This is a genomic window from Staphylococcus edaphicus (assembly GCF_002614725.1).
In the GTDB taxonomy this organism is placed as follows: domain Bacteria; phylum Bacillota; class Bacilli; order Staphylococcales; family Staphylococcaceae; genus Staphylococcus; species Staphylococcus edaphicus.
Genome location: NZ_MRZN01000005.1, coordinates 1 through 57,671, shown reverse-complemented (window position 1 = coordinate 57,671; position 57,671 = coordinate 1). Strand labels below are relative to the sequence as shown.

Annotated in this window: 52 protein-coding genes, 2 tRNA genes, 1 pseudogene, 1 riboswitch and 1 other annotated feature (1 of these 57 running past the window's edge); of the genes and pseudogenes, 25 read left to right on the top strand and 30 right to left on the bottom strand. The window is 33.6% G+C overall.

Annotated elements, in window-relative coordinates:
* Window positions 1-110, top strand: the final stretch of a protein-coding gene (locus tag BTJ66_RS13505) for a hypothetical protein (protein ID WP_153043317.1). 133 nt of this gene lie to the left of the window's left edge; 110 of the gene's 243 nt are visible here — the last part of the coding sequence; its start codon lies off the left edge, out of view; its stop codon occupies window positions 108-110.
* Window positions 111-240: 130 nt separating this feature from the next.
* On the opposite strand, the gene BTJ66_RS04800 is transcribed toward BTJ66_RS13505, so the two are convergent.
* The 8 genes from BTJ66_RS04800 to BTJ66_RS04765 form a co-directional block, all read right to left on the bottom strand.
* Entirely contained in the window at window positions 241-1,023 is a 783-nt protein-coding gene (locus BTJ66_RS04800) for a two-component system regulatory protein YycI (protein ID WP_099089837.1), read from the bottom strand.
* Complete coding sequence (locus BTJ66_RS04795) at window positions 1,024-2,364, bottom strand: YycH family regulatory protein (protein WP_099089836.1); 1,341 nt, start codon at window positions 2,362-2,364, stop codon at window positions 1,024-1,026.
* Complete coding sequence (gene walK / locus BTJ66_RS04790; protein ID WP_099089835.1) at window positions 2,354-4,186, bottom strand: cell wall metabolism sensor histidine kinase WalK; 1,833 nt, start codon at window positions 4,184-4,186, stop codon at window positions 2,354-2,356. The genes BTJ66_RS04795 and walK overlap by 11 nt, the downstream gene beginning before the upstream one ends.
* A 12-nt stretch (window positions 4,187-4,198) precedes the next feature.
* Complete coding sequence (yycF, locus tag BTJ66_RS04785; protein WP_099089834.1) at window positions 4,199-4,900, bottom strand: response regulator YycF; 702 nt, start codon at window positions 4,898-4,900, stop codon at window positions 4,199-4,201.
* Between the two features lie 428 nt (window positions 4,901-5,328).
* Window positions 5,329-6,735 (bottom strand): DHA2 family efflux MFS transporter permease subunit, encoded by a 1,407-nt coding sequence (locus BTJ66_RS04780; protein ID WP_099089833.1) that lies wholly within the window; start codon window positions 6,733-6,735, stop codon window positions 5,329-5,331.
* A 452-nt stretch (window positions 6,736-7,187) separates the two neighbouring features.
* Window positions 7,188-7,646, bottom strand: a complete 459-nt coding sequence (locus BTJ66_RS04775; RefSeq protein WP_099089832.1) for a MarR family winged helix-turn-helix transcriptional regulator — start codon at window positions 7,644-7,646, stop codon at window positions 7,188-7,190.
* Window positions 7,647-7,850: 204 nt separating this feature from the next.
* A tRNA-Asp gene (locus BTJ66_RS04770) sits at window positions 7,851-7,923 on the bottom strand.
* A 5-nt stretch (window positions 7,924-7,928) separates the two neighbouring features.
* Window positions 7,929-8,003 (bottom strand) — tRNA-Glu (locus BTJ66_RS04765).
* A gap of 296 nt (window positions 8,004-8,299) precedes the next feature.
* Here BTJ66_RS04765 and BTJ66_RS04760 point away from each other — a divergent pair.
* Window positions 8,300-9,511: a macrolide family glycosyltransferase gene (locus BTJ66_RS04760; RefSeq protein ID WP_099089831.1), complete on the top strand. Its 1,212-nt coding sequence runs from the start codon at window positions 8,300-8,302 to the stop codon at window positions 9,509-9,511.
* Between the two features lie 91 nt (window positions 9,512-9,602).
* Here BTJ66_RS04760 and BTJ66_RS04755 read toward each other — a convergent pair whose 3' ends face one another.
* The 10 genes from BTJ66_RS04755 to hutH form a co-directional block, all read right to left on the bottom strand.
* Window positions 9,603-10,886 (bottom strand): adenylosuccinate synthase, encoded by a 1,284-nt coding sequence (locus tag BTJ66_RS04755; RefSeq protein ID WP_099089830.1) that lies wholly within the window; start codon window positions 10,884-10,886, stop codon window positions 9,603-9,605.
* Window positions 10,887-11,179: 293 nt separating this feature from the next.
* A complete protein-coding gene (gene dnaB, locus BTJ66_RS04750) occupies window positions 11,180-12,580 on the bottom strand; it encodes a replicative DNA helicase (RefSeq protein WP_099089829.1) in 1,401 nt (466 codons plus the stop codon).
* 30 nt (window positions 12,581-12,610) lie between these two features.
* Window positions 12,611-13,057, bottom strand: coding sequence for a 50S ribosomal protein L9 (gene rplI, locus BTJ66_RS04745; RefSeq protein ID WP_099089828.1), 447 nt, complete (start codon window positions 13,055-13,057; stop codon window positions 12,611-12,613).
* On the bottom strand, window positions 13,054-15,021 hold the full coding sequence (locus BTJ66_RS04740) for a DHH family phosphoesterase (RefSeq protein WP_099089827.1): 1,968 nt from the start codon (window positions 15,019-15,021) through the stop codon (window positions 13,054-13,056). Before BTJ66_RS04740 ends, rplI begins: the two co-directional genes overlap by 4 nt.
* A 14-nt stretch (window positions 15,022-15,035) precedes the next feature.
* Window positions 15,036-15,962 carry a YybS family protein gene (locus BTJ66_RS04735; RefSeq protein ID WP_193433013.1) on the bottom strand — a complete coding sequence of 309 codons (927 nt, stop codon included), beginning with the start codon at window positions 15,960-15,962 and terminating at the stop codon, window positions 15,036-15,038.
* A gap of 243 nt (window positions 15,963-16,205) precedes the next feature.
* Complete coding sequence (gene metX / locus BTJ66_RS04730) at window positions 16,206-17,174, bottom strand: homoserine O-acetyltransferase MetX (RefSeq protein WP_099089826.1); 969 nt, start codon at window positions 17,172-17,174, stop codon at window positions 16,206-16,208.
* A gap of 61 nt (window positions 17,175-17,235) precedes the next feature.
* Window positions 17,236-17,335, bottom strand: a riboswitch (SAM riboswitch).
* A 111-nt stretch (window positions 17,336-17,446) separates the two neighbouring features.
* On the bottom strand, window positions 17,447-17,776 hold the full coding sequence (locus tag BTJ66_RS04725; RefSeq protein WP_099089825.1) for an AzlD domain-containing protein: 330 nt from the start codon (window positions 17,774-17,776) through the stop codon (window positions 17,447-17,449).
* The gene (locus BTJ66_RS04720; RefSeq protein ID WP_099089824.1) at window positions 17,773-18,474 is read right to left on the bottom strand and encodes an AzlC family ABC transporter permease; all 702 of its coding nucleotides are present in this window, start codon (window positions 18,472-18,474) and stop codon (window positions 17,773-17,775) included. Before BTJ66_RS04720 ends, BTJ66_RS04725 begins: the two co-directional genes overlap by 4 nt.
* A gap of 309 nt (window positions 18,475-18,783) precedes the next feature.
* Window positions 18,784-20,067: a serine--tRNA ligase gene (gene serS / locus BTJ66_RS04715; RefSeq protein WP_099089823.1), complete on the bottom strand. Its 1,284-nt coding sequence runs from the start codon at window positions 20,065-20,067 to the stop codon at window positions 18,784-18,786.
* A 68-nt stretch (window positions 20,068-20,135) separates the two neighbouring features.
* Window positions 20,136-20,330: a binding site (T-box leader), on the bottom strand.
* A gap of 66 nt (window positions 20,331-20,396) precedes the next feature.
* Window positions 20,397-21,905 (bottom strand): histidine ammonia-lyase, encoded by a 1,509-nt coding sequence (hutH, locus tag BTJ66_RS04710; protein WP_099089822.1) that lies wholly within the window; start codon window positions 21,903-21,905, stop codon window positions 20,397-20,399.
* Window positions 21,906-22,300: 395 nt separating this feature from the next.
* Here hutH and BTJ66_RS04705 point away from each other — a divergent pair, with 395 nt between their 5' ends.
* A complete protein-coding gene (locus BTJ66_RS04705; RefSeq protein ID WP_099089821.1) occupies window positions 22,301-23,113 on the top strand; it encodes an NAD(P)H-hydrate dehydratase in 813 nt (270 codons plus the stop codon).
* A gap of 71 nt (window positions 23,114-23,184) precedes the next feature.
* On the opposite strand, the gene gyrA is transcribed toward BTJ66_RS04705, so the two are convergent.
* From gyrA to dnaA, 6 genes are all read right to left on the bottom strand, one after another.
* The gene (gyrA, locus tag BTJ66_RS04700) at window positions 23,185-25,878 is read right to left on the bottom strand and encodes a DNA gyrase subunit A (RefSeq protein WP_099089820.1); all 2,694 of its coding nucleotides are present in this window, start codon (window positions 25,876-25,878) and stop codon (window positions 23,185-23,187) included.
* A 35-nt stretch (window positions 25,879-25,913) separates the two neighbouring features.
* Window positions 25,914-27,854 (bottom strand): DNA topoisomerase (ATP-hydrolyzing) subunit B, encoded by a 1,941-nt coding sequence (gyrB, locus tag BTJ66_RS04695; protein ID WP_420801873.1) that lies wholly within the window; start codon window positions 27,852-27,854, stop codon window positions 25,914-25,916.
* A 12-nt stretch (window positions 27,855-27,866) separates the two neighbouring features.
* On the bottom strand, window positions 27,867-28,982 hold the full coding sequence (gene recF, locus BTJ66_RS04690; RefSeq protein ID WP_099089818.1) for a DNA replication/repair protein RecF: 1,116 nt from the start codon (window positions 28,980-28,982) through the stop codon (window positions 27,867-27,869).
* Entirely contained in the window at window positions 28,979-29,212 is a 234-nt protein-coding gene (yaaA, locus tag BTJ66_RS04685) for a S4 domain-containing protein YaaA (RefSeq protein WP_193433012.1), read from the bottom strand. The genes recF and yaaA overlap by 4 nt, the downstream gene beginning before the upstream one ends.
* Window positions 29,213-29,761: 549 nt before the next feature.
* Window positions 29,762-30,892 (bottom strand): DNA polymerase III subunit beta, encoded by a 1,131-nt coding sequence (gene dnaN / locus BTJ66_RS04680; RefSeq protein WP_099089816.1) that lies wholly within the window; start codon window positions 30,890-30,892, stop codon window positions 29,762-29,764.
* A gap of 246 nt (window positions 30,893-31,138) precedes the next feature.
* Entirely contained in the window at window positions 31,139-32,506 is a 1,368-nt protein-coding gene (gene dnaA, locus BTJ66_RS04675) for a chromosomal replication initiator protein DnaA (protein WP_099089815.1), read from the bottom strand.
* A gap of 735 nt (window positions 32,507-33,241) precedes the next feature.
* Between dnaA and rpmH the strand changes: the two genes are divergently transcribed.
* From rpmH to BTJ66_RS04600, 16 genes and pseudogenes are all read left to right on the top strand, one after another.
* Entirely contained in the window at window positions 33,242-33,379 is a 138-nt protein-coding gene (gene rpmH, locus BTJ66_RS04670) for a 50S ribosomal protein L34 (RefSeq protein ID WP_000240855.1), read from the top strand.
* A gap of 156 nt (window positions 33,380-33,535) precedes the next feature.
* Window positions 33,536-33,883: a ribonuclease P protein component gene (rnpA, locus tag BTJ66_RS04665; protein ID WP_193433011.1), complete on the top strand. Its 348-nt coding sequence runs from the start codon at window positions 33,536-33,538 to the stop codon at window positions 33,881-33,883.
* Between the two features lie 163 nt (window positions 33,884-34,046).
* The gene (gene mnmE / locus BTJ66_RS04660; protein WP_099089901.1) at window positions 34,047-35,426 is read left to right on the top strand and encodes a tRNA uridine-5-carboxymethylaminomethyl(34) synthesis GTPase MnmE; all 1,380 of its coding nucleotides are present in this window, start codon (window positions 34,047-34,049) and stop codon (window positions 35,424-35,426) included.
* 16 nt (window positions 35,427-35,442) lie between these two features.
* A complete protein-coding gene (gene mnmG, locus BTJ66_RS04655) occupies window positions 35,443-37,320 on the top strand; it encodes a tRNA uridine-5-carboxymethylaminomethyl(34) synthesis enzyme MnmG (RefSeq protein ID WP_099089814.1) in 1,878 nt (625 codons plus the stop codon).
* A 1-nt stretch (window position 37,321) separates the two neighbouring features.
* Window positions 37,322-38,041: a 16S rRNA (guanine(527)-N(7))-methyltransferase RsmG gene (gene rsmG, locus BTJ66_RS04650; RefSeq protein WP_099089813.1), complete on the top strand. Its 720-nt coding sequence runs from the start codon at window positions 37,322-37,324 to the stop codon at window positions 38,039-38,041.
* A gap of 46 nt (window positions 38,042-38,087) precedes the next feature.
* Complete coding sequence (locus tag BTJ66_RS04645) at window positions 38,088-38,927, top strand: ParB/RepB/Spo0J family partition protein (RefSeq protein WP_099089812.1); 840 nt, start codon at window positions 38,088-38,090, stop codon at window positions 38,925-38,927.
* 209 nt (window positions 38,928-39,136) lie between these two features.
* Window positions 39,137-40,594: pseudogene (locus BTJ66_RS04640) on the top strand (carbon starvation CstA family protein).
* 202 nt (window positions 40,595-40,796) lie between these two features.
* A complete protein-coding gene (locus BTJ66_RS04635) occupies window positions 40,797-41,363 on the top strand; it encodes a helix-turn-helix transcriptional regulator (RefSeq protein ID WP_099089811.1) in 567 nt (188 codons plus the stop codon).
* A 107-nt stretch (window positions 41,364-41,470) separates the two neighbouring features.
* Complete coding sequence (locus tag BTJ66_RS04630) at window positions 41,471-42,238, top strand: MerR family transcriptional regulator (RefSeq protein WP_099089810.1); 768 nt, start codon at window positions 41,471-41,473, stop codon at window positions 42,236-42,238.
* A gap of 266 nt (window positions 42,239-42,504) precedes the next feature.
* Complete coding sequence (locus BTJ66_RS13500; RefSeq protein ID WP_153043321.1) at window positions 42,505-42,591, top strand: type I toxin-antitoxin system Fst family toxin; 87 nt, start codon at window positions 42,505-42,507, stop codon at window positions 42,589-42,591.
* Window positions 42,592-43,119: 528 nt separating this feature from the next.
* Window positions 43,120-43,215 (top strand): type I toxin-antitoxin system Fst family toxin, encoded by a 96-nt coding sequence (locus BTJ66_RS04625; RefSeq protein WP_099089809.1) that lies wholly within the window; start codon window positions 43,120-43,122, stop codon window positions 43,213-43,215.
* A 496-nt stretch (window positions 43,216-43,711) separates the two neighbouring features.
* Entirely contained in the window at window positions 43,712-44,683 is a 972-nt protein-coding gene (locus BTJ66_RS04620) for a chitosanase (protein WP_099089808.1), read from the top strand.
* 24 nt (window positions 44,684-44,707) lie between these two features.
* On the top strand, window positions 44,708-45,949 hold the full coding sequence (locus BTJ66_RS04615; RefSeq protein ID WP_099089807.1) for a glycoside hydrolase family 5 protein: 1,242 nt from the start codon (window positions 44,708-44,710) through the stop codon (window positions 45,947-45,949).
* Between the two features lie 100 nt (window positions 45,950-46,049).
* Window positions 46,050-47,303: a glycoside hydrolase family 5 protein gene (locus BTJ66_RS04610; protein WP_099089806.1), complete on the top strand. Its 1,254-nt coding sequence runs from the start codon at window positions 46,050-46,052 to the stop codon at window positions 47,301-47,303.
* Window positions 47,304-47,390: 87 nt separating this feature from the next.
* Complete coding sequence (locus BTJ66_RS04605) at window positions 47,391-48,395, top strand: efflux RND transporter periplasmic adaptor subunit (protein WP_099089805.1); 1,005 nt, start codon at window positions 47,391-47,393, stop codon at window positions 48,393-48,395.
* A 180-nt stretch (window positions 48,396-48,575) separates the two neighbouring features.
* On the top strand, window positions 48,576-49,184 hold the full coding sequence (locus tag BTJ66_RS04600) for a recombinase family protein (protein WP_099089804.1): 609 nt from the start codon (window positions 48,576-48,578) through the stop codon (window positions 49,182-49,184).
* A gap of 136 nt (window positions 49,185-49,320) precedes the next feature.
* On the opposite strand, the gene BTJ66_RS04595 is transcribed toward BTJ66_RS04600, so the two are convergent.
* The 5 genes from BTJ66_RS04595 to BTJ66_RS04580 form a co-directional block, all read right to left on the bottom strand.
* On the bottom strand, window positions 49,321-50,106 hold the full coding sequence (locus tag BTJ66_RS04595) for a hypothetical protein (protein WP_099089803.1): 786 nt from the start codon (window positions 50,104-50,106) through the stop codon (window positions 49,321-49,323).
* Window positions 50,107-50,445: 339 nt separating this feature from the next.
* Window positions 50,446-51,276, bottom strand: coding sequence for a membrane protein insertase YidC (yidC, locus tag BTJ66_RS04590; protein WP_099089802.1), 831 nt, complete (start codon window positions 51,274-51,276; stop codon window positions 50,446-50,448).
* Entirely contained in the window at window positions 51,277-52,377 is a 1,101-nt protein-coding gene (locus tag BTJ66_RS04585; RefSeq protein WP_099089801.1) for a helix-turn-helix domain-containing protein, read from the bottom strand.
* A gap of 258 nt (window positions 52,378-52,635) precedes the next feature.
* A complete protein-coding gene (locus BTJ66_RS13495; RefSeq protein WP_153043316.1) occupies window positions 52,636-52,800 on the bottom strand; it encodes an aureocin A53 family class IId bacteriocin in 165 nt (54 codons plus the stop codon).
* 127 nt (window positions 52,801-52,927) lie between these two features.
* Window positions 52,928-53,188: a hypothetical protein gene (locus BTJ66_RS04580; RefSeq protein WP_099089800.1), complete on the bottom strand. Its 261-nt coding sequence runs from the start codon at window positions 53,186-53,188 to the stop codon at window positions 52,928-52,930.
* 146 nt (window positions 53,189-53,334) lie between these two features.
* Between BTJ66_RS04580 and BTJ66_RS04575 the strand changes: the two genes are divergently transcribed.
* The 6 genes from BTJ66_RS04575 to BTJ66_RS04550 all read left to right on the top strand — a co-directional run bounded on the left by BTJ66_RS04575 (window position 53,335) and on the right by BTJ66_RS04550 (window position 57,546).
* Window positions 53,335-54,024, top strand: a complete 690-nt coding sequence (locus BTJ66_RS04575; protein WP_099089799.1) for an ABC transporter permease — start codon at window positions 53,335-53,337, stop codon at window positions 54,022-54,024.
* A complete protein-coding gene (locus tag BTJ66_RS04570; RefSeq protein ID WP_099089798.1) occupies window positions 54,024-54,920 on the top strand; it encodes an ABC transporter ATP-binding protein in 897 nt (298 codons plus the stop codon). The genes BTJ66_RS04575 and BTJ66_RS04570 overlap by 1 nt, the downstream gene beginning before the upstream one ends.
* Window positions 54,921-54,955: 35 nt before the next feature.
* The gene (locus tag BTJ66_RS04565) at window positions 54,956-55,432 is read left to right on the top strand and encodes a PH domain-containing protein (protein ID WP_161940541.1); all 477 of its coding nucleotides are present in this window, start codon (window positions 54,956-54,958) and stop codon (window positions 55,430-55,432) included.
* Between the two features lie 4 nt (window positions 55,433-55,436).
* Window positions 55,437-56,843 carry a PH domain-containing protein gene (locus BTJ66_RS04560; protein ID WP_238597585.1) on the top strand — a complete coding sequence of 469 codons (1,407 nt, stop codon included), beginning with the start codon at window positions 55,437-55,439 and terminating at the stop codon, window positions 56,841-56,843.
* A 184-nt stretch (window positions 56,844-57,027) separates the two neighbouring features.
* Window positions 57,028-57,276 (top strand): type II toxin-antitoxin system Phd/YefM family antitoxin, encoded by a 249-nt coding sequence (locus BTJ66_RS04555; protein ID WP_099089795.1) that lies wholly within the window; start codon window positions 57,028-57,030, stop codon window positions 57,274-57,276.
* Window positions 57,277-57,546 carry a Txe/YoeB family addiction module toxin gene (locus tag BTJ66_RS04550; protein ID WP_099089794.1) on the top strand — a complete coding sequence of 90 codons (270 nt, stop codon included), beginning with the start codon at window positions 57,277-57,279 and terminating at the stop codon, window positions 57,544-57,546.
* On the opposite strand, the gene BTJ66_RS14010 is transcribed toward BTJ66_RS04550, so the two are convergent.
* Window positions 57,467-57,671 (bottom strand): hypothetical protein (locus BTJ66_RS14010; RefSeq protein WP_238597584.1); only part of this gene is annotated, 205 nt, incomplete at its 5' end. The genes BTJ66_RS04550 and BTJ66_RS14010 overlap by 80 nt on opposite strands.

Here is a 57,671-nt window from a genome sequence, read left to right as displayed (position 1 = left end):
CTTCAAAAATCAAGCTTGGACTATGTGAGAATACCTTTGTCATTACAGTGATTTCGACACATGCATTATCTATTGTCGCGTTATTTATATTTTTCTATAACACGTATTAACAGTATTTAATTTTAACATACTTTTGCTACCACTTACGTATATATTGTTTATTTAATCATACTCATTTTTTAAATTTTCCATAAGCATACAAAAAGCACACCTGTGAAAAGGTGTGCTAGTTAATCGACATTATTCTTCAATAATTTTGGGGCTGTCTGAAACGGCTTCAACATAATATGTTTGAATCTTACCACCGTGTTTCACTTTAATTTCCCAATTGGCTTCGAGTACTTGTACGTTGGGTTCTTTGACAACGGTATAGTACCCAAGTCGTGCATTCGTGACTTCGTCATTACGCTTGAGGTAGCGATTGTAGTACAGGGCCTCGATGGCGCTCTTAGCTGATTTAACTTGTTTCTTATCATTGTTTGCGCCTTCGGATGGTTCAATTGATTTCATTGCTGTTTGCTTATAGCTTGACGCTTTGCTATCGCTATTCACATTAAACTCAAGTCTTGCTTTATTGTTGTTCATAATGGGATAGTCGTTATACGTTTGTTCGAAGGTAACCTTGTCTTTATCGATGTTACTCATTTCGTAATCATTACCTTTGTAGACGTTATCTTTAACGTAAGCTTTTAATGCTGTATATTGATCGTTTCCGACATCGATTGGACTGTTAATATCACCTTTGGCCACAGCTCCGGAGTCTTCACTCGAAATCTCAGAGCGTGACTTTGCATAAGATGAAAAATCAAATGATCTTGCGGTCAATAATTGCATTTTCAAATTTTTAACACTTGGTAGATTCTCTGGAATTTTAATTTCTTCTTGTTTAAAATTGACTGCATTTTCTTCTTCACTATCATTGATGTGAGATTTGTTTACTTTATCCACATAGATAATCACCAAGCTGATATTGACTAGAATAAACACGAAAATAAATAATGTTTTGGCTCGTTTCCAGTTCATTTATTCTAGCCCCCCATCTTCATATGCACGCCATTTACCGTCATATTGTACATACCATTGTGGTTTAAATTCACTATTGCGTTGAATTTCGATATCGCTTTTATCTGGTTTATCTTCCATGTTGTAACCAATCGTCATGTTCGTCACTTTTTCAAAGTTGATTTCTGGGTTGTTTGCCAGTTCTGAACGCACGGTTTCAGCACCTGGTAATTTCGTGTCGTCTTCGCCGCTATCGATGGTAACATTTGCTTTAAGCAATGCTCGTGCATAGCTGAAGACGCCTTTATCTCCCCAAGACACTTTGATGTTGTTCAAATCATCGTCATTAAATGTAGGACGTCCATTTAAGAACATTTGGTATGTCAGTTCGCCATTTTTATTATCTATATTGAATAACCTAAAGTCATCCGTAAAGCCACCGTGATTATTAATATAATCAAAGGTACTCGGAATACTATCTTGCATATTGGTTGAGCGATTTTCATCTTCTGAAAGATTCGTATAACGGTATTTTTCACTTTCATCGTTATAATTTGCTACCCCCGTATTATTGTTGTAAGTTGCAGTACTACTCTTCGTGCTACGGACAACCACGGAATCATTGAATAGGATTGAGTTCATCGTATCTACGCTAATGCGATTGTAAATCGTATGATATGATTTCAATGCTTTAGGTGCTTTCGGTGCAAAGATGTGTGTCGCTCTGTCAATTGTGTCTTTATTCGTTATAATTTCTGTATATGGTTGCATATACTTATGTTGTGTTTTGACAACTTTTTTAAAGTTACTTAATTTGGCGGAAGTCGTCATACGTACAACGTTATGTCTATCTTTACTGATCGCATAAAGTTTCACATTACCATCTTCATTATTATCGATGATAAGACGATCGAATTTAAAATTATTTGGTACTTTTGCATCAATATTGAGTGCCTGACCTAAATAGGTTGCAAGTGGCATGTCATAGCTGAAATCAAAGATTAGAAATTCATCCGTTAAGTCCGGAATAATTAAGTTATGATTACTATGCATTTGTTCTGCATGTAATACGCGATGATTTTTTAATGGTTTCAATGTTGATTCGACATTTTGCTTCGTTGCTGCCATGCCTTCTGTTTTTTCACTTTTGGAATGAACGACTTGGTATGGCGTAATCACTTGGTCCATACCTTCACTGAGTGGTTTACCGATTGTGTTTGCTTCGGATGCTTTGTTGTTGCTGTCTTGATTATCTACATTGGCTAAGTCTGGTGAGAAGTTCCACGTCATGTAGGTTAACACGACACTCATTAAGACAAGAAGGATTAGGATTATGGATTTGATTAATTCTTTACTCCGCATCCCAATCACCATCTTCTAGAACTTCACAAGGAAGTGTAATAAAGATTGACGTGCCTTGTCCTTCTACGCTGTTTGCCCAAATGCGACCATTATGTGCTTCTACAATCTCTTTAGAAATGGCTAGACCTAAACCTGTACCGCCCATTTTCCGTGTACGTGCTTTATCTACACGGTAGAAGCGGTCAAAAATCTTATCTACCTTATTAATTGGAATCCCAATACCATTATCTTTAACACGAATGGTCATACGATTATATAACGCGTTCTGTTTCACGTGAAACTCGACTCGTTTATCTCCGCGAGAGTATTTCATCGCATTGGTTATAACGTTGTCAAATACTTGTGTCATCTTGTCAGGATCAATTTCCGTAAAGATGGTTTGTTTTGGAATTTCACGAACGAACGTTGTATCTTTCGCTGACATTTCGTGACGGTTAATAATTTTATTAATAAACATATTAAAGTCGACAATTTCTTTGGTGATTTGATCAGATTCATTATCCATTTTAGAGAGTTGTAATAAGTCATTTACAAGACGTATCATACGTTCTGTTTCTTCACGTGTCACGGATAGGAATTGTGGTGCTAATTCGCCATCTTTCCAAGCGCCGCTTTCGAGTGCTTCGATATAACTATTCATGGAAGTTAATGGCGTGCGCAATTCGTGTGAAACGTTGGCAACAAATTCACGACGTTCTCGTTCAACTTGTTGTTGTTCTGTTACGTCATGTAGCACGGCAATGTAACCTGTCACAAAGCCCGTTTCTTGTACAATTGTACTAAAGTTAACCCGGGCAATAATACCTTCTGTTTCATTAATATCTAATAGGAAGCTATCATTGTTTTCTTGAATTTCGTCTAATGAAAAATCTTCTTCGAGTTTCAGCACGTTAAGCATGTAATCACCAATGATTTCTTCTTTCATTGTGCCCATCATTGTTAGTGCCATATCATTGACGATACGCACGCGACCACGTCGGTCAGTTGCAATAATACCGTCACTCATATGCGTGATGACGGAATCGAGGCGGCGTTTCTCGCTTTCGGTATTTGCTTGTGCTTCTTGAACACGTTTGGATAGATTATTGAAGGCGAGTGCGAGTTCACCGATTTCATCGTTACCATAAATTTTCACACGTTGTGTATAGTTACCTTTGGACATTTCAACGGTTTGATTCCGCATGTCTGTGATTGGTTTCGTAATTGTACGTGCAATAAAGAATCCAAGTATCACGGTAATCAATAGTGAAATCCCTGTACCAATGATAAAGATTTGATTGATGTTGCTCAATTGATTATATACATCATTGATGTCCGCTTCGATGTAGATATCGCCAATTGTGCCATCGTCTGATGTTTTCACAGGTAGGTTGTATACCCACACACGTTGTTTACCATTACCGTAGTCTTTTAACACGGTATGACTATTGATTTCGCCTAGTGATAATGCCTTTTGAATAGAATTGTCATTGGCTTTTTGATTGATTAGACTACGCGTAGACTGCTTTGATGTAGCCATAATAATCTGATCTTTATCTATAAAGCGAATCTCTTCGATTTCTTGTCTATTGGCGTACTCATTAAGTAAGTTCTGGACTTCTTTTTGAGCATTAATCGCATTATCTTCGTCATAGACCTTTTCTATATTTATTTCAATTTGTTTCGCGTATTGCGAAATATTATTTTTAAATGTTTGTGTTAATTCTTTTTCTAGACTATTCGTAAAATATAAACCGATAATTTGCATACCGATTATAATGAGTAATACATAGACAATAACCAGTTTCGTGTGTAAGGACTGAAAATGTTTAAGCCATTTCATCTAAACGTGCCTCTAATCATGTTGTTGGAGGAAATATCCAACACCACGGCGTGTCACAATATATTCTGGATGAGACGGATCGTCCTCAATTTTTTCACGCAAACGACGAATTGTTACATCTACTGTACGTACATCACCAAAATAGTCATAACCCCAAACAGTTTGTAATAAATGTTCACGTGTCATTACTTGACCCATATGTTTAGATAAGTAATGGAATAATTCAAATTCACGGTGTGTTAATTCGATATCACCGCCGCGTTTTTTTATTGAGTATGCATCTGGATAGATGACGATGTCTTTAATAGCAATTTCATTGGATGCATCGTTAACTTCTTGTGCTGGTTGCGAATAATGACGACGTAAATTGGCTTTTACACGTGCGATGAGTTCACGTGTGCTAAACGGTTTCGTCACATAGTCATCCGCACCTAGCTCGAGACCTAAGACTTTATCAATTTCTGAGTCTTTAGCCGTTAACATGATAATTGGCATTTCATATTTTTTACGTACTTCACGACATACTTCCATACCATCGCGACCAGGCAACATAATGTCTAATAGGACGATATCTGGTTCTTCATCATAGATTAAATCTACGGCATCGTTACCATCGTAAGCACAAAATACTTCGTACCCTTCTTTTTTCAAATTAAATTCTAAAATATCAGCAATTGGTTTTTCATCATCGACTACAACAACTTTTCTAGCCATATTTATAAACCTCATTTCTATATTGTAGTACATTTACATTAAATTCTACGCATTTCCCTATAATATAATTTACCATTTATGGCGTGCTAATTCTATTTTTCTAAACAAAAATTTAACACGGTATATTGTAAAATTATAACATTTTTGTGATTAAATAGATATTTATCGCGCCATCACAGGTATAAACAGTTTATTCAATAGTAGTTGTTCATTCGAATTTGTTGCCTATAACATAAATAAAGGAGCAAGCGCGTAACCTAATATTTAATTAGATGACGTGTGCTCACTCCTTATTGTAGTGGTTGTTTTAGTTTAAAAACTTATGTTCAAGTTCGTTGTTCGTTCTGAATACTTTAATCCAATTTATGGCAATTTGTTATCTTAAATCCATATTCACAGTTTCGTTTACTTAGTGTAATGCAATCTATTTATACGCTTTTCTGTTTTTTAACGAATAATGAAAGTATCAATCCGATAACTGTCAATGCCGTTATGAAGATAAAGGTAAATTGTACACCATGTGACAGTATTAACTCTTGGCTAGCACTTGGATGTGCAGCGCCAAATGACTTCATTGCCGTTGTATAAATCGTGATGGCAATCGCTGTCCCTGCTGAGCCACCGACTTGAATTAACGTGGTAATTGTCGCTGAACCATCGGCATATAAATCGTGTGGTAATTGATTTAAAGCGTTTGTTTGTGCTGGCATCATAACCATTGTAATACCAAAGAATAAAACCATGAATGTGAGTATAATTGCCCAAACTGGTGTTGAAGCCGAAATTATAAACGCAAATGTAATCGCAGCAATAAACATTAATAGGTATCCAATGATACCGAAGTATCTTGCACCAAAGCGGTCAAATAATGATCCGACAATCGGCGAAAGTACTAAATTGACTGCATTACCTGGTAATAGGATTAAACCAGCAATAACTGAACTAAATAATAGTGCACCTTTTAAATATAATGGTAGTAAAATACCGGTTGATAAGATACAGAGGATGGTGATGAATACCATAGATGCGCCAAGGACGAACATTGGATATTTGAAGACGTTTAAGTTTAGCATTGGTGAATCAATTTTGAATTGACGTATAACAAAGATGGCTAAGCCTACGATACCGATGACTAATGGAAGCCATACGATGACATTTGTGAAAGCCGCTTCTGCCATTGAACTTAATGCGAAGATTAATCCCGCAAAACCAATAGTAGATAAACCAATGGATAAGATATCGATTTTGGGTTTCGAGATATCTCCCACGTTCTCTGTGTTAGTTAACGCTAAGCATAAGACGACTAAATATAAGACGGCGCTTATCCAGAAGATGTAGTGCCAACTTGATGCTGAAATTATGACACCCGAAAGTGTTGGTCCAAGTGCCGGCCCTGCTGTGATTACAAGTCCCATGATACCCATTACGGCACCACGTTTTTCAATTGGGAAGATTAACATTAAGACCGTTACCATTATCGGTAATAAAATCCCTGTGCCTAGCGCTTGAATAATTCGACCCAATAATAATAAGCCGAAGTTAGGTGCAAGTGCGCCGATGATCACACCTAGAAGTGATAATATGATTCCGAAAATAATTAATGATTTCGTACTAAACCACTTAATCAGATACGAAGACGCTGGTACTAAGCAGGCCATTACGAGTAAGTAACCTGTTGTTAACCATTGTACAGTTGCTGCCGACACTTTAAAGTCAGCCATAATATCTGTTAATGCCATATTTAGTGCTGTTTCACTGAACAGTCCCATAAAACCGCCAATCATGAGGACGAGCGCGTACATTTTTGGGTTTTTTACGTTTACTTGTGTTGCCATTTAATATACTCCTTTTTTATGGTAAACGAAGTATAAGTATAAATGAGAACGTTGAGTATTTTTATTATCAAACCACTTCAAAACGATTGATTCATCGCTGGTTTCCCTTACTCAATGCTCTACATAAGTTATGACTTATTCCTATATTTCCATTCAATTTTTTGCTGCTATATGAACCACATATTTAAAATAAAAGGCATCTAATAATGCTCAATGATTCCTTTGTAAATCTGATGGTTTATCAATATACGAGATATATTGATAACATCATAAAGCAATATCGTTTCATAATTTTGCACTTAGGCATTTCATGAAACCTTTAATAATTTATGAGGTTCAAAAGACTAACCAACTCACTTTAGCAAAAATCCGCCTTTATTGTCAACCTAGTTGACAATAATCGAGCACAAAATTAAGCGTATCTAACACTGATTTACGGTTACATACGCTTATCATTCATCGCCCTTAAAATGTTCTAATTGCCAGTCTGCTTGTAACAATTGATGTAGCTGTTCTACTTCTGACTGTCCTATGACATGGGCAATATGGGCAATAATTTGCTGTTTGTTTTCAATATATTTTTCATAACATGTTATACCTAGTTGCGTTAAGGTCACGCGTTTTTCTTTTTTATTGTTCGGCACGTGTTCAATCTGAACGACTTGCTTCTGTTCTAATTGTTTAACCGCTTTATGAATCGCTTGGCGCGTTAAATTAATCTTCTGCGTTAATTCTGCTAAAGAAGGACTATCATATTTAATAATAGTGATTAAATACCATTCTGAACTACCAAATTGAACTTGTGGTAGTTGTTGCGCCGTCAAATATTCTACTTTTTGTCTTAAATCATTGTGACGATCACTGATGAGGTTCATCAAATCTGTTTCTTCTAAATTTTTGTAATTTGGCAATAGCACGCACCTCATTTTTAATTTCACCGTATTTTAAAACTGCCGAACACATTTAATTTGTAGCAGTTACCTTATTAAAATAACTATTGTTCAATTCATCTTACCCACCATACTATAACATTATCTAAAAATTACCTAATAACTACTTTGATATAGCTCAATTTGCGCATAAAAAAATCCCGTCCTATTGGATGGGATTTTGTACGGTCTCGACGGGAATCGAACCCGCGATCTCCTGCGTGACAGGCAGGCGTGTTAACCGCTACACTACGAGACCTAAAATGGTGACTCCTACGGGACTCGAACCCGTGTTACCGCCGTGAAAGGGCGGTGTCTTAACCGCTTGACCAAGGAGCCTGTCTTAAGCACAAGATAAATTATATCAACTCTTATGAGGGATGACAAGCTATTTTTTTAATTTTATTAGTATAATTTTCTATATTAATTGTATAAAGTGCAAATACAACGCTGAAACGACTAAAAAGTCTATCATGTGGAGATTGAAGCATGCTTAATTGCTAATGATTACCACTAAATTATTAAAATCGTCCACTTGTTTTACATTTTTTAAGAAACTATTAAAATTTAAATCTTTTTTGTTTTCAATTCTTTTTGATAAACTAATTAAATAACACATTAGGAGGGCGTAATCATTGGCTAAGGTACTATTTATCAATTCAGGATCCATTGGACATATCAATCCGACGATTGCCGTATGTAAAGAACTTGTATCACGTGGTGAAGAAGTTGTTTATTATATTGGAGATCAATATCAAGACAAACTAGCAGATACTGGTGTAGAGGTTCGTACACTACCCTCGGATGAGATTATACAACGTTTTACAGCTTATGGCTCTGGTAATTTATGCTATATCATTAATGGCTTATTGAATACTGTCGATGTCATATTGCCAAAGATATTGGCAGAAACTAAAGACGAACATTACGATTATTTAATTTATGACTCCATGTTCAGTTGTGGGAGCTTAATAGCACAAAAATTAAATATTCCAACGGTTTCGTCGGTTACTACATTTGCACATACTGCAGAAACATTTGAAGCGGCACTCCAATTTAATATGCAGGCATTAACTACAACTGAAAAAAATGACGTAGATAACACATTTAGCGAGTTGCAACAGCATATTCAAACCACATATGGTGTCGATGTAGTATCACGTTATGCAGCGATGAATAATCCAGGTGAGCTCAATATTGTCTATATCATGAAAGCATTTCAAATCAACCCTGAGTTATTTGATACAGCCCGTTATCGCTTTGTTGGTCCGTCTGTCATACAACCGCAACCAACTCACTTTATGGAACAAATCAATCAAACAAGACCCGTTATTTATATTTCACTTGGCACTGTCTTTAATCAAAACATGCGTTTTTTCAATAAATGTTTGGCCGCCTTTAAAGATATTGATGCATCTGTGGTCATATCAATCGGTCACACAAACAATGTGGCTGATTTTGAGGAAGTCCCTGACAATGTATTATTAAAACCATACGTACCTCAAACTGAGTTATTACAACATACTACACTTTTCTTAACGCATGCTGGTATGAATAGTACAAATGAAGCGTTATTAATGGAAGTACCGTTATTAGCCTTTCCACAGAGTGCAGATCAACCTGTAGTTGCACAACAAATTGAACATGCACAAGTTGGGCAACAAGCGAGCTCTGAGACAATCACCGCTGAAGCATTAAAAATGAAAGTAATGGAAATGTTACAAAACCATACAACATATCAAGCGCATATTAAAAAAATGAAGCAAACACAACCTATGGCGCGTCCAGGATACGCTTATGCCGTTGACCAAATATTATCTTTTCGTAATCAATCTGTACACCATTAATATAATAAACAAAAATACCTTGTAGCTTTGCCATCAACTCAATGATTGATGACATCTACAAGGTATTTTTATAAATATATGGTCTAATGACCTACCATAATGATTTTAATAAGTTTGTTTGATTACGGTCTGGACCTACTGAGAAGATTGAAATCTTCACGTTACATAATTCAGAAATACGTTCTAAATATCTACGTGCATTATTAGGCAATTCTTCTAATGAACGACAACTTGTCACATCTTCTGTCCAACCTGGTAATGTTTCAAAGATTGGCTTACAACGTTGTAAGTCTTTTAAGTTAGCTGGGTATTCAGTAATTTCTTCGCCATCTAGCTCATAAGCAGTACAGATTTTAACTTCTTTAAGGCCTGTTAATACATCAATTGAGTTAATTGATAGGTCTGTAATACCACTTGCACGACGAGAATGACGTAACACGACAGAGTCGAACCAACCTACACGACGTGGACGCCCTGTTGTTGTACCATATTCACGTCCTACTTCACGGATATGATGCCCATCTTCGTCAAATAGTTCTGTAGGGAAAGGACCATCACCAACACGTGATGTATAGGCTTTACATACACCGATGACTTTAGATACGAATGTTGGCCCTACACCACCACCAACAGTCACATTACCGGCAACTGGGTTACTTGATGTCACAAATGGATAAGTACCGTGATCGATGTCTAACATAACACCTTGTGCACCTTCGAATAATACTTTTTCATCTGCGACAAATGCATCATCTAATACTTTTGCAGTGTCCGTAACAAATGGTGCTAAACGTTGACCTGCAGCATAATATGTTTCAAAGATGTCTTCAAATGTTGGACATTCTTTGCCAAACATACCTTTGAAGTACGCACCTTTATATTCGATGTTATCTTTTAATAGTTTTTCAAATGTTTCTTTATCTAATAAATCTGCAACACGGATACCAATACGTTGTGCTTTATCTACATAAGCTGGGCCGATACCTTTTTTCGTAGTACCGATTTTATTATCTCCACGACGTTCTTCTTCATATTCATCTTGTTTAAGATGATAAGGTAAAATAACTTGCGCACGGTTTGAAATACGTAAATTATCTGTTGAAATACCTCTTTCATTTAAAGCGTCTAATTCTTTTAATAGTGCTACTGGATCGACAACGACACCATTACCAATGACTGCTAATTTTTCTTTATAGAAAATACCAGATGGTACTAAGTGTAATTTATAAGTTTCGCCACCAAATTTAATTGTATGACCTGCATTGTTACCGCCTGAAAAACGTGCAATAACGTCTGCCTGTTCTGCTAAGAAATCTGTAATTTTACCTTTACCTTCGTCTCCCCATTGTGTCCCAACGACTACTATTGATGACATATGAGCACCTCCAAGTTTTCTCGATTAACCATTACGTATTTTACCAATAGACCATCTATATTGCAAACCAAAAATCGAACATTGATTCATTGTTATTTTTCAAAAATTGAAGAGCATCGCATTCAAAGAAATCACCCTTTAATCTTAGTAATACCAATGCTTTTGTTCCCTTCGTCTATGTAAAAAGACACATACTTACACTGAAGTCACTTCGTCAAACACAAACAAAAACCGTACAATAAAACAATTCGGTGAATTATTGTACGGAAATTGTCGCTAAATATTTTTCTCATTTATCCAAAATCGGCATGAGCATAATCTATATCTGTAAATTTGTTATATTGTTTCATAAAGTGTAACTTAACTGTTCCTGTCGGGCCATTACGCTGTTTGGCGATAATAATTTCAATTTCACCATTATCGTCATTCGTTTGCGGTTCGTAATTTGAATCATCATCGTCTTCTTCATCTTCGCCACGATTGTAATAATCATCACGATATAAGAAGGCAACTATATCGGCATCTTGCTCGATAGAACCTGACTCACGAATGTCACTCATCATTGGGCGCTTATCTTGACGTTGTTCAACACCACGAGATAACTGACTCAGTGCAATTACCGGACATTCTAATTCTCTGGCGATGGCTTTTAATGTACGCGAAATTTCTGATACTTCTTGTTGTCTATTATCAGAAAAACGTGAGCCACTCCCTGAAATTAATTGTAAATAGTCAATTACAATCATATCTAAACCATGTTCTTGCTTCAAACGACGACATTTAGAACGAATATCAGTAATTCGAATACCTGGCGTATCGTCAATAAATATCTTCGTACGTGATAATTTACCAACTGCAATGGTAAATCGATTCCAATCTTCTTCAGTCATCATACCCGTTCTTAAGCGGTTAGAATCCACGTTACCTGAACTACAAATCATACGTGTTGCTAACTGATCGGCACCCATCTCTAGGGAAAAAATCCCCACTGAAAAGTGGTCTTCATGTGTTGCAACTTTTTGCGCAATATTAAGTGCGAAGGCAGTCTTACCCACTGAAGGACGTGCAGCTAATATAATTAAGTCATTGCGGTTAAAACCCGCCGTCATCTGATCTAAATCACGGTAACCTGTTGGAATACCTGGCGTTTGACCACTGTTCTGATCTAATAATTCTGCATTTTCATACACTTCACCTAAGACATCTCGTATGTCTTTAAATCCATCACTTTCACGTGTGGATGATAATTCTAATATACGACGTTCAGCGTCGTTAAGTATCGTATCTAGTTCCAGTTCATCATTATAGCCATCGTTCGCAATACTATCGGCAGTTTGAATTAATTTACGCTTCGTAGCATGTTTAAATACTATGTCCGTATAATATTGTATATTACGCGTTGTCGGCACATTACTTGATAATTCTGCAAGATATTGAGGGCCACCCGCTTCGTTCAATCGTCCTTCTTGGGACAACTGATCCATAATTGTAACGACATCAATATCTTTATTATCTTCATTGAGGTTCATCATGGCTCTAAAAATGTGTTGATGTGCACCTCTATAAAAGGACTCAGGAAGTAATACTTCCTGAGTTGTGTTGATTAATTCTGGATCTATGATAATGGCACCTAAGACAGACTGTTCAGCCTCATTACTGTGTGGCATTTGATTTTGTTCATACATTCCATCCATTGCGATTACACCTCATATCTCAATCCATTATTATTGTTCAACTGTGTGTACACGAATTGTACCTTCAACTTTTTTGTCTAATTTAACTGGTACGTTAGTGTAACCTAATGCATGGATACCATTTGGTAAGTCCATTTTACGTTTATCAATCTTGATGTCGTGTTGTTGTTGTAATGCTTGTGTGATTTGTTTGGTACTAACTGAACCAAATAATTTTCCACCTTCACCTGTTTTAGCAGATACTTCGACTTCAATTTCACTTAATTGCGCTTTTAATTTTTTAGCATCTTCAATTTCTTGTTGACGCTCTGCTTCAGCAGCTTTATTTTTTTGTTCTAATTGTTTTAAATTGCCTGGCGTTGCTTCAACTGCCATATTTTTCTTCAATAAAAAGTTATTTGCATAACCTACTGGTACGTCTTTAACTTCGCCTTTTTTGCCTTTACCTTTTACATCTTGTGTGAATATTACTTTCATGAATTTTCACTCCTACTCATTTGTTCTGTTATCGCTTGTTGTAATTTTTCTATTGCTTCATCAACAGTCACATCTTTTAATTGTGTGGCTGCATTGGTTAAATGACCGCCACCACCAAGTGCTTCCATCGTCAATTGAACGTTGACTGCACCAAGTGAACGCGCAGACATACCTACCACATGATCTTCTCTTCTCGCTATAACATAAGAAGCTTCTACACCATCTAAACTTAACAGTTCATCGGCTGCTTGTGCAACTGTTACAGGATGATAGATTTTTTCATCTGAACCATGGGCAATCGCAACACCATTGCCTTGCAGTTTGACTGTTTGAATCAATTCTGTACGGTTGATATACGTGTCGAGATCGTCTTTTAAGAAATGCTGTGTCAATATTGTATCTGCACCATGAGCACGTAAATAACTTGCCGCATCAAAAGTTCTAGAACCGGTACGTAACGTAAAGTTACGTGTATCTACAATAATACCTGCAAACATGACAGTCGATTCTAAACGTGTCAGACGTTGCTCTGTTGGTTGATACTCAAGTAATTCTGTAACAAGTTCTGCAGTTGAACTTGCATATGGCTCCATATAAACAAGCAATGGACTAGAGATGAAACTTTCACCACGTCTATGATGGTCAATGACCACTTTACGATTGGCTTTGTTTAAAATATTTTCATCAATAACCATTTCCGGTTTATGCGTATCTACAATGACAAGCGTTGTCTTGGACGTCATAATGTCCCATGCTTCATCAGAAGTGATAAATCGGTCTTTTAGTTCTGGTTTTTCATTTACTGCATCCATCACTCGACGCAGTGTTGGATCGATATCCGATTCATTTAAAACAATATAAGCATCAAGGTTATTCATCATTGCAAAACGTGATACACCAATGGCAGCACCAATGGCATCTAAATCGGGACGTTTATGCCCCATGATGATGACCTTGTCACCTTCCATCAAGATATCTTTAAGCGCATGTGAAATTACACGTGCTCTCACGCGTGTACGTTTTTCCATAGGGTCAGTCTTCCCACCATAGAATCGTACATTACCATTCATGTGTTTGATGGCAACTTGGTCACCACCACGGCCTAGTGCTAAATCAAGACCTGATTGAGAAAGTTCCCCTAGATCAATCAGATTTTCAGAACCTTCACCTACACCAATACTTAATGTTAATTGGGCGCGATAGCCAACACTTTTTTCACGTAATTGGCTTAAAATACTAAAGTTCGTTGCTTCAATTTCGTTTAAAATATTTTGATTTAAATATGCTACAAATTGGTCAGAACTATAACGTTTAAAGTAAATATTGTGTTCTGTTGCCCATCTACTAATCACACGCGTAACCATTGAGTTGATTTCTGATTTTTGCGTATCATTCATATTTTGCGTAATTTCATCATAATTATCTAAGAATAATGTCGCAATAATGGGTTTAGATGATTCATATAATTCATTTGTATAGACTTCTTCTGTGATGTCGAAGAAATAAAGCACATGTTCTTTTTCTGAATAACGCACACGATAGTGGTATTCATTTTCAGTAATTTCTATTTCTTGTGTTTTTTCTAATTGTTTTAAGATATTAGGATATACTTCGTTGACTGGGTCGGAAATCACATTACGATTCAAACGGTCCGACATAAATTTGTTCATCCACTCTATGTTTTCATTTTCATCTAAGATAATCATTCCAATAGGCAAATTTTTAATTGCGATATTACTACCTTCTGAAATATGTCCACTTAGATTGTCAACATAGCTGTCTAATTTCTGTAAAGCTTGTCTTACCATAAACGCTGTCCCTATGATAATAATCACTAATACAATAGTCGCTATACCTGCTACGAGCTGGTTAAAAACAAACCAAACGACAACAAGGACGATTGCTGTGAGCGTCATAATCGCAAATGGTAAAATCAACGCTTTTTTAGTGGATTGACGGTTCATTTTTCCACCTCAAATCATTTTTTAATGATACTTTTTAAGTTAATACATAAATCTATCACACCCAGGAGACTGACAATATGAGTTAATGGCATTAAAATCGTCCCTATAACCATTAATAACACCGTAAGTGCGAGTGGCATTGATTTCGCCTTTCCGAAAAAGTGAATCACACTTAACCCCTGAATATACATACATAATGATAACACAATTTCAAAATTTAATACGACACTTTGAAAAGTACCAGCTTGACTCGCAAACATAACACAAATCAGAACAATAATGTACATCCATAATAATGAACGGCTCATCTGCCAAGCATATAATGGTTTGAAAATAGGTGTAGCGATTTTGAACTTACGTAAAATTGGAAAAGTGATAATTAAATTGATTAAAACAAGTAGAAAAACTGTAATAATTACATAGCTTGGTAACTGAACGGCCATCTGACGGAATCCTTCTTCAAGCATTTCCTTGTAATCATTACCTACTGCTGCACCAGAAACCACTTGATGCATTTGGTCTTTAATTGGTTTCATTAAAGCTGTCGCACTTGGTATTTTATCAAATGTTTGAAGTCCCATAAATGCAATTAATGAAACCATACTAATATATGTAGTAGTTATATATAGTATACGTTCTTTAGATGTTCTTTCTTTTAATAATTGGCCAACAACGAAACTCACAATGAGCACGAGAACCATGATACTTAATACAAATATATTACCCAGTAACGTCGTTAATACAACTGTTATGACAGCCGTCAAACCAAATGATTCGATTGATTTATGCCATAAGATAATGCCAGGAATTGTCGCAAACACACTCAATACAAGACCGAGCGGTGGTAATATATGTAAAGCTAAAGCTACTACGATTAGCGTTAGTATACTAAGCACAGTTGCCTTAGGATATATTTTAGAAAACAAATTCGCCACTCCCATACTATTTTTGACTATATCTTTCATTTTAACCTCTTTAAAACTTTTATACAATTATTGCCAACTTATTTTAATAGAAGTTCCATTAAGAAGTTTATAGCACCATGCAAGTGATGCAAACGATTGCTTTGTTCAATGGCAATTGTTGCTTAGTATTATCTATAAAAATAGGACGTCACCAATGTCCTATTATATATAAAGAAGACATCCGGCACGTCCTAAATTAACAATTTTCCTTGCTTTATTTTATTTACGTTTAGTGTTATATACCTTTAAGAAATGATATAAATTTGGTGCCCAATCATTAAAATTAAGTAAGAATCCGTCATGGCCTACATTATCAGGGACAAAGAAATGCTTATGGAATTTAAATCGTTCCCCTACCGCTTTTACAAGATCGTCCGGATAAAGTAAATCATCTGTAAAACCCATCGTCATGACTTTCGTATTTAAATTACGAAATACCTCATCCACATCATCGCGACCTCTATCTACATCATGACTATCCAAGACATCCAGTAGTGTTAAATAACATGACGCATCAAAATGATGCTTAAACTTATTTCCCTGATGCTTTTGATAAGCCACGACTTGGTCCGGTGTAAAGCGTTTATCATAACTCTTAGATGACCGGTACGTTAAAAATCCAAGTTGTCTTGCAATACTCATACCATTTTTATGATCTAAATGAATAGCTTGCCTTGCGATTTCGTTAAAGGCACGACTATATGAAGACGTTTTATCGGTTGCAGCAAGTATAACCGCCTTATCGACATCAAACTTGCGATTATACAACAATTCTATCGTCTGCATACCGCCTAAAGAACCACCAATCAAAATATGGATACGTTCAAAGCCTAACGTTTCTATCCCTATTTCAATCGCACGCACAATATCTCTTAACGTGAGTGTTTGAGGAAAATCAGAATCTGTTAATGCCGAACTTGAACCATACGGGCTACCAATTACATTAAAAGTCAAAAACTGATAATCATGAATCGGCATATAGCCACCATCGATGATACCCCTCCACCAACCTGGATTGTCATTTGTTCCATATGTTAAATGATTACCTGTTAAAGCATGACAGACCACCACTAATGGCTGCCCTTTTAAACCTACATGCTCATATTGCAATTTCAAATTAGGTATTAGTTCTCCTGACTCCGTTGTGAAAGGTCCCAATTCTAAAGTATCCACGGTATAATTCGTCATGATTTCCCTCCTACTTAATAAAAAACTTCTCACTCATTTAAAATAAGTAAGAAGTCTTGTTTACTTATCATTCGAGTGTATCGTTGGTTTTAGCACCGTACTTTTCAAGCCGGTTGCTGAAGCATCACTGGGCCAAGTCCCTTAGCTTCTCGGAATAAGATTTGATTTTAATTGTATAAAACGAAAGAATAACAGATTGAATGTCTGAAATATCTCAATTTTCTAATTATTATAATTCTAACGGATATTATGTGATTCATCAATGATATTCATTAAAAAAACCATCTTAACAACGCCATTATAATTATACCGCTCAATATGGTTATCGTTAAACTTCGTGAAACAATAGCAATAACAATCGTTGGCAACATCGTAATTAAAAATGGAAAATTAATGCTATACCCCGAAACACCCTTTTCTTGAATCAAAACACCATCAATAATCAAAGCTGTAAACAGTGTGATGGGAATAAACGAGAGCCATTTTATTACACGTTCAGATAAATGGACTTTAGAAATCATTACAAACGGTATGATACGCGTAAACCAAGTCACAATACCGCATAATATAATAATTGTTAACATATGTATTGTCGTAGTCATCGTTCCATCACCACCCCAAGCGCTGCCGTTAATGTAGAAGCTAAGATAATAGCTACATACGATGGCATAAATAAACTTAAAATTAACATCATCACAATGACACATATAATTAGAACAAGATATATCTTAATTTGCGAACGTCTGATCGACTCAAATTGAGATACTGCAAGAAATATGAACATTGCTGTGATTGCAAAGTCTAATCCTAAGGCGTCTGGATTGTGAATATACTTCCCAAATATTGCGCCAATCATACATGCAATTGTCCAAAAGACATATGCAGTTATATTTAAACCATATAACCAACGATCATTAATTTTTTCACCTTTTAAATGTGGTGTGACTGCAACGCCAAATGTTTCATCTGTAACCAATGTCGCTATTCCAATTCTATTTAATAAACGATAATCTTTATAACTTGGTGCAAGCGTCATACTTAATAAAAACATTCTAGAATTTACAATAAATGCAGTTAATACAATTGCCGATATTGGCGTTCCTGCAATGACAAGGGTACAAATAATAAACTGTGCGGCACCTGCATAAACTAGCAAGCATAATAATATAATCTCTAATAAACTAAACCCTGAGGCAACCGCAACAATTCCAAATGATAACCCTACACCCGCATATCCCAACAAAGTCGGAATACATGCTTTGACACCTTGTCTAAACGTTACATGCGCATCGTGCTCCATATGCTCACCCTTTCCGTCCACTTTGAAAATAATAAATTAATTCTAATATAGGCAATAAAAAATTAGCAACATTTTTAGACACCCGTTTGTGTTACGTTAGACTTACGATTGTCTAAAAACCTTTTTAAACCAATTTTCATATTGTTTCTGAATTTTTAGAAATAAATAAGACTAACCCCTATTTCGATAACTTATTTATTATAGAATGCACTCAATCTTCGATGCTTTTACACCTACCCTACCCCATCAACACAAAAAACGCCTAGGACCTATGGTCACTAAGCGTTTTTAATATTAGTTTCATTGTTGTTATTTAGTTGGACGAATAACTGTTTTACCACCCATGAATGGTACTAATGCTTCTGGTATTGTTATTGAACCATCTTCGTTTTGATAGTTCTCAACGATAGCTGCAAAGGTACGACCTACTGCTAAACCACTACCATTTAACGTATGTGCTAATTCTGGTTTCGCGTTATTATCACGTTTGAAACGAATATTTGAACGACGTGCTTGGAAATCAGTGATGTTTGAGCAAGAGCTAATTTCTTTATAATCATTATAGCTTGGTAACCAAACTTCTAAATCATATGTTTTACTTGAACCAAATCCAATATCTCCAGTACATAAAATAACACGACGATATGGTAAACCAAGCTCTTCTAAAATTGCTTCAGCGTGTTCAGTCATATCTTCCAATGCTTGCCAAGAGTCCTCTGGTTTTTCGATGCGCACCATTTCAACTTTATCGAATTGGTGTAAGCGAATGAGTCCTCTTGTATCACGGCCAGCAGAACCTGCTTCACTACGGTAACATGCAGATTGTGCAGTGAATTTAGCTGGTAATACTTCCGGTGCTATAATTTCATTACGATAATAGTTCGTTAAAGGCACTTCGGCAGTTGGTATAGTATAGAGACCTTCTTTTTCTACTTTGAATAAATCTTCTTCAAATTTAGGAAGTTGACCTGTGCCATACATAGAGTCTGCATTGACTAGTTGTGGCACCATCATTTCAGTGTAACCATGTTGCGTTGTATGTTTTGTAATCATATAGTTCATTAAAGCTCTTTCTAATTGTGCACCGTCACCTGTTAAGAATACAAATCTCGCACCAGATACTTTCGCTGCTCTTTCAAAGTCGACCATTTCTAGTTCCTCTACTAGATCCCAGTGGGCTTTATCTTCAAATTCAAATGTTCTTGGTGTACCCCAACGTTTAACCTCTACATTATCTTCATCCGTATCACCTTCAGGTACATCTTCGTGAATGATATTTGGAATGCGAGATAATTTATCATTAAGAGATACATCGACTTGATTTAATGTATCATCTAACACTTTAATTTCATCGCCTAGATTTCTCATTGCTGTGATGGCATCGTCTGCATCTTCTTTATTACGTTTTTTTTGAGCGATTTCCCCACTCACTTTATTACGTTCTGCCTTCATTTCTTCAGCTTGACTAATCAACTGACGTCGTTGCTCATCTAGTTCTAATACTTCATCTACTACTTTAGAATCCATACCACGTTTTGCAATTTTGTCTTTAAGGAATTCTGGATCATTACGGAACAATTTAATATCTAACATACACTTCATCCTTTCAATTTATAAAAATTTATTTATGGGATGATAACACAAAAAGACCACGTCCCTATACAAGGGACGTGGTCTACGCGTTGCCACCCTATTTAACAGTCTGAAAATTAGACTGCGCTCTCACTAAAATAACGGCTATCACCGATTGTTCTCATATAGTAGGTAGATTCACATCAAATATGATTACTTGTTCACACTAACCACAAGCTCTCTGAAATCAACACTTAATATTACTTATCCTACGAACAATATCTTAATTAAGTTAATTTAAATATAGCAAATAACATTGTCTATTTCAAGCGTGACTGTGTTTATGTCAATTAAAGTTCATACATATAAGCAAGGTCTTGTAGATATTGAGATACCGCTTCAATATCTTTATGAAATTGTCTATCTTCTGTAATAGATGGCACAATATGACGTAATGCTTGATATTTTTCATAAGTTTTAGGAGATAATTTATCAATATCTTTATATTCTACTGCCTGTAATGCAATAATCGTTTCAATTGCTAAGACACGTCGTGCATTTTCAATCATTTGGTAGCCATGTCGAGAGGCAATCGTCCCCATAGATACGTGATCTTCTTGGTTCGCTGAAGAAGGAATTGAGTCAACGCTTGCCGGATGTGCAAGTGTTTTATTTTCAGAAACCAAACTTGCAGCTGCATATTGCATAATCATGGCTCCGCTTTGTAAGCCTGGCTGTGGACTTAAAAATGCAGGTAACCCATTATTTAACTGTGGATTCACAAGGCGTTCTAAACGACGCTCTGATACATTGGCCAATTCACTTACACCCAATTTTAAGAAATCTAATGCAAAGGCAATAGGTTGCCCATGAAAGTTACCACCAGAAATCACAAGTGTTTCATCACCTTCATCGAATATTAATGGATTATCATTCGCAGCGTTCATTTCAAATTCTAATTTCTCTTTCACATAATTGAATACTTGGAAACTTGCGCCATGAATTTGTGGAATACAGCGTAATGTATAAGCGTCTTGAACACGTACTTCACCTTGCTTTGTCGTTAACTCAGAACCTTCTAACCAATCTAGCATTCTAGCAGCAACATCGATTTGTTCTTGGATATTACGAACTTGATGTACCTTTTTATTATAGGCATCTGTAATACCATTTAATGCTTGATGTGTGAGCGCTGCAATCCATTCTGCTTGATATCCTAAAGCTTCCGCTTCAATATAATTGATAACACCTTGGGCAGTCATCGCTTGTGTTCCATTAATTAGGGCGAGTCCTTCTTTAGCCTGTAGTTGTAACGCTTCACGATTTAATTGATTTAAGACATACCGACTGTCTACTTCTTCGCCTTTATAAAATACATTGCCTTCACCAATTAAAGCTAAAGCTAAATGAGACAATGGTGCTAAATCTCCTGAAGCGCCTAGTGAACCTTGTTGTGGAATGACAGGTATAATTCTATGATTAATATAATATACAAGCTGTTCTACTAACGCTACCGTTGTACCAGAATGACCTTTCAATAACGTATTTAACCGTAAGACCATCATCACTAATGCGACTTCTTCTGAAAATGGCTTCCCTATACCACAGGCGTGTGAGCGAATTAAATTTACTTGTAATTGATTGTATTCACCTTCGTCTATGCGCACATCACTAAATAATCCAAATCCCGTTGTAATACCATAGATTGTTTCTTGGTTTGCTATAATACGGTCAACTGTTTGTCTACTTTTCTTAACGCGTTCTAGTGCATCTTCCGTTATTTCAACTGTGTCTTCCTTATTTAAGAATGCTTTAATATCACTGATTGTTAATACTTCTCCATTTAGTTGTAATGTCATCTACCCATCTCCTTGCCCCTTAATTATCTTCAATCAATTTGAGTATACGCTTACATTTTCGCGATAACAATAGACTTTGCTATATCCGTAATATGGTATTAAATTACTGTTTTACTACGATAAAATCATATTAGCATGACGTTTTCTAAAATTAAGATTTTATTAACAACTTTACCTATTGACTAATCGTGAAACCAGGTATAATATTTCTTATTGTATTTATCATACAAAACATGAAAATAAGGTATAAGTAACTTAAAAGAAAATGGTTTTAACATTCTATAATATAAAGAATTAAGATAACCAACTTTAACATTTATCATTTTAAGCAGATGCTTATCTTTTTCAAATCGGAGTATTATATTAACGCTAAATGTTTAAAAGGAGGTTTCAAAATGGAAACTTTAACATCAGTAAGCATTCCAAAACGTAAAGATGAAACACATAAAGGTGATTATGGTAGAATTCTTTTAATTGGAGGCAATGCAAACCTAGGTGGTGCAATCATGCTCGCAGCTCGAGCGTGTGTATATAGTGGGAGTGGATTGATCACTGTTGCTACACATCCTACAAACCATGCTGCTTTGCACTCACGTTGCCCAGAAGCCATGGTCATTGATATTAACGATACTAAAATGTTAACTAAAATGATTGAAAACACTGATTGTATCCTCATCGGACCTGGACTAGGTTGTGATTTTAAAGGTAATAATGCAATCACTTTCTTATTACAAAATATTCAGCCACACCAAACACTCATTGTAGATGGTGACGCTATTACAATATTCAGCAAATTGAAACCAGATATTCCGACGTGTAAAGTCATCTTCACACCTCATCAAAAAGAGTGGGAACGTTTAAGTGGTATTCCTATAGAAGAACAAACTTATGAACGTAATCGTGAAGCCGCTGATAAGATTGGCGCAACAATTATCTTAAAAATGCACGGTACTGAAATTTATTTCAAAGGTAAGGACTATAAACTACCGATAGGCACACCAGCTATGGCTACAGGTGGTATGGGAGATACTTTATCTGGCATGATTACAAGTTTCGTAGGTCAATTTAATGAGATAGAAGAAGCAGTGACAAGTGCTACCTACACACATAGCTATATTGGCGAACAATTAGCTGAAAAGATGTATGTCGTTCCACCTTCAAGACTTATTAGTGAAATACCTCATGCTATGAAAACGTTAGAAAGTTAACTGAAGCAAAAAATAGACCTACCTCAATGAGGTAGGTCTATTTCTTATTTAAGTTCATATGAACGCTTCAATTACTCTTCTTCGTCATCTTCATTATCGGCGTTGTCAATGTCCTCATTAACACGATCCATAAAGTCTTGTCTCACTTCTTGACGTTCATCATTATCTGAATCTGAATAGTCACTATCTTCAACTTCTGTGTGAATCGCATTACCTGGTGCATCGTCTGCTATAACAGCTTCACCATTTTGTGATTCTTGTTCTTCTAATTCGGTTGCTTCTGTATTTTCTGAATCAGACGGAAGTGCTTCAGTTGCCGTGTCGTCTTCTTCATTTACTTTAGCTACTGTAGATACAAATTGGTTATCACCCAATTTAATCAATCTTACACCTTGTGCTGCACGTCCATTTTGTGAAATGTCTTCCACATCAATACGTATGATAACACCAGAGTTCGTAACAACCATTAAGTCTTCTTCACCAGTAACCGATGTGATACAAACAATATTACCGTTCCGCTCTGTAATCGTAGCTGTTTTAATACCTTTACCACCACGGTTAGATAATCTGTAATCACCCACTGGTGTGCGTTTACCGTAACCATTTTCAGTAACTACTAGTATTTCATCATCACTTTCGGCTTTGGTAACATCTAAACCTACTACTTTATCGCCTTCTCTGAGTGTGATACCTTTCACACCCGCTGCTGTACGGCCAAGTGGACGCAATGCAGTTTCTGGGAAGCGAATTAATGAGGCATGAGACGTACCAATTAAGATATCTGTTTCTCCATCAGTTAGACGCACGGCGATTAGTTCGTCATCTTGTTTGAAGCTAATCGCAATTTTACCGTTTTTATTGATATGTGAGAAGTTACTTAACGCAGAACGTTTCACTCTGCCTTTTAGTGTAGCAAAGACTAAGTAATCTTCTTCACTTTCTAAATCTTTAACAGCAATCATCGTACTAATTGATTCATCATTGTCTAATTCAATCGCATTGACAACTGGAATCCCTTTAGACTGACGTGAGAGTTCTGGCACTTCATAACCTTTGAGTTTATAGACACGTCCTTTATTCGTAAAGAATAGGACATTGTCATGTGTGCTCAACGTAACAAGTTGGCTTACGAAGTCTTCTTCCAACGTGTTCATACCTTGAACACCACGACCGCCACGGTGTTGTGCTCTATATGTTGAAACTGGTAATCGTTTGATGTAATTATTATGACTTAACGTGATGACAATTTGTTCTTCTGGAATTAAATCTTCATCTTCTATGTCATCTAAGCCACCAAGTTGAATTTCAGTCTTACGTTCATCACCATAACGCTCACGAACGTCAATCAACTCATCGCGTACAATTTGTAATAATTTTTCTTCATCTGCAAGAATTGATTTCAACTCTTCAATATAAGCAATTAACTCATTATATTCAGATTCAATCTTATCTCTTTCTAAACCAGTTAAACGTCTTAGACGCATGTCTAAGATAGCTTGAGCTTGACGTTCAGTTAATTTAAATTGTTCTTGTAAACTTGCCATGGCTATCTTATCGTTATCTGATTCACGAATGACTCTGATAATTTCATCAATATGGTCAAGCGCAATTCTCAAACCTTCTAAGATATGTGCACGGTCTAAAGCTTTTTTCAAGTTATATTCTGTACGTCTTCTTACGACTATTTTTTGATGGTCTAAGTATTCAACTAAAGCGTCTTTAAGTGAAATAAGCTTAGGTCTGCCGTTCACTAAGGCAATCATGTTTACACCAAATGATGTTTGCAATGGTGTCTGTTTATATAAGTTGTTTAAAACCACACTTGCGTTGGCATCTTTACGAATATCGATAACTACACGTACGCCTGTACGTAGACTCGTCTCATCTCGTAAATCTGTAATACCATCTATCTTCTTATCACGTGCTAGTTCAGCAATTTTTTCTATCATACGTGCTTTGTTAACTTGGTATGGGACTTCCGTTACAACGATACGTTGACGCCCACCACCTCGTTCTTCTATTTCTGCACGCGAACGCATTTGTATTGATCCACGACCCGTTTCAAATGCACGACGAATACCGCTCTTTCCAAGTATGATACCTGCAGTAGGAAAATCTGGTCCTTGAATATCTTCCATTAATTCAGAAATCGTAATATCTGGATTATAACTTAAACTTAAAATACCATTAATGACTTCAGTTAAATTATGTGGTGGAATATTCGTAGCCATACCAACAGCGATACCTGAAGCTCCGTTAACTAACAAGTTAGGGAATCTAGCAGGTAAGACTGACGGCTCCCTTTCATTACCATCATAGTTATCAATAAAATCAATCGTATCTTTATTTAAATCTCTTAGTAATTCAAGTGTTATCTTAGACATACGTGCCTCTGTATAACGCATTGCAGCTGCACCATCGCCATCCATTGAACCAAAGTTACCTTGTCCATCAATTAAAGGATATCGATAGCTGAAGTCTTGTGCCATTCTTACCATTGCTTCATAAATAGATGAATCACCATGCGGGTGATATTTACCCATTACGTCCCCAACAATACGCGCAGACTTCTTATATGACTTATCTGGTGTCATACCTTGTTCGTGTAATCCATACAATATACGTCGATGTACTGGTTTCAAACCATCTCTAACATCTGGTAAAGCACGTGAGACGATAACACTCATCGCATAGTCTAAGAATGACTCGCGCATCTCACTCGTTATATTTCGTTCATTAATTCTTGATTCAGGTAGTTCAGCCATCAAGATATCCTCCTTCAAAAATTCAGTTCATCGTATTAGAAATCTAAGTTGGCATAGACGGCATTATCTTCAATAAACTGTCTACGGTTTTCTACAACGTCTCCCATTAACATTTCGAAGACTTGGTCTGCTTCAATCGCATCATCCAGTGATACTTGTAACATGGCTCTATTTTCTGGATTCATTGTTGTTTCCCACAATTGATCCGCATTCATTTCACCAAGACCTTTATAACGTGAAATCGACCATTTCGGCGTTGGTTCTAACTCAGCTTTAAGCTTGTCTAATTCACGTTCATTAAATACGTAGTATTTTTGTTTACCTTGTGTCAATTTGAATAACGGTGGTTGCGCAATATACACGTATCCTGCTTCCAGCAATGGTCTCATAAAGCGATAGAAGAACGTTAATAATAATGTTCTAATATGTGCGCCATCGACATCGGCATCTGTCATAAGGACAATCTTGTGATAACGTGCTTTACTTAAATCAAACTCGCCACCAATACCCGTACCAAATGCTGTAATCATAGAACGGATTTCATTATTGTTTAAAATTCTATCTAGTCTTGCTTTTTCAACATTTAAAATTTTACCACGTAACGGTAAAATAGCTTGAGTCTCTGAATCTCTACCTGATTTTGTAGACCCACCGGCAGAGTCACCCTCTACGATGAAGATTTCACTTCTAGAAGGATCTTTACTAGAACAATCGGCAAGCTTACCTGGTAAACTTGAAATTTCTAAGGCAGATTTACGACGTGTCACTTCACGTGCTTTTTTCGCTGCTAGACGAGCATGAGAAGCCATAATTCCTTTTTCAACAACAATGCGGCCTACTTGAGGATTTTCCAATAAGAACCTCTCAAACAACTCAGAGAACAATTTATCAACAACTTGACGTACTTCAGAGTTACCTAATTTTGTTTTAGTTTGACCTTCAAATTGTGGATCTCCATGTTTAATTGAGACAATCGCTGTTAAACCTTCACGCGTGTCTTCACCCGAAAGTCTTTCTTTTTCATCTTTGATGATTTTACTACTGATACCATAACTATTTAATACACGAGATAACGCACGTTTGAAGCCTTCTTCGTGTGTACCGCCCTCATATGTGTGAATATTATTCGCATAAGTTAACAAGTTTGTTGCGAAACCTTTGTTGTATTGCAAGGCAATTTCGACTTCAATATCATCTTTTGTTTGATGAACGTAAATCGGTTCTTCGTGTAATGGTTCTTTATTTTCATTTAGCATTTCAACATAAGATTTTATACCACCTTCATAATGGTAAGTATCTTCGCGTACTTCTTCACCACGTTCGTCTCTTAAAGTAATAGAAATGCCTTTATTTAAGAATGCTAACTCTCTTGTACGTTGTTGTAATGTTTCGTAATGATACTCTGTTGTTTCTGTAAAAATGCTAGGATCTGCTTTAAAGCGAATAACTGTACCTGTAGACCCCGTCGTGTCATCCGTCTCACCTATGACTTTCAAGTCAAATTGTGGTACACCCATTTTATAAGCTTGGTGATAGATATTTTCATCTTTATATACATATACTTCTAAATCTTCAGATAGTGCGTTCACTACTGATGAACCTACACCATGTAAACCACCAGATACTTTGTATCCGCCACCGCCGAATTTACCGCCGGCATGTAGTACAGTTAGAATAACCTCTACTGCTGGACGTCCCATTTTTTCTTGGATGCCAACAGGGATGCCACGACCATTATCTGTTACTTTTATCCAATTATCTTTTTCAATTACAACTTCAATCTTATCGGCATAACCTGCGAGTGCTTCATCGATACTGTTATCAACAATTTCCCAAACGAGATGGTGTAAGCCCTTTTCTGAAGTTGAACCAATATACATACCTGGTCTTTTACGTACCGCTTCTAGACCTTCCAATACTTGAATCTGTCCAGCACCATAATCTTCCGTGTTATTCACATCTGACAATGTTTCCACCTTCACTTTCTATTACTTTATAATTTCGCCTTGATTAATGCGATAAAGTTTAGCGTTTTTCATAATTTCATGTTCTATGCCATCTATAGATGTCGTAGTCACAAAGGTCTGCACTTTATGTTGAATAGTGCTCAATAAATGAGATTGACGTGAATCATCTAATTCACTTAAAACATCATCTAGCAATAGAATTGGATACTCTCCTACTTCAATATTCATTAACTCAATCTCAGCGAGTTTGATTGATAATGCAGTAGTTCGTTGTTGCCCTTGCGAGCCATAAGTCTGAGCATCCATTCCATTTACATTAAAACCTAAATCATCTCTGTGAGGTCCGTATAAAGACACGCCTCGATCTTTTTCACGTTCCATATTGTCATTGAGCAGAGTTAAGACTTCTTCTAAGCGTTCCGTCTCATTTCTTTCTTCATCAACCAGTTTAATACTCGGTAAATAGCTTAATGACAAAGTTTCACGTTCATTTGTAATCCCAGAATGGATAGGTTTAGCTAGTGATTCAAGTTCTTTAATAAAATGTTCACGTCTTTGCGTAATTTTGAGTGCATATTCTGCAAATTGCTGATTTAAGACTTCAAGCATTGTACTATCTGTCTTTTGACCATATTGCAGTTGCTTCAAATAATTATTTTTTTGTTTTAAAATGCGTTGATACTGTGACAAATCATTTAAATACACTGCTGAGATTTGTCCAAGTTCCATATCTATGAATCTACGTCTAATTTGCGGTGATCCTTTGACAATGTTTAAATCTTCAGGCGCAAACAAAACGACGTTCAAATGACCAATATACTGGGTCAGTCTACTTTGTTCTAAGTGATTGATTTTAACTTGCTTGCCTTTTTTCGTGATATACATCGTTAAAGGCATCTCACCATATCTATAACTAAGGTCACCCTCTATTTTAGCATAATCGCTATCGAAACGTATGAGTTCCTTGTCATTAGAAGTTCTATGACTTTTAGCAAGTGCCAATGTATAAATAGATTCCAGTAAATTAGTCTTCCCTTGGGCATTTTCACCAATCAATATATTGACGTCGGGATGACAATTTAAGTTAATCGACTCATAATTACGATAATGCTCTAACTGGAGTGTCTTTAATTTCATTCTTCACCTTGATGTAATATCAAAAATGAACCGACTTCTGGTATGACAATGTTATCTCGATGATTTAATTTCTTACCACGGCGTGTTTCACGCTCATCATTGATTAAGACATCAAAATCTTGTAAGAACCATTTTGCTTGTCCGCCAGATTCGATAATACCTTCTGTCTTTAGAAATTGCCCTAAAGTAATGTCTCCTTCAACAATTACCTCTTCAACCAAATCAATCACTCCATTTCTTTTAAGCTCACTTATATATTATACCTTTTTTCGCGATAAATTTCATGCAAAATACAGTGAGTAAGCGATTTCTTTCTACTTATTCTAACTATTTTCAAATAATTAGTTTCAAGTTTGTCTATAATGTCGTTTCACATGTAATATTATATCAAAAATGAATACATTATATTGCGATTCTCCAAAAATAATATTAATTAATCTCAAATATTTATTTTATTTAAATTTAATGTCCAATGCATTATTGATGTCTATTTTGAATTATAAGCTGTTTTTAGACACTTTTAATTGTTTTTAGCATTTTCCCCTTAGAAAAAAAGATACTTGCTTATATTTGCGCTCTAAATGGCTACAGGGATGATATACAACTTGCATGACTATATCTTTTCCACAATTTCCAGAACCACCTTAACTAAACGCATTCTATTTTTCCACATAAAAAAACAGGAACAAGATAGAAATCAATAGGATTTCACTGTCTTATTCCTGCTAGATTGAACTTTTATTTAAACGTTGATGTATGTCTTATGACTAACAAAATCATTAATAAGTTCTGATTGGTAAGATTAATTGCGTTACTGAATCGTCATCTTTTGGTTTTAAAATAAATGGTTTCATTGTGCCGAAAAATTCTACTTCTACTTCATCATTATCAATAGCTTTTAAAGCATCCATCATATATTTTGAGTTGAATGAAATTTTTAAGTTGCCGCCATCTACATTACTTGCTTTGACTTCTTCTTTTACTGTACCAATTTCTGGTGATGTTGAAGATAATTCTACAAGTTCATTACCTGTACTTAATTTAATAACGTTATTACCACCTTCACGCGCTAATAACGAAGCACGATCAATCGCATGATAGAATTCGCCGTTATCGATGCCTAATTTAATCTCAAAATTCTCTGGGAATAATCGAGACGTATCAGGATAATGACCTTCTAATAAACGTGAAATGAAGTTAATGTTACCCACTTTGAATAGTACTTGGTTTGATGCAAAGAAGATGTCGATGTCTTCTTCACTATCTGACATGATTTTATTTAATTCAGATAATGCTTTACCTGGAATGATGACATTTTTATTTTCTGAATCATCTTCTAAGGCTACTTTTCTTACAGCCAAGCGGTGTGAGTCGGTAGCCGTGCATATTAATTCATTATCTTGTATAAGCCAGTTAACACCAGTCAATACTGGGCGTGTTTCTGAGGTGGACACTGCGAAATTTGTTTGTGCTATGACATTTTTAAGCACTTTCACTGATAATTGTATCGCATCATCACGAGAAACTTGCGGTAGTAAAGGATATTGATCTGGATCTAAACCACTTAAGTTAAATTCAGAATGTCCAGATGTAATAAGTGTTTGGAATTGTTCATTTGTAGAAAGTTTAACTTCTTTACCTGGTAATTTTTTTATAATATCTACGAAGAAACGACCAGGAAGTACAACTGATCCAGTTTCAGCAATTTCAATTATGTCTTCACCATCTATTTGTTTCGGGATAGTGATTTCAATTGATATTTCTGAGTCAGAGCCAGTGAGTATAACTTCGTTGTTTTTAACTTCAATTTTGATACCAGTTAAGATTGGTAATGTTGTTCTTGGTGAGATGGCTTTTAATGTGTCATTTAATTGATTAATAAAATAATCTCTTCTTATTGTGAATTCCATCTTTAATTAAACTCCTTCCAGTCGTTTATATATTAAATTATATAGGTTTTAAAACAGTAGTAATAGTAGTAGGGCTTGTGGATTAGGGGATAACTTAATTTTAGTGAATAGTGACGTCATTTAAAGACTGTGGATAACTTGTGCATAGTGTGTATGACTTTTACACATTATCCACATTATGATTATTCACCTTTCCTTAGTTATTCCTCAAATTCGTTACGATTAATCTGTTATAGTACAGTTTTTTTACTGATTTCGTATTTCTTTTTCTAAATTTTCAACTTCTTGTTTAAAGGTTGGATCATTTTGAATATCTTTAACTATTTTTTCATGTGCATGAATAACGGTTGTATGATCACGGCCACCAAACTCTTCACCAATTTTTGGTAATGAGAAATCTGTTAGCTCACGTGATAGATACATTGCTATTTGACGGGGATAAGCAATAGATTTCGTACGTTTTTTGGCACTAAAATCTTCAATGCGTACACTATAATATTGGCCTACAATCTTCTGGATATCTTGTATCGTGATTTTCTTAGATTTAGGTGCTTGAATGATATCTTTAAGTGCTTCAGCTGTTAGTTCTGTGGTAATCGGTTGTCCTTGTAATTTTGAAAAGGCTAAGACACGTGTTAATGCACCTTCAAGTTCACGAATATTAGATTGGATTTGATTAGCGATATAAGTGAGTGCTTCAGTTGGAATATTTAGATTCTCTTCGCCAATTTTTTTCTGTAAAATCGCCATTCTTGTTTCATAATCTGGTGGCGTAATGTCTACAATCAATCCCCATTCAAAACGCGAGCGTAAACGATCTTCTAATTTTGCAATTTCTTTAGGCGGTCTATCACTAGAAATTACAATTTGTTTATTTGCCTGATGTAATTCATTAAACGTATGGAAAAATTCTTCTTGTGTTTGTTCTTTGTTTTGAATAAATTGAATGTCATCAATTAATAAAACGTCGATATTACGGTATTTTTCTCTAAAACGTTCGGTTTTATTATCTCGTATGGATTTAATAAATTCATTTGTGAATTTTTCACTAGAGGTATATATCACTTTAGCATCTGGATTATTATCTAATACATAATGACCAATCGCATGCATTAGATGCGTCTTACCTAAACCAACACCACCATAGATGAACAATGGATTATACGCTTTTGCGGGTGCTTCAGCGACAGCAAGACTTGCAGCATGTGGAAATCTATTTCCCGGTCCAATTACAAATGTTTCGAATGTATTATGTGTATTGAACTGTTCGCCACCAATGACTGCTTCATCAACGCCTGGTGTGTATTTTTTAGCTGGTTGCTCAGGTTGCGTTTCTTCTTTTTGCTCACTTGTATGTAAGCTTTTTAGTTCCTCTTCAGTATAAAAAACGGGTGCGATCTCATGGCCAATTGCTTCATATAAAGCAGCTTTAATAATTTCTGCGTAATTCATCTTTAACCAATTAGCAACAAAATCATCATCAGTAACTACAATGGCCTGATCATTTTGTAGTTTAAATAATTTTGTGTCTTTAAGAAATGTTTGGTAGCTCGCACTACTTACTTTTTCTTGAGCCAAGGTTAAGACTTTTTCCCATATTTCTTGTTCTGACATAATAACAAACTCCAACTTTCGTAAATTTTAAAAGTTATACACAAAAACAACAGGTGTAAATAAAAAGAATCACAGCCTGTTGATAATTATCCACAAGTTACACACAATCAGTGGATAACTATTTTCTAACTGTGAGTTACACACAGGCTTTTGCCATATAATTTAATAATCTAAACCCTGTATCAATCAATATCTACATGACTTATCCACATAATTATACTTTTTAACAACAAGCTCTGTCAAATGGGTGTGAATATGTTGTTAAATACTGGTGAACGCTGTGCATAATTTAAAAACTATCCACAAAGATGAGCTGTGAAGCTGTGTATAAGTGGATAACTTTAAGCATTAGACAGTATATCAAATAAAAATGGTTTTGTGTGCTTGGGAAATAATTTATAAGGATTGTATGGAAAATGTATAATGCATTACATCAATGTACTAAATATGCAGCGACTGGGATTATTGATGTACAAGGACGTTTATTGCGTAGGGAGTTGCTGTATTTCTTCATTAGATATTTAATAAAAGTTGTTCACCCTTATAATTGTTCCTTTTTTCTATGTAAGGCTCAAATTGATACTTGCTTTATAAAATGGATTTTGTTATATTGTAGTAGTTGCTTGAATTATGACTAGAAATTAATAACAGTTAAATCAAGACTTAAAGCAGAAGCGTATATTAATTTATCTATTATAATAGTATAGAACCGAATAAAGATGGAGGTGTTTTTGCATGGTAAAACGTACTTATCAACCAAATAAACGTAAACATAGTAAAGTTCATGGTTTCAGAAAACGCATGAGCACAAAAAATGGTCGTAAAGTGTTGGCGCGTCGTCGTCGTAAAGGCCGTAAAGTACTATCAGCATAAGATCACTGACTCATCAGTGGTCTTTTTTTTGGTTTCAGTGAAGTAAAATTGCTATAAATAATGTGGATGTTTACTATTAATCTAAGATAATGAATGATATAGATAGAAACATATAGTTAATTCATATATGTTAATGAAGAGATAAGTGAGTGATGTTTGGTGGAGAAAGCTTACCGAATTAAAAAAAATAGTGATTTCCAATTCATTTATAAAAAAGGGAAATCAGTAGCAAATAGACAATTTGTTATATATACACAACCTAATAAAGAACTAGATCATTTTCGTTTAGGTATTAGTGTTTCTAAAAAGTTGGGTAATGCCGTCGTTAGAAATAGAATTAAAAGAGCAATTCGTGAAAATTTTAAAGTGCATAAAGATGATATTTTACCAATGGATCTTATTGTAATAGCGAGACAACCAGCAAAGGATATGAATACACTAGAGATACAAGCGAGTTTAGAACACGTATTGAAAATAGCAAAAGCATTTAATAAGCGCGTTTAAGTAGGGTAGGGGAAGCAAAAATTTAGTGTACCGTCAGTCTAACATCAGACAAACCTAAGGCTAACGCTACGAAACTTCCGAACAAGATACTCGCTTTTTATAAGTAAACTATTTACAATATTATAATGATAAAAATGTAGTCGACAAGGAGGCGAGATGGATGATGGATTTAGATACGATAACGAGTATTTCCACACCAATGGGTGAGGGTGCAATAGGCATTGTACGTTTATCAGGTGTAGAGGCAGTAAATATTGCAGATAAACTTTATAAAGGTAAAGAAAAACTTGAAGATGTACCTTCTCATACGATTAACTACGGTCATATCATTGATCCTGAATCAAACGAAGTAGTAGAAGAAGTGATGGTTTCCGTGTTACGTGCACCAAAGACATTTACCCGTGAGGATATTGTTGAGATTAACTGCCATGGTGGTATTTTGACAATTAACCGAATACTAGAGTTAACGATGACACACGGTGCCCGTATGGCAGACCCTGGTGAATATACTAAACGTGCTTTCTTAAATGGAAGAATTGATTTATCTCAGGCAGAAGCTGTCATGGATTTTATTCGTTCTAAAACTGATCGTGCGTCTAAAGTTGCAATGAATCAAATCGAAGGTCGTTTAAGTGATATGATTAAGCGACAGCGACAATCCATCCTCGAAATCCTTGCTCAAGTCGAAGTGAACATAGATTATCCGGAATACGATGATGTTGAAGATGCAACTACAGAAGTATTACTAGGCAAATCAAATGAAATTAAAACCGAAATCAACAAATTACTTGATACAGGTACACAAGGAAAGATTATGAGAGAAGGGTTATCTACAGTGATTGTTGGTAAACCTAATGTAGGTAAATCTTCGATGCTTAACAACCTCATTCAAGATAATAAAGCGATTGTAACAGAAGTACCTGGTACAACAAGAGATACGTTAGAAGAATATGTTAACGTTCGCGGTGTACCATTAAGACTTGTGGATACAGCTGGCATACGTGACACTGAAGACATCGTCGAACGCATAGGTGTAGAACGTTCAAGAAAGGCATTAGGCGAAGCAGATTTAATACTGTTTGTACTTAATTATAATGAAGCATTAACTGATGAAGATCGTAAGTTATATGAAGTCATTAAAAATGAAGACGCCATCGTTATTGTTAATAAGATGGACTTAGATAAACGATTAGATCTTGAAGAAGTAAAAGAGATGATAGGAGACATGCCACTGATTCAGACATCGATGCTCAAACAAGAGGGTATTGATCAATTAGAAATTCAAATTAGAGATTTATTCTTTGGTGGCGATGTTCAAAATCAAGATATGACATATGTTTCTAATTCAAGACATATTTCATTATTAAAGCAAGCAAGAAATTCGATTCAAGATGCGATAGATGCAGCTGAGTCAGGTGTACCAATGGATATGGTACAAATAGATTTAACGAGAACTTGGGAAATTTTAGGTGAAATTATCGGTGAATCCGCAAGTGATGAATTGATTGACCAGTTATTTAGTCAATTCTGCTTAGGAAAATAATAAGGAGGAAATAATGATGGCTCAAGAATATGATGTGATAGTAATAGGAGCCGGACATGCTGGTATTGAAGCTGGATTAGCTTCAGCACGTCGTGGTGCGAAAACGTTAATGCTGACAATTAATCTAGATAATATTGCTTTTATGCCGTGTAATCCATCCGTGGGTGGTCCAGCAAAAGGGATTGTCGTACGTGAAATTGATGCATTAGGCGGACAAATGGCGAAAACGATTGATAAAACGCACATTCAAATGCGTATGTTAAATACAGGTAAAGGTCCAGCAGTTAGAGCTTTACGTGCGCAAGCAGATAAAGTCTTGTATCAACAAGAAATGAAAAAAGTAATCGAAGATGAAGAAAACCTTGATATTATGCAAGGCATGGTAGATGACCTAATCATTGAAGATGACGTTATTAAAGGTGTACGTACGAATATAGGAACAGAATACAGGGCAGAGGCAGTTATTATTACAACGGGTACATTTTTACGTGGTGAAATCATTTTAGGTAACATGAAATATTCAAGTGGTCCTAACCACCAACTACCATCCATCTCATTAGCGGATAATTTAAGAGGTTTAGGCTTTGAAGTAGTACGCTTCAAAACGGGTACGCCACCGCGTGTGAATGCCAAAACAATTGATTATTCTAAAACTGAAATTCAACCTGGTGATGATGTTGGAAGAGCGTTCAGCTTTGAAACAACGGAATATATCTTAGACCAATTACCATGTTGGTTAACATATACCAATGGTGATACACACCAAGTGATTGACGACAATTTACATTTATCTGCAATGTATTCAGGTATGATTAAAGGTACAGGACCAAGATATTGTCCATCGATTGAAGATAAATTTGTACGTTTCAATGATAAACCACGTCACCAACTTTTCTTAGAACCAGAAGGCAGAAATACTAATGAAGTTTATGTCCAAGGTCTATCAACAAGTTTACCAGAACATGTACAACGTCAAATGTTAGAGACGATTCCAGGTTTAGAAAAAGCAGATATGATGCGTGCTGGTTATGCAATTGAATACGATGCGTTAGTACCAACACAGTTATGGCCAACGCTTGAAACTAAAAAAATTAAAAACTTATATACTGCAGGACAAATTAATGGTACTTCAGGGTACGAAGAAGCAGCTGGACAAGGTATCATGGCAGGTATTAATGCAGCGGCTCGCGTTCAAGGTAAAGAGGAAGTAATACTAAGTCGTTCAGATGCATATATAGGTGTCTTAATTGATGATTTAATTACTAAAGGTACCAACGAACCTTATCGTTTATTAACTTCTCGTGCTGAGTATCGTTTATTATTAAGACATGATAACGCCGATTTACGCTTAACTGATTTAGGCTATGAATTAGGGATGATTTCAGAGGAACGTTATGCTCGTTTCAATGAAAAACGAGAAATGATTAAATCAGAACAAGAACGTTTAAACAGCATTCGTGTTAAACCACATGATCGCGTTCAAGAAATTATTGAAGCACAAGGCGGTTCACGTTTGAAAGATGGTATATTAGCTTTAGAATTATTACGCCGTCCTGAAATGACATACGATTTAATTCTAGAAATTTTAGAGGAAACACATCAATTGCCTTCAGATGTTGAAGAACAAGTTGAAATCCAAACGAAATATGAAGGGTATATCAATAAATCCTTACAACAAGTTGAAAAAGTTAAACGCATGGAAGAGAAGAAAATTCCAGAAGACTTAGATTACAGTAAAGTAGATAGTTTGGCGACGGAAGCACGAGAAAAATTAGCAGAGGTTAAACCGCTAAATATTGCACAAGCTTCTCGTATTTCTGGTGTGAACCCAGCCGATATTTCAATCTTACTTGTATATCTTGAACAAGGTAAAATCCAAAGGGTGAATAACTAAGATGAGTGTAGCATGGTTAACTAAGCAATTGAGTACACATGGCATAGCACTTTCAGACAAACAACAACAGCAGTTTCAAACGTATTATGAAATGCTTGTCGAATGGAATGAAAAGATGAATTTAACAAGTATTACTGAAGAGCATGAAGTATATTTGAAGCATTTCTATGATTCAATTGCGACAAGTTTTTATACGGATTTAACTAAAGAGCTAACTGTATGTGATGTGGGCGCTGGTGCTGGTTTTCCTAGTATTCCTTTGAAAATCATTTTCCCGAATTTGAAAGTTACGATTGTAGATTCCTTGAATAAGCGTATCCATTTTTTAAATCAATTAGCAGAAGCCTTGGATTTAGATAATGTAAACTTTGTACATGATCGAGCCGAAACATTTGGTAAGGGAGACTACAGGGAGTCTTACGATATTGTTACAGCACGTGCAGTTGCTAGACTTTCAGTATTAAGTGAGTTATGTTTGCCTTTAGTTAAAAAAGGCGGTCATTTCATAGCATTGAAATCATCCAAAGGTGAAGAAGAATTGGAAGATGCACGTTTTGGTATAGGTGTGTTTGGTGGTAAAGTGCTCGATACGATTTCATATGATTTGCCAGAAGATGCAGGGGAAAGACAAATGATTATCATTGGTAAAAGAAGTCAAACACCTAAAAAATATCCTAGAAAGCCAGGGACGCCCAATAAATCTCCATTACTTGAAAAATAGAAGGAAATCAATACAATACAATTAATTTAGAGGGAGCGCATAGTAAATGAAGAAACCTTTTTCTAAATTATTTGGTTTAAAGAACAAAGATGACATCGTTGGTTATATTGAAGAGGATTATAATAATAGCGTTGAATCTATTCATATGGAACGTATTGTGCCAAACCGTTATCAACCAAGACAAGTATTTGAGCCAAATAAGATTAAAGAACTCGCAGAATCTATAGAAGAACATGGTTTGTTACAACCCATTGTCGTACGTCCAATTGAAGAAGATATGTTTGAAATCATCGCAGGTGAACGTAGATTTAGGGCTTTACAGAGCCTGAGTAAGACACATGCGGATGTTATTATTAGATATTTAGACGATGAGGAAACAGCTGTAGTTGCACTCATTGAAAATATTCAACGTGAAAATTTATCTGTAGTTGAAGAAGCAGAAGCATATAAAAAATTGCTTGAAATCGGGGATACAACACAAAGCGAATTAGCTAAAAGTGTTGGTAAAAGTCAAAGTTTTATTGCGAATAAGTTACGTTTATTAAAATTAACACCGAAAGTGCTAGAACGTTTACGTGAAAATAAGATTACGGAACGTCATGCGCGTGCTATGTTGAGCTTGTCAGAAGAAGATCAAGAAACATTAGTAGAAACGGTTATAAGTCAAAAATTAAATGTGAAACAAACTGAAGCACGCGTAAAACAAAAGATTGGACCTGAAAAAGTCAAAGCACAAAGGTTTGAATTCGAAAAAGATCTAACGGATGCACGTGAAGCGGTTGGCAAAAGTTTAGAATCTATCGAAAAAAGTGGTGTGAAGTATGAACATCAAGCAAAAGATTACGATGACTATTATGAAATTAAAATTAAACTGTTTAAACATTAATCACGTTAGAGGTCTAACCATTATAAGAGATGGTGGACCTCTATTTTTATAGTTTAAATATCAAGCTTAAATATTTACTGTCATTATATAAAATACAAAATATATATTTATAAAATTTGAATAAAAACAAAAAGTGATATTGTGGAATTTTACCATTTATGATTAAATTAAGAAAACGCTTTCACGTTATCTTAAGGGGGAATGGTAACATGATTACTTTTATTGTATCTATAATACTATTGGTTGTGGGATATTTTACTTATGGAAAATACATAGACAAAATGTTTGGACCGAAAGAAGCGAGACCAACACCAGCATATAATCAAAGAGATGATGTCGATTATTTACCAATGAAGACCTCGTCTAATTCACTAATCTAACTATTGAACATTGCAGGTGTAGGGCCTATCTTTGGACCGATTATGGGCGCATTATATGGTCCTGTAGCATTTATTTGGATTGTATTAGGCTGTATCTTTGCGGGGGCTGTACATGATTATCTGACAGGTATGATTTCAATTAGAAACAAAGGTGCACATTTACCAGAACTCGCTGGGAAATTTTTAGGTCAAGTCATGAAACACTTTGTTAATATATTTTCAATTCTGTTATTGCTCTTAACAGGAACGGTATTTGTAACTAGTCCAGCCTTATTATTACATAATTTAATGGATGGACGTATTGCATTGGGAATTATTATTTTTGTTATTTTTGTGTATTATATACTTTCTACGATTCTACCTATAGATAAAATTATTGGTAGAATTTATCCTATATTTGGGGCTTTGTTATTAATTAGCGCGGTAGGTATTGGCTTCCGTCTCATCCAGACAGGCGCACCGATTCCAGAGTTGAACTTTAATAATATGCATCCTGATGGCGCACCTATATTTCCATTATTATTCTTTACAATAACATGTGGTGCTTTATCTGGCTTCCATGCTACACAGACACCTATTATTTCTAGAACAACAAATAAAGAACAAAATGGTAGATTTATCTTTTACGGTATGATGATTGCAGAGGGAATCATTGCTATGATTTGGGCTGCGGCAGGTATGAGTCTATTTAATGGTTATAGTGGTTTGAGTGACGTTTTAGCGCGCGGCGAAGCAGCACTAGTAGTAAGCCAAGCATCACACCTACTATTGGGTTCTGTGTTTGGTACTATTGCAGTATTAGGCGTTATCGTCTTGCCAATCACGAGTGGGGATACCTCATTTAGAAGTGCTAGAATGATTATTGCGGATTATTTAAACTATGGACAACGTAGTATGATAAAACGGATCATTGTTGCAGCACCATTATTTATTATTAGCTTTGGACTTACTCAAGTTGATTTCACGATTCTCTGGAGATATTTCTCTTGGGCAAATCAAACAACTGCAGTCGTTGCTTTATGGATAGGTGCGATGTATCTATTAATTGCGAAAAAGAATTTCTGGGTTGCAGCGATACCCGCCGTATTTATGACATGGAATATTTTCACCTATATCTTAAGCCAGAAAATTGGATTAGGTTTAGACCTAAATCTAAGTTATGTCATAGCATTTGTGTTAACGATTTTATGGGTCGTTTATTTCGGTTACCAATATAAGAAAATCACAGCAGGAGCAAAATTTGAACTGGATCATCACATACCATATCAGCAACAACAAACGATTTAATAAATCATATATTAATTGGAAGGATAAGATCTTGTTAACATGACAATGGTCTTATCCTTTTGGTATGTCTAAAGGATAGTCTTGAAATGCTGATATAGCAGCGTGTAAAAATATTTAGACATAACAAATAGTGCGGATGTAAATAGAATTTGATAGTCTAGTATTACAAACCATAATAATCTCTTATTAAAGGAGCGGAACAATGAACTTAGGCCATCAAATTAAATATCTTCGACAACGTGATTACTTATCCCAAGAAGATTTAGCTGAAAAATTATATGTTTCACGACAAACAATTTCTAATTGGGAAAATGATAAAAGTTATCCTGATATTCATAATTTATTGATGTTAAGTTCGCTGTTTGATACTTCTTTAGACGACCTAGTCAAAGGAGACGTAGAGATTATGGAACGTAAGTTGAAAGAGACACGGTTTAATGGCTGGTCTCACTTAATGGTTTGGCCAATGTTAATGGCAGCTATTTTAATTGGACCAGCTTTGTATCATTGGGGAATGATTGGTTACATTGTAGAAGCGATATTATTAGGTGTTGCAATCGTAGCTTCTCTGAAAGTAGATAGTTTAAAAAAATCATATCATATCCAAACGTATGACCGTATTGTTGCATTTATGAATGGTAAAGATCCTAATGAAGTCCATACTACTAAATTAAGGGATATAATGACTTCAATATATAGTTTTGTATTAGTCGTTGGTATTTTTATCATCATCGTATTAATTAGTTTGTATGTATTTAAACCTTATTGAGAGTGGACAAGTGATGTTCCACTCTTTTTTTAATAAAAAGAAAATTTTGCTTGAGGTTGACGTAACGTAAGGGTGTAGAGTGAAAATTGTCAGGAGGTAAAGAAATTATGGAATATACAGTCAGTAAGCTAGCTAAAATATCTGGTGTCACTCAGCGTACATTGCATTATTATGATCAAATTGGCTTGCTTAAGCCAGCTAGCGTTAGTTCATCAGGTTATCGGTTATACGGCAAAGAAGAAGTAGATATGCTACAACAGATTATTTTCTATCGAGAGTTAGTTGTAAGTATTGAAGAAATTAAAACCATCATTCAAGAACCTACATTTAATCAGACAAGAGCATTAGAACAACATTTGCACAATCTAAAACGCAAACGTGCGCGTCTTGATCAAATTATAGCAACTGTTGAAAAAACCATTGCGAATTCGAAAGGAGAAATAGTTATGCAAGATAAAGAAAAATTTGAAGGATTTAAAGCACAAGTACTTCAAGATAACGAACAAAAATATGGTGACGAAATTAGAGAAATATATGGTGACAAAGCCATTAATCAAAGTAACCAAGCATTTAAAAACATGACTGAAGCGGAATATAATGAATGGCGTCAACTAGAAGATGAAATAACAGATTTATTACCAGTAGCATTTCAAACAGAAGACCCTTCTTCTGAAATTGCACAAACGTTAGCTGCAAAACATAAAGCATGGTTAATGTATATGTGGCCAAGTTATTCTGAGCAAGCCCATGCCGTTTTGGCAGACATGTATGTTACAGATGAAAGATTTTCAGCTTATTATGATAAGCACGTAGAAGGTGGCGCTCAATTTTTAAGAGATGCCATATTTATTTTTACTGGGGAACAAGAGTCTTAAAATAGTAGAAAAATCTTAGGCAATACTTTTGGAATGACATGCTTATATCGCGAGTCAAGAAGTTAGACAACATCGTGTTGTTTAACTTCTTTTTTAAATTATTGAAGTCAGAAGTAGTTAAATTATTCGACTTTAAGTACATACCCAGGAATGTAGAATATATTGGTAATGATTGTATTATTTACTGAATGCATCTTATCGAAAATAGATATGGGTACATATTTATAGGTGATATAATTATTGCGCCGCTTATCTCATAGGCGTCAATCGATGTAGAGAGGAGGTGTAGCAACTTTGTTCACATCACGATCACAGTCATCAGTGGTTGTATTATCGCGTTATTTACGCATTGACTACGCAAGCGTAATGACGAATAGGCGACAATAGCCACACCTACAAAAAGCCCACAATACTCGCAATAGAGAGGGGGTTGGCGTATCTATGCTAGTTCCTTGTTCTGTGCGTTATAACATCATAATGGATGAGAATGCAAAATTGGAATTTTGAAATGTAAAGTATACATAGTAAAAAAGAACGGTATTAAAGATGAATATCATTATAAGTGAAGACGAAGAAATAGCAACTGCTATTTTGAAATTTACACACCCTAATCAAAGAATAATAAAATGCATTTATAAACAACTTTAACAGGTTAATTTCCACTCCATTTAAGTATAATTACAGCACTATTATTTCCTTTTTTTAGTTATAGAAATCTTTATCGTTAATAAAAAAATCAAGGAAACTTAAGGATTATGATGAATTTAAATAACATAATTTAACTTATCGGAAGTAGATACGCGTGTAAATTCATAGATGATATAATAATGGAGTCGCCTATCTCTCAGGCGTCAATTTGACGTAGAGAGGAGGTGCAGAAAATGACAGATATTCTTGTTCACATCATGACCACGGTAGCAAGTGGTTGCATTGTCACATTCTTTGCGTATTGGCTTCGCAAAAGTGATGATAAGTAAAATAGGCGGCTAAGCCACACCAAAAAACCCCTCACTACTGAGAATAGTGAGGGGTTTGGTGCATCAAATGCAGATATTCTTGTTAAAGATATTATAACATCATAGTGGGTAGGAATGCAAAAATTACTTTTCTCATATAACAGAGAGAGTTAAAAACCATTGGTTGTCGTATGTAATATCTTTTAATATAGAATGATGTGAAATAATACCCATTAAATGCAAAAAAACATCATTAATAAATTTTATATTTAAAAATCATTGATAAAATTTATCTTTTGTAAAGATTTCATTAAGATTTTAAAGATAGCGCTTTCTTTAGTTGTGGAAAATTAAATTGTGTATTACATTTTATTTGTTAGCAATTGTTAGTAAAGCTAACTATTTCGAAGAAAGAAGGCTTGCTATTTTATACGTAAGTATTAGTTTTACATTTTCAAATTTGTAGAGATTTTTTGAGCGTGTATTAAAATTTTAAATTAGGAAAAGGAGAATTGAAATGAAAAATACAATGAAAATCGCATTATCTGGTGCTATTGCACTATCAACATTAAGTCCGCTAACAAATGTAGTGCATGCAGAAGAACAACAAGAACAAAATATACCAAAACAAACTTCTCAAAAAGCAGGAAATGTAAATGATAATAACTATATGGAAAAGAACTTTGACTTAAGAAAACGAATTATGGCTTTAGTTGGAGCAGCAGAAAATACTAATAGTAACTACTCAAATAATTATAGTTATATTGAAGATATTGGAGACCATAGAGGTTATACTGCAGGAATAATTGGCTTTACAACAGGAACAGATGACATGGTTCACTTAGTAAAACATTACAATAAAATTAATCCTAATAATGATTTGAAAAAATATGAAGGTGCATTAAAACAATTATCTAAAGAAGGATCTGAATCACATAAAGGTTTAGAGGGATTTGATAAAGCATGGAAAAATGCCTCTAAAAACGATAGAGATAATTTTGTTAAAGCACAAAATTATGTATTAAAGCATGATTATATGGACAAAGCCGTACAAGCAGCCAAAGATGATGGATTATCACAATTAGGCCAATACGTTTACTTTGATGCTATTGTTAAACATGGCCCTGGTGAATTTAAACAAGGTGGTTACAAAGGAAAAGACCCTGCTGATTGGAGCTTTGATGAATTACGTGAAAGTACCATAGATAAAAGCGGTGGTAAATCACCTAAAAATGGTGTAAATGAAGAAGATTTCTTAAATGCTTTCCTTGATGGTAGATTCAAATCTATCCAAAAAGAAAATGAAAATGACGAAAGTAACGATAACGATGTATTTGACAGACTTAAAACTCAACAACAATTTATTAAAGATAAAAACTTTGATTTAAAACTTCCGTTAGATTTTAAAATGAATGGTGAAAATTTCCACTTAGATCAGGACGCAATTAATCATTATAATGACCAAGATTTAGATTTTGATAATGCATAAAATTTAAAAGTAAAGGTGAGGAATATGAAAAAAATACTGTTTAGTTCAGTCTTAGCTGCAACAGCTTTAACTACATTAATATCACATTCAGCACATGCCGAAGATATGAGTCAGCTTCAAACGAAAGGTAAAGAAATACAAAGAGATGGACAAAATTTTCAACTTAAAGGTGTAAATGCTGGTAATGCCTTCACAACAGAAAGTTATTTAGGTGGTATTACGGGTAAACAATATAAAAACTACCCTAAACCATATAGTGAAAAGACTTATAAAGAGCTAAAGGAAAATTTAGATGATCAATATGGGCCAAAAGAGGCTAAAAAGAAATTAAATACTTATGCTAATAATCATTGGACTGATGAAGATTTTCAAAGAGTACAAGATATGGGACTTAATACAATCAGGCTACCTATTAATTATATTAATTTGACGAATTATAAAAAAGGTATGAATCCAGAAGATGCTGAAGTTACTAATCATTCATTTGATGCAATTGATCAATTTGTGAAAAAAGCTAAAGCACATGGTCTATATGTTATTTTAGATTTTCATGGTGCGCCAAATTCACAAAACGGTGCGGAACATTCAGGGGATACTAACAAAGGAAATAATAATGTGGGTCATTTTTGGGATGACTCAAATTCTCAGGGCAAAGCTAAAGAAATTCTATATAAATTAGCTGACCATTATAAGAATGAAAATGCAGTTGCTGGTTATGATGTTTTGAATGAGCCAAAGGGTGAAGGTGGTTCAAGCGATAATCAAGTTCAGTCTTTTTATAAAGAGGCTGTAAAATCAATAAGAGATACAGGGGACAAACATATTATCTTTTTGGAATCAGTTTGGAATCCAGAAAACATGAAGGAACCTTCATATTATGAAGACTCAGCTAATAATTTAGTATATGAGTATCACAATTATGCAACTAAAGATGATGGTAGTGTAAAAGAATCTTTTGATAAAAAGTTAGATAGTATTCATGATAGTAAATATAATGTACCAAGTTACTTAGGTGAATTTAACATACAATCAATGAGTGGTGGACCAAATGCAGATTCAGGTGATTTAAAACATATTGTGAATAAAGCTAATAAAAATAATTTATCATGGACAATTTGGAATAATGATGTACAAGGTGGCGGTAACTGGGGTGTATTCAAATATGATCAAGTGAATGAAAACCCTAAGAGTCCTGACTTTGGTAAAAAAGCTGGTGTTCAAGAAAATACGCCTATTTATAATGCAATAAAAGACGGAGCTAAATAATAGATTAAATTTTTACTTCAATTGATTGAAAGGGGCTCGTGTCATGATGATTAGAGCCCTCTTTTAACTAAAATAATTTAATTGTTAAAGGAGTATCTATATGAAAAAAACAATAATTACGTCAATAATAGCAGCAACGACTATTACATCCTTGGGAATTCACAGTAATTCAGCACATGCAGAGAGTATGAGTCAATTACAAACTAATGGTCAAGATATTCAAAAAGATGGTCAAAAATTCCAAGTTAAAGGAGTGAATGCAGGTAATGTTTTTACAACAGAAAATTGGATGGGTGGCGTAAGTGATGCTAAAAACACTTCAGACTATAAAGAACTTAATGATAAATTAGATGATCAATATGGAGCTAAAAAAACACATCAAATGTTGGATACATATGCAAATAATCGTTGGGAAGATCAAGATTTTCAAAATGTAAAAGATATGGGCAATAATACAATCAGATTACCAATCAATTATATTAATTTAACGAATTATAAAAAAGGTATGGCTCCTAAAGATGTAAAAATGAGAAAAGAACCATTCAAAGCAATGGATAATTTTATCAAAAAAGCAAACGACAACGGGTTATATGTAATTATAGATATGCATGGTGCTCCAAATTCTCAAAATGCGCAAGAACATTCTGCTGATCAACAAAATAACGACTATGGGGCTTTCTGGAATGATCCAGATTCAATAGGTAAGGCTAAAGAAATTTGGTGGCATATTGCTGATCATTATAAAAACAACCAAGGAGTTGCAGGATATGATTTGTTAAATGAACCTAAAGCCCCAAAAGGACATGTAGATAATGATGTTAAACAATTCTATAAAGATACTTTAGATACGATTAGAAGTACTGGTGACAAACATATTGCATTTCTTGAAGCTTGGCACGATAATGACTTACAAAATCCTAAAGAGTTTGGCAAAAATAGAGGTAACATTGTTTACGAATATCATAGTTATCCTTATGGTCAAAATGCAGAATCTAATGAAGGCATTAAAAAAGGGTTTGATGATAAAATTAATAGCATGAGTAACATAAGTAAAAAATACCAAGTTCCAACGTATTTAGGAGAATTTAATGACCATTATGCTGGAGAAGCTGGAACACCAAATCCAGAAAAGAATCCAAAAGCAGAAGATTTAACTCATATTGTGAAGAATCTAAATAAAAATAATATTTCTTGGACGCTTTGGAATTATGATATACAAGGTCAAGGTAATACATGGGGAGCCGAAAACTATAAAGGTATAAATGTAGATGAAAATTCTCAAGATTTTGGTGAAAAAATAGAACCTAAAAAGAATGATGATGTTTTTAATGCCATAAAGAATGCTAATAGTTAGTAATATTTAAAAAGCTCTAGTCATAATGGCTAGAGCTTTCTTTTATTAAACTGAGTAATACTATGAAGTAGTATTGGAGAGTAAAAAATGAAAAAGAGACAAATTTTGATTTTTATTCTAGTGATTTTATTTTTAATTTCTGTGGTAACTCTTTCAATTTATGAATATATGCATGTTAAAAGTGAAAAGCAGGATAAAGGTTACCAAAGTTATAAAGTGGAAAGAATAACTCCTTTGAAATTGACAGGACGGGTCTATCCAGATGATATAAAAACTTATAAAGAAAACAAAAATATAGGTAAATACATAAAACCTCAAGTTAAGAAAAAAGAAAATGTCAAAAAAGGAACCCCTTTGATATATTATGATACAAATCATAGTATTAGACCAAACCTTGTAGAGAAGGTAAAGAAAAACCAAAGAAAAGTTGATGAAGATTATAAAAATATAAACAAACAACCTAATAACGAAGGTTATCAGAAGAAACTAAGAAAAGATTTACGTCATTTGAACAAAGCTAATCAACAATTGTCTGAGCATGATATTCAATCAAGTAAAGATATTTATGCAAAATTTGATGGGAAAGTGAATTTCATAAATACAGACGTAGACAATAATGGAGATATATTAAAATTAATTTCAAAGAAAAGTGAAATCAAAACAGAAATAACAGAATATGATAAAGATAAAATTAATATAGGTGGCAAAGTGCGTATTGCTGTAAATAAAGGCGGAGAAGATATTAAAGGAGAAATATTAGATATTGATGATTTACCAACTAATTCTGAAAAAAGTAAAAATATTTCCCGATATAAAGTAACTATTGGTAATTTAAATCATAAATTAGAGAATGGTTTTACTGTAAAGACACGTATTTATTCTAATACATTAAAAATACCAAAAGATGCAATTACACAAGACCATAAAGTATTTGTATTGGATAAAATAAACAATGTTCATAAAAGAAGAATATTAACAGGCCATAGTAAGGATCAAATTATAGTGAAGAAAGGATTGAAACCCGGTGAAAGGATTTTGAGAAAACCCAATTCATCACTAAAAAATGGAAATAATGTAAAAATTGATAATTAAATCACAATGAAATAGTTTCATTACTTTTCTGTTAAATTAGCATTGGTCCAATTTTTATTTTTATGTATATTTTTGTTGTTGTATTATTTGGGTACACCCTAATCATACATATAAAGTTGTTGAAAATATCGCAACTAAGACGTATGATTAGGGTGTATATTAATTATGGAGTGAAAATAAATGATTATAGGCTATGCGAGAGTATCTTCAATAGATCAAAATTTAGAAAGACAATTGGATAATTTAAAGACGTTTGGCGTAGAGAAAATCTTTACAGAGAAGCAATCAGGCAAGTCAGTGGAAAATAGACCTGTATTTCAAGAAGCACTCAATTTTGTAAGAATGGGAGACCGATTCGTTGTGGAGTCTATTGATCGTTTGGGACGTAACTATGATGAAATTATTGAAACCGTGAACTATTTAAAAGAAAAAGACGTGCAGTTAATGATTACAAGTCTACCTATAATGAATGAAGTGATTGGTAATCCTTTACTAGATAAGTTTATGAAAGATTTAATCATTCAAATATTAGCAATGGTTTCAGAACAAGAGAGAAATGAAAGTAAACGTCGACAAGCACAAGGTATTCAAGTTGCGAAAGAAAAAGGCGTTTATAAAGGCCGTCCTTTACTCTATTCACCGAATGCTAAAGACCCACAAAAACGTATTATCTATCATCGAGTGGTTGAAATGTTAGATGAAGGCAAAGCAATTAGTAAGATTGCGAAAGAGGTTAATATCACAAGACAAACGGTTTATAGAATTAAATATGATAAGGGATTCTATTGATAAATTGATTATCAATACAAGTGAGAGTGTCTCACAGCGCCTCAAATCTCATAATATATTATTGCATTGAGATTTTAATAATTATACAAGAAAAAAGAGTGCGAATTCGCACTCTTTTTCTAAACTAAACATCTTACTATTGTTCCTTTTGCTTATTTATCATTACTTGGATATATAAAGCAATCCAAAATTCGTGAGGATATGGTATTTGAGAATCATTTGATTCAATTGCTATATTGTGATTTTCTCCTCTACGTCGAGTTACTAGATTTTTACCTAAATCAAAAAATGAACGTTGTACTGTTAGTATTTCGTTGTTTTCTTTGTCTGTTAATACTGTTTTAGTTGAAAAATAAGGGTTATTAAACTTATATGTGTAGTTACTGTCTGAAAAAACATAAGGGGTTTGTTGTTTAATACCGCCCTTTAACAATTTGGTCATCTGTAAAATACCTACTTCTTCTCCATCAATAAAAACTTTATGATGGGGTTTCAGAGACCATAGTTTAGTTCTTTTTAGGATAATAGTGTGATTACCTGACGTAAGTTTGACGCCATAGACAGGGAAAATATCAAACACACTTAGCCATTTTTGAAAATTATTATTAAAATAAGGAGTCCATATCGTATCACTCATACCATGGATTTTAATATGTATACCGTCAAATATATATAATGGGGCTTGATAAAAATACTCGCTTTCTCGTAAATTAGGACTCTTTTCATGTATTGTCAGTTCTCTTTTATACTTTTGTTTAGTATAACGTCTTATTATTATAGTACCGAGTAAAGCGGCAATACTCGCTATCCAAAAAACAACTAAGATTCCTGATGAAATCGAGTTATTTAAAACCCCAATCATACTAAAAATCATTAATATTGTTACTAAAATTGTTTCAATAAATAATACTAAAATAGCCAACTATATATATCTCCTTAAAATAATTATGTATTCACTAAACTAAGCATAACATAGCGTATCCCACTTAAATAAGAGGTTCTTGAACCATTAACACACTTTTAACGGTTGGTGAGTAAAATCATCAATCGTTATTTTTAATGTTTAAATAGTTCTTCTTTTAAATTCCTTATAATTACTAAGTTTGGAACAAACATAAATTCACACAACCGTCCTCTTATAAAGAATTTTCTAGTAAAGAGAGGTTTTTATATCATTATAGTAATAAAGACAACAAAATAACGACAACTCCTACAATTACAAATATATAATATTAGAATATCATAAAGTATCATTTTAAAGCTAAGTACTTTCATCCACACTCTTATTGCTTTCAATTTTTCTCTTCAATTGATTAGCTTCTTTTGTAGCTAATGTCGAATAATATCTATTCGAAAAGAACATTTGAATGATTAAAAATGCAGCGTTAATTGTCCAATATAACCCCAAAGCTGAAGCTGACGTAATTGAAATATATATAATAAATAAAGGAGAAATGACAGCCATCATATATCCCATAGAACGTTGTTCTTTAGGCATATTTTCTAAATTTACTAACGGTTGTATGATATACAAAATACCAGCGATTATAGTAATCCAAATATCAGGCTGAGTTAGATCAAACCAAAGAAAATTAGCATGCTCAGTCAGGCCACCACTCGAAGGCCATTTTAATGAAACATATAGTCCAAATAAAACTGGCATTTGCACAAGTAATGGCAAACATCCTAACATGGTCTTCATAGGATTCATATTATATTCTTTATATTTATTCATCATTTCTTGGTTCGCAGCCATTTTTTCTTCTTGAGTGTTTGCATTTTTTATTTTTTCTTGTATCTTAGTCATTTCAGGCTTTATGATCTCCATCTTCTTACGCATGAAGTGTCCATTTTTAGATTGAGCTAACATGAACGGTAACATGATAATTCTAACAATTAACACGATTACAATGATTGCTAAGCCGTAATTATCATTAAATATAGATCCTAACCAATGTAAAAGATTATCTATTGGTGCAGCAAAAGTATCATAGAAAAAGCCATTTTCATTTTCTGGTTTTGAATAATCACAACCGGATAGTGTGATAAGAGTTGTTAACACTAATGCTATTATATTTTTTCTATGTCTCAATTAACCTTCATCCTTTTTATTATAAATTCTAAGTAAATTATTTTTTATAGTTTCAAAATTATCTAAAGTATTAAAATATTCATTTTCTAATATTCTTGAGCATATAGTATTCAAAGTATTTTCATAATTTGCTGGTAGTCGTTCCCCTAACGGTAACGTATCTAACCATTCTTCAATAGCATCAAAAAATTCATCTTTTTGATACACAAAATCGGTAACTAGATAATCAAAGCATTGGCAATACTTTTCCAAGTACTCGATAGCCTTAATATCAGACTTTTTAGCATAATATAAAGCAAATTGATAATAGCAATTTATACTTAGATGCGGATATAAATAATCTACGTTAAAAGCTTTATTTAAATGGTAAAGCTTTGATTCTAATGATTCTAATGACACAGAATATAATCCGAAGGTAATCATTAAAGCAAAATCATGCATATAAATCATCAAAGATTGATACATATCTGTTTGGATCACATTTTTAGCTTTTGAAACGTTCTCTTTTTGTAAATAAGCTAATGTTAATGTTGCATTTTCACCAATTTTCAAGTCAAAATCTGGCGTGTTTTCTATAACTGAGGAATAATCACCTTCAAACATATACATTAATGTTTGGTATCCTTGTGCATGTCTTTTTAAGTAAATAGATTCTGAATTATCCTCAGTAGTTTTCACTATTTCATGTGCTAATATTGTTGTGTCTTTTATTTGTGTTTTATCCTCACAATATAAAATATTATTTGATAAAATCCCTAACAGTGAATTAAGAAATTTAAACTCATTACAATGACTAATATAATAATCTCTCACAGTGGATAAGTATTCGTCATAACTTGTACGATTAATCATCTTAGAGAGTGATATAGATATTTTCTTAATTTCTTCATCTGTCATATTAATATTATAATTAAGCAATTTATCTACTGAAATATTGAAAACTTTTGCTAATTTTGGAAGCATTGTAATATCAGGATAAAGTGTTGCATTTTCCCACTTAGAAATAGTAGTTTTTGTTGTATTAAGAAATTCAGCTATTGCTTCTTGAGTCATTCCACGTCTTAAACGTTCTTGTTTAATTGTTTTAGATATTTGAATCATTAATAACACCTCTTATATTTAATGTTACTAGAAAATTTAAATAAGGTATATTTCTTATATACCAACTTATAGAAACAAAGTTTCCATAAGAGAAACAATAGTATGCTAAAAAGAGTCTGGGACATAAATCCCAGACTCTTTTTAGTTTCATCATCAAATTTTGTCTTAATAACGATCCATTTCGATAGTTAATAGAAAAGCACACCACAAAATCTTATAGGAATTTATGGTGTGCTTATGTAATTACTTTATTTAAAATTACTTAATACCTAAAAGATCTTTAACGTTTTGCACCATATCAGGAATACTTAATCCTCTTGCAGCCCAATCAAGCACTGCACCTGCATTATTTTTTACCCAGTTTACAGCTTTACCACCATATTTTTTAACTGCATTAATTAATTGTATAACTACTCTAGACAAATTAAGAACCTCCTACAATATTTATTGAAAACTGTTGACAACGTTTACAATAAATATTGTAACAAACCTTTTATAGAAAACAACCTTATTTTTTAAAATTTACATTTATTAAACGTTGTGTTGTGTTTTAGTTATTCTCTTTTGATTTTTTTTGTCCTTTATATCCTTGTTCTAATAGCAATAGGCCTCCAATAATCAAATAAATTATTAGACTTGCTATATCAATAATATTTACAAAGAAGAGAGAGAATAAAACAATTATAAATATGGCTGGAACAATTAACCTCCAATATCCACCCTTATTATAGGAAACAAAATACTGTGCGGCTAGCATAATTATTATTGCAAAAGCTGGTAATAACCAATTTGTTAATCTTTCCATTAACATAAGATAACTCCTTTATTTATCATTTTATATTTATTCAATCTCATGATAGTATTATCGTATAGAATAATGAAATTTTCAAATAAAAGTTAGAATAAAAAAATATTGTTCCTTACTTTTTCTTATTAAATTATTACGGAGGTTGACTAATGTTAAGTGTAGCTATACATGAATTTAAAAAACAAATAAAAAGTATTAAATCTATTTTAGTAATTCTAATTATATTCTCTATAACTATAGGTGTTGCCAGTGTAGGAGAAAAATACAAAAGCTTAATTGAAATGGGGGCAGAAAGTAATGTCTACACTTTAGGATTGACAATGACAATTTTGATAGCAGGACCTTTATTTACATTATCTCTTTCTCATAACATAATAAATGAAGAAATACGTACTAGAACAATCAGGTTTATTGCTACTAAAACTAGTAGAGCTAATATTGTAATAGGAAAATATCTAGGAATTGTACTTTTTTGGATCATTTGTTTAGTCTTGTCAATGTTTTTGATATCCCTATTTTCTCATAGCATATATATAAATAAATTTATGGTTTCTTTTTCTTTTCTTTTATATTTTATAGGATTAACTATCCTGATATCTACTTTAGTGTCTAACCCAATAATGACAAATTTGATAGGAATTACTCTATCTATAGTAATGACGATATTAGGTTTATGGGGCACTTTAAGTAACAATATAATTTTGAAGGTTTTCAGTTACTTAACCCCATATCATTATTTTATCCATGAAGAAAATTCAGCATTATCTTATATACCTATTTTATTTTCTATATTATTTGTGATTTTAAGCATAATATTAATAAGAAAGAGGGATTTATAATGAATGCCATTGAAACTAAAGAGTTGAAAAAAAGTTACGGTAACAATACTGTCGTAAATCAGGTTGACTTAAGCGTGAATGAAGGAGATATCTTTGGATTTTTAGGAAAAAATGGAGCTGGAAAATCTACATTCATAAATATGATTACTGGCTTGTGTACTCCTAGTAATGGTACATATAAATTATCTGTTCCTCAAAATAAGATAGGAGTATTACCAGATTATTCTAATCTTTATGATGATTTGACCTCCCTAGATCATTTATTATATTTTAATAAATTATTAAAGAGTAACAAATCAAAAAATGATTTGATATCGTTATTAAAAAAAGTTGGACTAGGAGACGCTATAAATTTAAAAGCAAAAAAGTTCTCTTTTGGTATGAAAAAAAAATTAGCTTTTGCTCAAACATTAATTAATGATCCTGAAATTGTATTTTTAGACGAACCAACATCTGGTGTAGATGCTAATTCAATTTTAACTATTCACCGACTAATATTAGAACTTGCAGAAAAAGGCACAACAGTTTTTTTTACTTCTCACAATTTAGACGAAGTAGAAAAATTAAGCGACACAATCGCTATTATGGATAAAGGAAACATTGTAATACAAGGTGATATAGAGTACTTAAAAAAAGCATATAAATCAGATTTAAAAGTAAATTTTACATTTGTAAATTCTCAAAAATTTGACAGATCTCTTTTAGAAAATCAAATAGAATCTCTTATTACTAACTGTCAATGGAAATCGAATACTTTACAAGTAACTTTAACATCTAAAGAAAACATTTCTAAAATCAATGAGGTATTAGTTGCTAATCAATTCAAAGTTTGTGAGATAGTAATTGATGAACCAAGTTTAGAAGAAATCTTTATTAATACTGGTAAATATAATTAAAAAATCATGTATAGAAGAAGGAAGGCATTTTTATTGTGCAATTAATTTCTTATGAACGAAAACTACCTAAAAGAGTTATTAGATTTTGGGTGTATTATACATCTCTAGTATTTACTATCATCCTTTTATGTACTCTTACTTTTATTATTTTATCGTTTGCTTTAAATTGGAACAAATATATATCTTATTCCTTTTTAACCATACTATTTTTTACTTCAGTGTCTTTTCCTATAGAATTACTGCATGTAAAAAAAATAAAATACTCAATATTTAGTTATAACTATTCTGAAAAAATAATAGAAATTGAATATGGATGGTGGTTTTTCAAAAGTTACAAAATCATACCTATATCCAATATATATTCAAGTGACATTTATCAAGGGCCTATTTTAAAAAAATTCAATTTATATAATTTAAAATTAATTACTATGGCTAATACACATGAGATTGAAGGATTAGATTTGCAAGATGCTAAAAAAATTCAAGACAAATTGCAAAATATTGAAAGGTAAGATTATGACAAATTCATATCATTATGCACAGATACACCCTTCTTGGCTCTTAATGCAAACTGCAAATATAATTGTAAGATGTGTTATATATATGTTTGCTTTATCTTTTTTACAAAGATTATTCCAATTTACTGATACAACAAAGTACTTATTACTAATTTTTATTGCGTTGCTTTTAATAATAAATTCCTTATTATACTGGAAGAATTTCCGTCTTTTTTTTAATCAAGAGAAACTTACTATTAGAGAAGGTGGTCTTCTAAAAAAAGAAAGACAAATAAACTTCGGAAATATTGAAGGTTTCAACGAAAAAACTAATATTTTGGAAAGATTATTTAAACTCTCTTCTCTTACTTTAAAAGTAGAAGCAAATTCAAACGAAAAAAAGATAGTGTTACCTTTTATAAAAAAAAGAGAGATTGCTGAAATTAAAAATTCAATCTCGTCAACTAAAGATCCAACTAATAGTGTTATAAATAATTATGTATATATAATGAATTATCACCAAATTTTAAAAGGATCTTTTGCGTCATTAAATCTAATTTTATTTTTCACTTTTATGTATACTATTTATAAAAACATTTCTGATTTCCTAAATGTTTCTGATTTTGTACATCAGTTACAAGATTTATATTTTGAAAATTGGACAAATATATTCATGGGAAGCCTAATAATTATATTATTAACTTTCCTGTTTGGAGTTTTAAAAAACATGCTACTATTTGGTAATTTTAAATTAAGTAATCATAGTAAGCACATCGACACAGTATGGGGATACATATCAAATTATCATAATTCTGTCGATAAAGCTGGAATATCTGCAATTAATATAAAATCTAGTTTTTGGCAAAAATTATTTAATATTAACCAAATTAATGTTATAAACATCAATTCAAATAACAAAGATATTGAAACAAATATTATTTTCCCCTTCATAGAAACTGATAAAATAAATAATCATCTCAACTTACTATTTAATTTAGATTTATATAATATCCATTTTTATAAATTGAAAAGGTCGGCTATATTTGTCAAATTATTACGTACTTGTTGGTCATGGTCAGTTTTATTACCAGTTGTCTTATATTTCTTTAAAAACTACTCATTAATTATCTATTTATTGATTTTACTAATTATTTCATCTCAAATTTTACAAACATTCTTTAATAAATACTCTTATTCTTCTGATTTATTGGTTTTTAAAAACTCTGGGCTAAGTTTAAGTCAATATATTGTCAATTTACAAGATATTGAGGATTTGATTTTTTCACAATCTTTTTTACAAAGAAAATTCAACTTATGTTCCGTAACAGTTGTTATTAAAGATAATCCTCCAAGAAAAATTAAAATGACTGATATATATGATTTACATGCACAGGAACTTATAAAGTATTTTAAACAGCAATATTAAAATACTTTATAAATTATATGAATGATAAATTTTTTAATATGTACTTAAGAGTTTATTCTTTACATAATCGATGATTATCAGAAGTAGATATTCGATATTTATTGTAATGATACGCTATTTAAAAAACTTGATTAATTGTACAATTAATATAATGAACATTTACAATTGTGAGGAGGCATTTGATATGATTGTTAAATCTTATTCATATGTACGTGAAAACTTTAAAGATATGATTAATAAAGTTAATGATGATAGCGATACGATAACAATTACAACAAAAGATCGTAATGCAGTTATAATGTCAGAAGATAATTATAATGAAATAATGGAAACACTATACTTACAACAAAACCCTGCCAATGCGAAACACTTATCAGAATCTATTGAAAACCTAGAACGTGGTAATGTAAAAAATAAGGATATTTTGATATAAGTGGCAAAATTGAACATTACCTTTTCACCACAAGCATTTGATGATTATGAATATTTTCAGACAAAAGATGGAAAGATGGTTAAAAGGATTAACCAGTTATTAAAAAGCATCTCTAGAGATGGGGCATTAGACGGAATAGGTAAACCAGAAAAATTAGTTGGCAATTTTTCTGGATATTACAGTAGACGATTTAATCACGAACATAGATTAGGATATACAGTAAATGATAATGCAATATTAGTTGCATCTTGTAGATATCATTACAAATAAAAGAGTCCGGGACATAAACATTTCTGATTAAAGAATAAACGTCAATTTCTATTGAAATTATATAGAAATTGACGTTTTCTTTATTTTTATATAATTTTGTAGCTCGTTGAGCTACTATTTTTCTT

Coding starts and splice junctions, on each gene's coding strand:
- BTJ66_RS04740 (WP_099089827.1), bottom strand. CDS start 15,021: ATGAACCGTCAATCCACTAAAAAAGCGTTGATTTTACCATTTGCGATT.
- metX (WP_099089826.1), bottom strand. CDS start 17,174: ATGACGAATTATACCGTGGATACTTTAGAATTGGGACCTTTCACAACG.
- BTJ66_RS04780 (WP_099089833.1), bottom strand. CDS start 6,735: ATGGCAACACAAGTAAACGTAAAAAACCCAAAAATGTACGCGCTCGTC.
- rplI (WP_099089828.1), bottom strand. CDS start 13,057: ATGAAAGTAATATTCACACAAGATGTAAAAGGTAAAGGCAAAAAAGGC.
- mnmG (WP_099089814.1), top strand. CDS start 35,443: ATGGCTCAAGAATATGATGTGATAGTAATAGGAGCCGGACATGCTGGT.
- BTJ66_RS04735 (WP_193433013.1), bottom strand. CDS start 15,962: ATGGGAGTGGCGAATTTGTTTTCTAAAATATATCCTAAGGCAACTGTG.
- gyrA (WP_099089820.1), bottom strand. CDS start 25,878: ATGGCTGAACTACCTGAATCAAGAATTAATGAACGAAATATAACGAGT.
- yycF (WP_099089834.1), bottom strand. CDS start 4,900: ATGGCTAGAAAAGTTGTTGTAGTCGATGATGAAAAACCAATTGCTGAT.
- BTJ66_RS04610 (WP_099089806.1), top strand. CDS start 46,050: ATGAAAAAAACAATAATTACGTCAATAATAGCAGCAACGACTATTACA.
- BTJ66_RS04585 (WP_099089801.1), bottom strand. CDS start 52,377: ATGATTCAAATATCTAAAACAATTAAACAAGAACGTTTAAGACGTGGA.
- BTJ66_RS04800 (WP_099089837.1), bottom strand. CDS start 1,023: ATGAACTGGAAACGAGCCAAAACATTATTTATTTTCGTGTTTATTCTA.
- BTJ66_RS04600 (WP_099089804.1), top strand. CDS start 48,576: ATGATTATAGGCTATGCGAGAGTATCTTCAATAGATCAAAATTTAGAA.
- dnaN (WP_099089816.1), bottom strand. CDS start 30,892: ATGGAATTCACAATAAGAAGAGATTATTTTATTAATCAATTAAATGAC.
- walK (WP_099089835.1), bottom strand. CDS start 4,186: ATGAAATGGCTTAAACATTTTCAGTCCTTACACACGAAACTGGTTATT.
- BTJ66_RS04720 (WP_099089824.1), bottom strand. CDS start 18,474: ATGGAGCACGATGCGCATGTAACGTTTAGACAAGGTGTCAAAGCATGT.
- dnaB (WP_099089829.1), bottom strand. CDS start 12,580: ATGGATGGAATGTATGAACAAAATCAAATGCCACACAGTAATGAGGCT.
- rsmG (WP_099089813.1), top strand. CDS start 37,322: ATGAGTGTAGCATGGTTAACTAAGCAATTGAGTACACATGGCATAGCA.
- BTJ66_RS04625 (WP_099089809.1), top strand. CDS start 43,120: ATGACAGATATTCTTGTTCACATCATGACCACGGTAGCAAGTGGTTGC.
- BTJ66_RS04755 (WP_099089830.1), bottom strand. CDS start 10,886: ATGTCATCAATAGTAGTCGTTGGGACACAATGGGGAGACGAAGGTAAA.
- BTJ66_RS04580 (WP_099089800.1), bottom strand. CDS start 53,188: ATGTTAATGGAAAGATTAACAAATTGGTTATTACCAGCTTTTGCAATA.
- BTJ66_RS04570 (WP_099089798.1), top strand. CDS start 54,024: ATGAATGCCATTGAAACTAAAGAGTTGAAAAAAAGTTACGGTAACAAT.
- BTJ66_RS04555 (WP_099089795.1), top strand. CDS start 57,028: ATGATTGTTAAATCTTATTCATATGTACGTGAAAACTTTAAAGATATG.
- dnaA (WP_099089815.1), bottom strand. CDS start 32,506: ATGTCAGAACAAGAAATATGGGAAAAAGTCTTAACCTTGGCTCAAGAA.
- BTJ66_RS04620 (WP_099089808.1), top strand. CDS start 43,712: ATGAAAAATACAATGAAAATCGCATTATCTGGTGCTATTGCACTATCA.
- hutH (WP_099089822.1), bottom strand. CDS start 21,905: ATGACATTACAACTAAATGGAGAAGTATTAACAATCAGTGATATTAAA.
- mnmE (WP_099089901.1), top strand. CDS start 34,047: ATGGATTTAGATACGATAACGAGTATTTCCACACCAATGGGTGAGGGT.
- BTJ66_RS04645 (WP_099089812.1), top strand. CDS start 38,088: ATGAAGAAACCTTTTTCTAAATTATTTGGTTTAAAGAACAAAGATGAC.
- BTJ66_RS04605 (WP_099089805.1), top strand. CDS start 47,391: ATGAAAAAGAGACAAATTTTGATTTTTATTCTAGTGATTTTATTTTTA.
- rpmH (WP_000240855.1), top strand. CDS start 33,242: ATGGTAAAACGTACTTATCAACCAAATAAACGTAAACATAGTAAAGTT.
- BTJ66_RS04725 (WP_099089825.1), bottom strand. CDS start 17,776: ATGACTACGACAATACATATGTTAACAATTATTATATTATGCGGTATT.
- BTJ66_RS04630 (WP_099089810.1), top strand. CDS start 41,471: ATGGAATATACAGTCAGTAAGCTAGCTAAAATATCTGGTGTCACTCAG.
- BTJ66_RS04560 (WP_238597585.1), top strand. CDS start 55,437: ATGACAAATTCATATCATTATGCACAGATACACCCTTCTTGGCTCTTA.
- BTJ66_RS04615 (WP_099089807.1), top strand. CDS start 44,708: ATGAAAAAAATACTGTTTAGTTCAGTCTTAGCTGCAACAGCTTTAACT.
- BTJ66_RS04635 (WP_099089811.1), top strand. CDS start 40,797: ATGAACTTAGGCCATCAAATTAAATATCTTCGACAACGTGATTACTTA.
- recF (WP_099089818.1), bottom strand. CDS start 28,982: ATGAAATTAAAGACACTCCAGTTAGAGCATTATCGTAATTATGAGTCG.
- BTJ66_RS04705 (WP_099089821.1), top strand. CDS start 22,301: ATGGAAACTTTAACATCAGTAAGCATTCCAAAACGTAAAGATGAAACA.
- serS (WP_099089823.1), bottom strand. CDS start 20,067: ATGTTAGATATTAAATTGTTCCGTAATGATCCAGAATTCCTTAAAGAC.
- BTJ66_RS04795 (WP_099089836.1), bottom strand. CDS start 2,364: ATGCGGAGTAAAGAATTAATCAAATCCATAATCCTAATCCTTCTTGTC.
- BTJ66_RS04575 (WP_099089799.1), top strand. CDS start 53,335: ATGTTAAGTGTAGCTATACATGAATTTAAAAAACAAATAAAAAGTATT.